This is a genomic window from Clostridium sp. UBA1056, from assembly GCA_002316385.1.
Taxonomy (GTDB): Bacteria; Bacillota; Clostridia; order Clostridiales; family Clostridiaceae; genus Clostridium_J.
The window spans coordinates 57,672-115,342 of the sequence record DCDL01000024.1 but is presented as its reverse complement, the minus strand read 5'-3'; the positions used below and the strand labels follow the sequence as shown (position 1 = coordinate 115,342).

Annotated in this window: 68 protein-coding genes, 1 tRNA gene and 1 riboswitch (2 of these 70 cut by a window edge); of the genes, 16 read left to right on the top strand and 53 right to left on the bottom strand. The window is 29.8% G+C overall.

What is annotated here, in order from left to right:
• The 9 genes from B3W71_RS07570 to B3W71_RS07530 form a co-directional block, all read right to left on the bottom strand.
• A protein-coding gene (locus B3W71_RS07570) for a minor capsid protein (RefSeq protein ID WP_346888330.1) crosses the window boundary here: on the bottom strand, positions 1–1,138 show its 5' portion. It extends 455 nt beyond the left edge of the window; only the first 1,138 of its 1,593 coding nucleotides appear in the window; it begins with the start codon at positions 1,136–1,138; its stop codon lies beyond the left edge, outside the window.
• Positions 1,125–2,546, bottom strand: a complete 1,422-nt coding sequence (locus tag B3W71_RS07565) for a phage portal protein (RefSeq protein ID WP_346888329.1) — start codon at positions 2,544–2,546, stop codon at positions 1,125–1,127. The genes B3W71_RS07570 and B3W71_RS07565 overlap by 14 nt, the downstream gene beginning before the upstream one ends.
• 11 nt (positions 2,547–2,557) lie before the next feature.
• Positions 2,558–3,820, bottom strand: a complete 1,263-nt coding sequence (locus B3W71_RS07560) for a PBSX family phage terminase large subunit (RefSeq protein WP_346888328.1) — start codon at positions 3,818–3,820, stop codon at positions 2,558–2,560.
• Complete coding sequence (locus tag B3W71_RS07555; protein ID WP_346888327.1) at positions 3,810–4,259, bottom strand: helix-turn-helix domain-containing protein; 450 nt, start codon at positions 4,257–4,259, stop codon at positions 3,810–3,812. Before B3W71_RS07555 ends, B3W71_RS07560 begins: the two co-directional genes overlap by 11 nt.
• Positions 4,260–4,362: 103 nt before the next feature.
• The gene (locus tag B3W71_RS07550; protein ID WP_346888326.1) at positions 4,363–5,313 is read right to left on the bottom strand and encodes a hypothetical protein; all 951 of its coding nucleotides are present in this window, start codon (positions 5,311–5,313) and stop codon (positions 4,363–4,365) included.
• Positions 5,314–5,418: 105 nt separating this feature from the next.
• Positions 5,419–5,510: transfer RNA gene (locus B3W71_RS07545), tRNA-Ser, on the bottom strand.
• A gap of 124 nt (positions 5,511–5,634) precedes the next feature.
• Positions 5,635–6,171, bottom strand: a complete 537-nt coding sequence (locus B3W71_RS07540) for a sigma-70 family RNA polymerase sigma factor (RefSeq protein WP_346888325.1) — start codon at positions 6,169–6,171, stop codon at positions 5,635–5,637.
• Positions 6,164–6,565, bottom strand: coding sequence for a RusA family crossover junction endodeoxyribonuclease (locus B3W71_RS07535; protein ID WP_346888324.1), 402 nt, complete (start codon positions 6,563–6,565; stop codon positions 6,164–6,166). Before B3W71_RS07535 ends, B3W71_RS07540 begins: the two co-directional genes overlap by 8 nt.
• Positions 6,566–6,752: 187 nt before the next feature.
• Entirely contained in the window at positions 6,753–7,037 is a 285-nt protein-coding gene (locus B3W71_RS07530) for a hypothetical protein (protein WP_346888323.1), read from the bottom strand.
• Between the two features lie 183 nt (positions 7,038–7,220).
• Here B3W71_RS07530 and B3W71_RS07525 point away from each other — a divergent pair, with 183 nt between their 5' ends.
• Positions 7,221–7,550, top strand: a complete 330-nt coding sequence (locus tag B3W71_RS07525; protein ID WP_346888322.1) for a hypothetical protein — start codon at positions 7,221–7,223, stop codon at positions 7,548–7,550.
• 50 nt (positions 7,551–7,600) lie between these two features.
• On the opposite strand, the gene B3W71_RS07520 is transcribed toward B3W71_RS07525, so the two are convergent.
• The 20 genes from B3W71_RS07520 to B3W71_RS07425 form a co-directional block, all read right to left on the bottom strand.
• Entirely contained in the window at positions 7,601–7,819 is a 219-nt protein-coding gene (locus B3W71_RS07520) for a hypothetical protein (protein WP_346888321.1), read from the bottom strand.
• 86 nt (positions 7,820–7,905) lie between these two features.
• Complete coding sequence (locus tag B3W71_RS07515; protein WP_346888320.1) at positions 7,906–8,733, bottom strand: DNA adenine methylase; 828 nt, start codon at positions 8,731–8,733, stop codon at positions 7,906–7,908.
• 25 nt (positions 8,734–8,758) lie between these two features.
• Positions 8,759–9,142 (bottom strand): single-stranded DNA-binding protein, encoded by a 384-nt coding sequence (locus B3W71_RS07510; RefSeq protein ID WP_346888319.1) that lies wholly within the window; start codon positions 9,140–9,142, stop codon positions 8,759–8,761.
• A gap of 47 nt (positions 9,143–9,189) precedes the next feature.
• The gene (locus B3W71_RS07505) at positions 9,190–9,456 is read right to left on the bottom strand and encodes a hypothetical protein (protein ID WP_346888318.1); all 267 of its coding nucleotides are present in this window, start codon (positions 9,454–9,456) and stop codon (positions 9,190–9,192) included.
• 88 nt (positions 9,457–9,544) lie between these two features.
• On the bottom strand, positions 9,545–9,967 hold the full coding sequence (locus B3W71_RS07500; protein WP_346888317.1) for a hypothetical protein: 423 nt from the start codon (positions 9,965–9,967) through the stop codon (positions 9,545–9,547).
• Positions 9,960–10,361, bottom strand: coding sequence for a RusA family crossover junction endodeoxyribonuclease (locus tag B3W71_RS07495; protein ID WP_346888316.1), 402 nt, complete (start codon positions 10,359–10,361; stop codon positions 9,960–9,962). Before B3W71_RS07495 ends, B3W71_RS07500 begins: the two co-directional genes overlap by 8 nt.
• Positions 10,362–10,387: 26 nt before the next feature.
• Complete coding sequence (locus B3W71_RS07490) at positions 10,388–10,858, bottom strand: hypothetical protein (RefSeq protein ID WP_346888315.1); 471 nt, start codon at positions 10,856–10,858, stop codon at positions 10,388–10,390.
• 21 nt (positions 10,859–10,879) lie between these two features.
• Positions 10,880–11,233 (bottom strand): dUTPase, encoded by a 354-nt coding sequence (locus tag B3W71_RS07485; protein WP_346888314.1) that lies wholly within the window; start codon positions 11,231–11,233, stop codon positions 10,880–10,882.
• Between the two features lie 199 nt (positions 11,234–11,432).
• The gene (locus tag B3W71_RS07480; RefSeq protein ID WP_346888313.1) at positions 11,433–11,939 is read right to left on the bottom strand and encodes a hypothetical protein; all 507 of its coding nucleotides are present in this window, start codon (positions 11,937–11,939) and stop codon (positions 11,433–11,435) included.
• Positions 11,940–11,954: 15 nt separating this feature from the next.
• Positions 11,955–12,917 carry a DnaA N-terminal domain-containing protein gene (locus B3W71_RS07475; protein WP_346888312.1) on the bottom strand — a complete coding sequence of 321 codons (963 nt, stop codon included), beginning with the start codon at positions 12,915–12,917 and terminating at the stop codon, positions 11,955–11,957.
• Positions 12,918–12,925: 8 nt separating this feature from the next.
• Positions 12,926–13,129: a hypothetical protein gene (locus tag B3W71_RS07470; RefSeq protein ID WP_346888311.1), complete on the bottom strand. Its 204-nt coding sequence runs from the start codon at positions 13,127–13,129 to the stop codon at positions 12,926–12,928.
• Entirely contained in the window at positions 13,122–13,991 is an 870-nt protein-coding gene (locus B3W71_RS07465) for a hypothetical protein (protein ID WP_346888310.1), read from the bottom strand. Before B3W71_RS07465 ends, B3W71_RS07470 begins: the two co-directional genes overlap by 8 nt.
• Before the next feature lie 15 nt (positions 13,992–14,006).
• Positions 14,007–14,537, bottom strand: a complete 531-nt coding sequence (locus B3W71_RS07460) for a host-nuclease inhibitor Gam family protein (protein ID WP_346888309.1) — start codon at positions 14,535–14,537, stop codon at positions 14,007–14,009.
• Positions 14,538–14,786: a hypothetical protein gene (locus tag B3W71_RS07455; RefSeq protein WP_346888308.1), complete on the bottom strand. Its 249-nt coding sequence runs from the start codon at positions 14,784–14,786 to the stop codon at positions 14,538–14,540.
• Positions 14,787–14,940: 154 nt separating this feature from the next.
• Positions 14,941–15,129, bottom strand: a complete 189-nt coding sequence (locus B3W71_RS07450) for a hypothetical protein (protein ID WP_346888307.1) — start codon at positions 15,127–15,129, stop codon at positions 14,941–14,943.
• A gap of 24 nt (positions 15,130–15,153) precedes the next feature.
• Positions 15,154–15,399 carry an AbrB/MazE/SpoVT family DNA-binding domain-containing protein gene (locus B3W71_RS07445; RefSeq protein WP_346888306.1) on the bottom strand — a complete coding sequence of 82 codons (246 nt, stop codon included), beginning with the start codon at positions 15,397–15,399 and terminating at the stop codon, positions 15,154–15,156.
• A gap of 2 nt (positions 15,400–15,401) precedes the next feature.
• Positions 15,402–16,136, bottom strand: coding sequence for a phage antirepressor (locus tag B3W71_RS07440; protein WP_346888305.1), 735 nt, complete (start codon positions 16,134–16,136; stop codon positions 15,402–15,404).
• Positions 16,137–16,147: 11 nt separating this feature from the next.
• A complete protein-coding gene (locus B3W71_RS07435; RefSeq protein ID WP_346888304.1) occupies positions 16,148–16,315 on the bottom strand; it encodes a hypothetical protein in 168 nt (55 codons plus the stop codon).
• An 86-nt stretch (positions 16,316–16,401) separates the two neighbouring features.
• Positions 16,402–16,533, bottom strand: coding sequence for a hypothetical protein (locus tag B3W71_RS07430; protein WP_346888303.1), 132 nt, complete (start codon positions 16,531–16,533; stop codon positions 16,402–16,404).
• Positions 16,534–16,728 (bottom strand): helix-turn-helix domain-containing protein, encoded by a 195-nt coding sequence (locus B3W71_RS07425; protein WP_414632000.1) that lies wholly within the window; start codon positions 16,726–16,728, stop codon positions 16,534–16,536.
• Positions 16,729–16,940: 212 nt separating this feature from the next.
• Here B3W71_RS07425 and B3W71_RS07420 point away from each other — a divergent pair, with 212 nt between their 5' ends.
• Both B3W71_RS07420 and B3W71_RS07415 read left to right on the top strand, forming a co-directional pair.
• On the top strand, positions 16,941–17,342 hold the full coding sequence (locus B3W71_RS07420; protein ID WP_346888302.1) for a helix-turn-helix transcriptional regulator: 402 nt from the start codon (positions 16,941–16,943) through the stop codon (positions 17,340–17,342).
• Positions 17,332–18,978, top strand: coding sequence for a recombinase family protein (locus B3W71_RS07415; RefSeq protein ID WP_346888301.1), 1,647 nt, complete (start codon positions 17,332–17,334; stop codon positions 18,976–18,978). The genes B3W71_RS07420 and B3W71_RS07415 overlap by 11 nt, the downstream gene beginning before the upstream one ends.
• 448 nt (positions 18,979–19,426) lie before the next feature.
• Here the strand turns inward: B3W71_RS07415 and B3W71_RS07410 are convergent, their stop codons facing one another.
• From B3W71_RS07410 to B3W71_RS07400, 3 genes are all read right to left on the bottom strand, one after another.
• Complete coding sequence (locus tag B3W71_RS07410; RefSeq protein WP_346888300.1) at positions 19,427–19,597, bottom strand: hypothetical protein; 171 nt, start codon at positions 19,595–19,597, stop codon at positions 19,427–19,429.
• Between the two features lie 710 nt (positions 19,598–20,307).
• A complete protein-coding gene (locus B3W71_RS07405) occupies positions 20,308–20,637 on the bottom strand; it encodes a HesB-like protein (RefSeq protein ID WP_346888299.1) in 330 nt (109 codons plus the stop codon).
• A gap of 192 nt (positions 20,638–20,829) precedes the next feature.
• Positions 20,830–21,396 carry an MEDS domain-containing protein gene (locus B3W71_RS07400; RefSeq protein WP_346888298.1) on the bottom strand — a complete coding sequence of 189 codons (567 nt, stop codon included), beginning with the start codon at positions 21,394–21,396 and terminating at the stop codon, positions 20,830–20,832.
• A gap of 317 nt (positions 21,397–21,713) precedes the next feature.
• Between B3W71_RS07400 and asnB the strand changes: the two genes are divergently transcribed.
• On the top strand, positions 21,714–23,579 hold the full coding sequence (gene asnB, locus B3W71_RS07395) for an asparagine synthase (glutamine-hydrolyzing) (protein WP_346888297.1): 1,866 nt from the start codon (positions 21,714–21,716) through the stop codon (positions 23,577–23,579).
• Between the two features lie 58 nt (positions 23,580–23,637).
• On the opposite strand, the gene B3W71_RS07390 is transcribed toward asnB, so the two are convergent.
• The 16 genes from B3W71_RS07390 to B3W71_RS07315 form a co-directional block, all read right to left on the bottom strand.
• Entirely contained in the window at positions 23,638–24,111 is a 474-nt protein-coding gene (locus B3W71_RS07390; RefSeq protein WP_346888296.1) for a hypothetical protein, read from the bottom strand.
• Between the two features lie 193 nt (positions 24,112–24,304).
• Positions 24,305–25,246, bottom strand: coding sequence for an SPFH domain-containing protein (locus tag B3W71_RS07385; RefSeq protein WP_346888295.1), 942 nt, complete (start codon positions 25,244–25,246; stop codon positions 24,305–24,307).
• A 5-nt stretch (positions 25,247–25,251) separates the two neighbouring features.
• Positions 25,252–25,677 carry an NfeD family protein gene (locus B3W71_RS07380; protein WP_346888294.1) on the bottom strand — a complete coding sequence of 142 codons (426 nt, stop codon included), beginning with the start codon at positions 25,675–25,677 and terminating at the stop codon, positions 25,252–25,254.
• Between the two features lie 396 nt (positions 25,678–26,073).
• Positions 26,074–27,852: an aminopeptidase P family protein gene (locus B3W71_RS07375; protein WP_346888293.1), complete on the bottom strand. Its 1,779-nt coding sequence runs from the start codon at positions 27,850–27,852 to the stop codon at positions 26,074–26,076.
• Positions 27,853–28,067: 215 nt separating this feature from the next.
• Positions 28,068–29,033: a porphobilinogen synthase gene (hemB, locus tag B3W71_RS07370; RefSeq protein WP_346888292.1), complete on the bottom strand. Its 966-nt coding sequence runs from the start codon at positions 29,031–29,033 to the stop codon at positions 28,068–28,070.
• A 66-nt stretch (positions 29,034–29,099) separates the two neighbouring features.
• A complete protein-coding gene (gene cobA, locus B3W71_RS07365) occupies positions 29,100–30,554 on the bottom strand; it encodes a uroporphyrinogen-III C-methyltransferase (protein ID WP_346888291.1) in 1,455 nt (484 codons plus the stop codon).
• A gap of 19 nt (positions 30,555–30,573) precedes the next feature.
• Positions 30,574–31,446 carry a hydroxymethylbilane synthase gene (gene hemC, locus B3W71_RS07360; protein WP_346888290.1) on the bottom strand — a complete coding sequence of 291 codons (873 nt, stop codon included), beginning with the start codon at positions 31,444–31,446 and terminating at the stop codon, positions 30,574–30,576.
• Positions 31,447–31,485: 39 nt separating this feature from the next.
• The gene (locus B3W71_RS07355) at positions 31,486–32,118 is read right to left on the bottom strand and encodes an NAD(P)-dependent oxidoreductase (protein ID WP_346888289.1); all 633 of its coding nucleotides are present in this window, start codon (positions 32,116–32,118) and stop codon (positions 31,486–31,488) included.
• A gap of 14 nt (positions 32,119–32,132) precedes the next feature.
• Positions 32,133–33,254, bottom strand: a complete 1,122-nt coding sequence (locus tag B3W71_RS07350; protein WP_346888288.1) for a histidinol-phosphate transaminase — start codon at positions 33,252–33,254, stop codon at positions 32,133–32,135.
• Between the two features lie 54 nt (positions 33,255–33,308).
• Positions 33,309–34,274 (bottom strand): adenosylcobinamide-phosphate synthase CbiB, encoded by a 966-nt coding sequence (gene cbiB / locus B3W71_RS07345; RefSeq protein ID WP_346888553.1) that lies wholly within the window; start codon positions 34,272–34,274, stop codon positions 33,309–33,311.
• A gap of 17 nt (positions 34,275–34,291) precedes the next feature.
• Positions 34,292–35,788, bottom strand: a complete 1,497-nt coding sequence (locus tag B3W71_RS07340; protein WP_346888287.1) for a cobyric acid synthase — start codon at positions 35,786–35,788, stop codon at positions 34,292–34,294.
• A 187-nt stretch (positions 35,789–35,975) separates the two neighbouring features.
• Positions 35,976–36,150: riboswitch (cobalamin riboswitch) on the bottom strand.
• A 58-nt stretch (positions 36,151–36,208) separates the two neighbouring features.
• The gene (locus B3W71_RS07335) at positions 36,209–37,600 is read right to left on the bottom strand and encodes an alpha/beta hydrolase (RefSeq protein ID WP_346888286.1); all 1,392 of its coding nucleotides are present in this window, start codon (positions 37,598–37,600) and stop codon (positions 36,209–36,211) included.
• A 445-nt stretch (positions 37,601–38,045) separates the two neighbouring features.
• Positions 38,046–39,278: a serine hydroxymethyltransferase gene (gene glyA, locus B3W71_RS07330; protein ID WP_346888285.1), complete on the bottom strand. Its 1,233-nt coding sequence runs from the start codon at positions 39,276–39,278 to the stop codon at positions 38,046–38,048.
• A gap of 26 nt (positions 39,279–39,304) precedes the next feature.
• The gene (locus B3W71_RS07325) at positions 39,305–39,445 is read right to left on the bottom strand and encodes a hypothetical protein (protein WP_346888284.1); all 141 of its coding nucleotides are present in this window, start codon (positions 39,443–39,445) and stop codon (positions 39,305–39,307) included.
• Entirely contained in the window at positions 39,432–40,178 is a 747-nt protein-coding gene (locus B3W71_RS07320) for an FAD-dependent oxidoreductase (protein ID WP_346888283.1), read from the bottom strand. The genes B3W71_RS07325 and B3W71_RS07320 overlap by 14 nt, the downstream gene beginning before the upstream one ends.
• Before the next feature lie 26 nt (positions 40,179–40,204).
• Complete coding sequence (locus B3W71_RS07315) at positions 40,205–40,636, bottom strand: FAD-dependent oxidoreductase (RefSeq protein ID WP_346888552.1); 432 nt, start codon at positions 40,634–40,636, stop codon at positions 40,205–40,207.
• A gap of 204 nt (positions 40,637–40,840) precedes the next feature.
• On the opposite strand from B3W71_RS07315, the gene B3W71_RS07310 reads away from it, so the two are divergent.
• Positions 40,841–41,023 carry a hypothetical protein gene (locus B3W71_RS07310; protein ID WP_346888282.1) on the top strand — a complete coding sequence of 61 codons (183 nt, stop codon included), beginning with the start codon at positions 40,841–40,843 and terminating at the stop codon, positions 41,021–41,023.
• A 52-nt stretch (positions 41,024–41,075) separates the two neighbouring features.
• Here the strand turns inward: B3W71_RS07310 and yfcE are convergent, their stop codons facing one another.
• Positions 41,076–41,621: a phosphodiesterase gene (gene yfcE / locus B3W71_RS07305; RefSeq protein ID WP_346888281.1), complete on the bottom strand. Its 546-nt coding sequence runs from the start codon at positions 41,619–41,621 to the stop codon at positions 41,076–41,078.
• A gap of 152 nt (positions 41,622–41,773) precedes the next feature.
• On the opposite strand from yfcE, the gene B3W71_RS07300 reads away from it, so the two are divergent.
• Genes B3W71_RS07300 through B3W71_RS07290 form a run of 3 tightly spaced genes read left to right on the top strand, consistent with a single transcriptional unit; the run spans position 41,774 to position 44,899 of the window.
• Entirely contained in the window at positions 41,774–42,025 is a 252-nt protein-coding gene (locus B3W71_RS07300) for an NAD(P)H-dependent oxidoreductase subunit E (protein ID WP_346888280.1), read from the top strand.
• A complete protein-coding gene (locus B3W71_RS07295; RefSeq protein WP_346888279.1) occupies positions 42,016–43,722 on the top strand; it encodes a [Fe-Fe] hydrogenase large subunit C-terminal domain-containing protein in 1,707 nt (568 codons plus the stop codon). The genes B3W71_RS07300 and B3W71_RS07295 overlap by 10 nt, the downstream gene beginning before the upstream one ends.
• A gap of 1 nt (position 43,723) precedes the next feature.
• On the top strand, positions 43,724–44,899 hold the full coding sequence (locus B3W71_RS07290) for a SpoIIE family protein phosphatase (RefSeq protein ID WP_346888278.1): 1,176 nt from the start codon (positions 43,724–43,726) through the stop codon (positions 44,897–44,899).
• 86 nt (positions 44,900–44,985) lie between these two features.
• Here B3W71_RS07290 and B3W71_RS07285 read toward each other — a convergent pair whose 3' ends face one another.
• On the bottom strand, positions 44,986–45,642 hold the full coding sequence (locus B3W71_RS07285) for a TIGR01906 family membrane protein (protein WP_346888277.1): 657 nt from the start codon (positions 45,640–45,642) through the stop codon (positions 44,986–44,988).
• Between the two features lie 201 nt (positions 45,643–45,843).
• Here B3W71_RS07285 and hemA point away from each other — a divergent pair, with 201 nt between their 5' ends.
• The 4 genes from hemA to B3W71_RS07265 all read left to right on the top strand — a co-directional run bounded on the left by hemA (position 45,844) and on the right by B3W71_RS07265 (position 50,666).
• Complete coding sequence (hemA, locus tag B3W71_RS07280) at positions 45,844–47,085, top strand: glutamyl-tRNA reductase (RefSeq protein ID WP_346888276.1); 1,242 nt, start codon at positions 45,844–45,846, stop codon at positions 47,083–47,085.
• Between the two features lie 13 nt (positions 47,086–47,098).
• Positions 47,099–48,373, top strand: coding sequence for a glutamate-1-semialdehyde 2,1-aminomutase (hemL, locus tag B3W71_RS07275; RefSeq protein WP_346888275.1), 1,275 nt, complete (start codon positions 47,099–47,101; stop codon positions 48,371–48,373).
• Between the two features lie 263 nt (positions 48,374–48,636).
• Entirely contained in the window at positions 48,637–50,073 is a 1,437-nt protein-coding gene (nhaC, locus tag B3W71_RS07270) for a Na+/H+ antiporter NhaC (RefSeq protein ID WP_346888274.1), read from the top strand.
• Positions 50,074–50,222: 149 nt separating this feature from the next.
• On the top strand, positions 50,223–50,666 hold the full coding sequence (locus B3W71_RS07265; protein WP_346888273.1) for a hypothetical protein: 444 nt from the start codon (positions 50,223–50,225) through the stop codon (positions 50,664–50,666).
• A 100-nt stretch (positions 50,667–50,766) separates the two neighbouring features.
• On the opposite strand, the gene B3W71_RS07260 is transcribed toward B3W71_RS07265, so the two are convergent.
• Positions 50,767–51,225, bottom strand: a complete 459-nt coding sequence (locus tag B3W71_RS07260) for a hypothetical protein (RefSeq protein WP_346888272.1) — start codon at positions 51,223–51,225, stop codon at positions 50,767–50,769.
• Between the two features lie 270 nt (positions 51,226–51,495).
• Here B3W71_RS07260 and B3W71_RS07255 point away from each other — a divergent pair, with 270 nt between their 5' ends.
• Together B3W71_RS07255 and B3W71_RS07250 are read left to right on the top strand one after the other, a co-directional pair.
• Positions 51,496–52,737 (top strand): patatin-like phospholipase family protein, encoded by a 1,242-nt coding sequence (locus tag B3W71_RS07255; protein ID WP_346888271.1) that lies wholly within the window; start codon positions 51,496–51,498, stop codon positions 52,735–52,737.
• Positions 52,738–52,858: 121 nt separating this feature from the next.
• Positions 52,859–53,314, top strand: a complete 456-nt coding sequence (locus B3W71_RS07250; RefSeq protein WP_346888270.1) for a CBS domain-containing protein — start codon at positions 52,859–52,861, stop codon at positions 53,312–53,314.
• Positions 53,315–53,632: 318 nt separating this feature from the next.
• Here B3W71_RS07250 and B3W71_RS07245 read toward each other — a convergent pair whose 3' ends face one another.
• Together B3W71_RS07245 and B3W71_RS07240 are read right to left on the bottom strand one after the other, a co-directional pair.
• A complete protein-coding gene (locus B3W71_RS07245; RefSeq protein ID WP_346888269.1) occupies positions 53,633–54,547 on the bottom strand; it encodes a pseudouridine-5'-phosphate glycosidase in 915 nt (304 codons plus the stop codon).
• Positions 54,541–55,635 (bottom strand): PfkB family carbohydrate kinase, encoded by a 1,095-nt coding sequence (locus tag B3W71_RS07240; protein ID WP_346888551.1) that lies wholly within the window; start codon positions 55,633–55,635, stop codon positions 54,541–54,543. Before B3W71_RS07240 ends, B3W71_RS07245 begins: the two co-directional genes overlap by 7 nt.
• 387 nt (positions 55,636–56,022) lie before the next feature.
• On the opposite strand from B3W71_RS07240, the gene rsxC reads away from it, so the two are divergent.
• Both rsxC and B3W71_RS07230 read left to right on the top strand, forming a co-directional pair.
• Positions 56,023–57,342 carry an electron transport complex subunit RsxC gene (gene rsxC, locus B3W71_RS07235; protein WP_346888268.1) on the top strand — a complete coding sequence of 440 codons (1,320 nt, stop codon included), beginning with the start codon at positions 56,023–56,025 and terminating at the stop codon, positions 57,340–57,342.
• Between the two features lie 11 nt (positions 57,343–57,353).
• Positions 57,354–57,671 carry the 5' end (the start) of an RnfABCDGE type electron transport complex subunit D gene (locus tag B3W71_RS07230; RefSeq protein WP_346888267.1) on the top strand. The gene runs 618 nt beyond the window's last position, so the window shows 318 of its 936 coding nt (coding positions 1–318); its start codon is at positions 57,354–57,356; its stop codon lies beyond the right edge, outside the window.

Sequence of the window (57,671 nt, the reverse complement as noted above, 5' to 3'; positions counted from 1 at the left end):
AATCTTTTCCTAGAACCTCTTTAAATTCATTGAATTGTTTTCTATCAGAAGATTTATTCTTTATCATCTTCTCAAATACTTCTGTTTTATCTTTACCATACTTATCAACTACAAACCTATCATACCATTCTTGATAATTCATATCTCCATGCACTGTATAAGTCTTTCCTGTCTCTGGATCTCTTGCTCTTCTTTGTAGTCTTTCCCTTTCCATATTCTTAAAGTATGCCCTTGTTGTACTTCTACAATATGGATGCAACGGAGGTAAATTTACTCCAGATATTCCTTTGAATACTTCAATAATTTTACCATCATACTCTCTACACATTGGCGAAGTTCTTAAATCCAAGGTAGCAAGAAATATATATTTATCAATACCTAGTTCTTTATAGCTTTCTAATTCAGCCATATTAGTAACATAAGTTGTCTCTGTTCTTACTAGTCTTTCCGCTGCAGACTTACCATAGTCAGTCATGTCTTGTAGCTCTTGTGCCATTCTTCTGGAGCTTTTACCACTCATTAAGCCACTAGTTATTACTTCTTCTAGCTTTTGTGCTAATACTTCACTATTGCCCCATACTCTTTCACTATAATGTTTGTTGTTCCAATTATTCTTAAGTATCTCTTGTATAGTTCCTAATGGCATTTGAGCAACATTAAAGCCTATCCCTAATCCTTTTTGAATGTCAAATAGGTTAGTGTAATAGGCTTTCTCTATATTATCTGTATATAGTTTAGTACTTTTATTTATCTCTACATCTGCTGCTAACTTAGTATTAATATAAATGCTCTCTTTTAATGCTTCTAATCTTGTCATTCTAGCTTTATAGGCATTAGCATTAATCTGCGCCATTAATGACCTCTTTAATTCCTTATCTTCAATACCATTAATTTTACTTCTAATGCTTTCTAATTCCTTTGTAGGTATTTTACTATTAAGTAGTTCTTTAGTCTCTGCTATACTTAATCCACTATCACTCTGGAACTTAAAGAATATTTTATTTATGTCCTCATTTATATCTTTCATAGCTTTATCATAAGCATTGCTAATTTTATTAATAGTTTCATCACTATCTTTATGATAAGATGCCATCCTTAAGTTAGCTCTATCACTCCAATAGGAATTATTCTTTTTCATCTACCTCACCATCTTTTACAGTAGATTTATCATCTTTGCTTATATTTTGTTGACTAGTTTTAAAGTCATAGCTACCAAAGGCTTCTTGCTGTTGCTCTATATTCTTTTTCTTCTCTTCTTCAAGCCTTTTTCTTTCTTCTTCAATATCTATTTCACCATCAAACCTTTTTACTCTAGTTTCCCATGAAATAAATCCATCTGTTTCTTGTGCTATTCTAGCCATTAATTCATCATCTACTGGAAGACTTCTTTTCATAGCTATATCTATATTGCTAGAATCAATGTTCTTAGCTCTTATATTCTCTATATTAGACATAAGTTTTAATCTTTGCCTTAATCCTTGTTTAAAGTATCTTTCTTTTGTTTTTCCTAACTGTTCAAAGCCCAATAGCTTGTACTTCATAGCAATACCTGAAGCATTGCCCACGAAGTTTTCATCAGTTAAGCATGGGGTTTTACTAAATTCGTGAATATCATCTTTCAATGCTCTTTTAAGTACTTCTATTTCAGTTTCATTAAGATTCTTAACTAACCACTTAGCATCTCCACCTTCATCAAGCTCTAGAATCTTTAATTCTTTAAGTAATCTTCCTGTTTTAATCTTCTCCTCTTCATCATCACCTAATGAAGCACCTATAACCGCAAGTAATGCATCAACAACCTGTTCTTTATCATTTATCCTATCAGATTGTAAAAGGTTATAAGCATCTATAAGGGTAATAACTCCTTCAAAGTCACCTCTAAGCTTTTTATTATTTTTATATTCAATAAGCGGTATTCCATTAAAGTAATGTTCTTCTTCATCCTTTAACTCAAATGCCTTACTGCTTATATCCTGTGTAAAATAGTGATATACTTTATCTTCAGTATAAACATTAACATCATAGCCTTTTATTTGGTCCTCAATATCTCGCTTTTCAAAGTAAGTTACTCCAAACAAAGGCTTTTGTTTTACTGTTGTATCACATACAAGAAAACTATTTAATGGACTACTTACTGCTAACTCAGGGAATGGAATTTCATCATCATTCATGAATAACAACTCATAACCTATTCCCATAATACTCATATCTAGCGCTAGTTCATTATTATGGCTATCCTCATCTATTGTTATGAATATGTCATTAAGTTCATCAGCGCCATCACCTGAGTACGTTATAGGTGTACCAAATACATACCCTGTTGTCATATCTGTAATATACTCAGCATGATTAGCTACTATTTTATTATTAGGCAATAAATCACTTGATAGTGTTCTCCCTAATATCTTATGTTCTCCATCATAATATTTATTTAAGAGATTATACCTGTCCAGCATTGCGCTATGATTAGATATGCACTTTGCTAGTAATTCATCTGGAATACTTCCATCTTCATTTAATAAATCTCTGTCTTTTAAAATTGCCATTACTATTTCACCTACCTTAATCCTATCTTTGCTTTACTTCTAACTTTGACTTTTGTATTAGTCATATCATCTTCTAAACTATACCTAAGTGCATCAATTAAGTGATTATCCTTATCTACTGGTATAGGAAGTACATTACCATTCTTATCTTCTTTATATTTGTACTTGCTAACTTCATTCTTAAAGCTTTGGCATCTTGGATGTATTACTATTTCTAAGCTTTGTAGAAACTTAATACCAAATTCAATACTCCCTGGTCCTTTCTTTGCTGCTTTAGCATTAACTCTTAAGCTTTTAAATTGACTGACTGACTTAGGCTCTGCACTATCACATATAACTCTACTATGTCCTGCTTTTTCTCTAACCATAGGAGCTGACTCTTCATTCAATAAGCCAACTGCTTCAATTTCATCACATATATAAAGCTTGGATTTCCTTTTATCATAATGAGATTTTATATATGCAAAAGGATCCTCAGCAAATCCCCAGTCTACTCCATGTCTATAATTATCAAAGGTGCTTTCTATATCATCAAAACTCTGTACTTTCCAATTCTTAAATATAACTGCTCCAAGTACTCCCCAGTTACCTAATGTGTAAACTTCATAATAATATGGGTCTGATTCATTCTCTAATGCTTCAATATCATCTTTAGTTAAGAACTTATTATCTTTGTATGTAGTTTTAAGTATTGATACATTATCCTTTTCTACATACTGTTTATCATCTTCCCATATATCAAAGTATCCACTATATAGCCAATGGTCCTTTAAAATAGGGTTAAAGCTTAATGTTAACCTCTTTGTAACCTTACTTCTTCCTCTCAGTCTTTTATCTAGCTGCTTTACTGCTTTATATTCTGTTTCAGTTGCTTCCTCAACCCATATATCAGTTATAACACCATCTATAGGAGTTATAGATTTTATCTTTTCAACATCATCAAGACCACAAAATAATATTTGCTTTTTATTGAGCTTACAAGTGATTATCATATCAGTTTTGTTTACTTCAAAGTATTCACTCATTTTAAGATTACTTATAGCCTTGGTTATTTCATTAAGACATGATCTCTTAATAGTACTTTGTACATTTCTTACTATGAGATAATTCCTTTCGCCTTGTATTACATCTAATACAGTTCTTTGGGCCAAAGAAAAAGATTTACCTGAAGAAGAACCTCCAAAGTAAATCTGATATCTGTTATTATTCTTTAATTGATATTTAAGATATATAGGATTAAACACTTTCGAATTTATATTTAAATTAATCCCCATAATCATCACCATCTATCGTTATATTAACCTCATTAGCTATATTACCACTATGCTCAACATCTCTCTTATCTCTCCACTCTAGTGGCTTTCTATTCTTTAACCAGAATATTTGAGCTGTAGTATCTGGAACAACTTCCTTTGTTACTATCTTAGATACTTGCAACTTTCCTGTTGTTTCATTAATCTCTTTAGTTACTTCATCATACTTATAACCTAAAGCTCGTCTTAATAAAGCATTTTCTACTTCTATATCTACTACTTCCTTGCCCCTTTTTAGGGAGTCAGAAAAGTCAGTATGTTCTTTTTTATATTTATAGAATGTATCTTTGCTTATACCTAAATTCTTTGCTATTTGTTCATCAGTGAGTCCATTTCTAGCCCACGCTTCTACTAATAGCAACTTATCTTTAACATTAGTTTCATATTTTGACTTTGCCATGAACTCACCTCACTTTCTATATGTAGTATCACTTGTCCACATTATACACAATATATTGTAGATAAAATAAAAAGAACCCTATTTCTAGAGTTCCTTTTAAGCTCTATTCATGACTTGTTATTGACATTCCTCTAAATTCAATCCTTTCATCAGCACTATTTATAGTTTCTCTAATTATTCGTCCTATATCATTAATAAACTTTGAATTATTCACTATCCTCTCTAATATTCTGGCTCTTATTATAATAAGTCTATAATCATCATCTATTGATATTGAAGCACTTATACCAAAATTAAGGTCTATTTTTCTTATTAGCCTTCTCTTGACATTTAATCTGATTTTATTGTAATCTTCTCTAGAAAGTTCACCTAAATATTCTACATCTACATTAAAACTAACATTACAATAGCTTTCTGTTACTGCAACTTCTGAATTGCTATTAATAATGGATTTCTCTAAGCTATCAATTTTAAGCAAAATACTTTTTAGCACACTCACATCTTCTGAACTCTCACTCTCTATCTTCTTTATTAACTTCTCATCTTGCATATAATTTTCTAATGCATCATAAATAGGATTTGATAAGTTGCAATTATCCTTTATTGCCTCCTCAGCTTGAATCAACTGATCTTTTAAATCTAATACCCCTTGAAAGTCATTTTTATAAAATATAGTTCTTTCAGTAGCTACATCAAAAGGTAATTTATTGCTCTCCTTTTCCATGATCATTATTACAGGTTTTTTTAATGCATGTCTAATAGCTAGTTCATACATTACATTAGGATTTAGCTCTGTTAGATTTGCGACTACTAAATCAGCATTATAAATTTCAATTATAACTTGTTTATTGATAGATCCTGGTGACGTAAATTTATGCGCTACTTTTATTTTATAATCATCTCCCAAAGCAGGTATGATTGCTGCATTTATTACCCCATCAATATGTCTTCTTATAGATGAATTTTCATCACCTATAGGAGTAATTACAAAACATGTTTTTAATTCTATTTCTTTATTCGAACTTTCCATTATTTCTACAGTATTTTCTTCCATAATATCCCCTCCTATAAATATTCTACAACACCTTCTAAATTATAACAATAAAAGACACCTATATTTCTATAAGTGCCTTTATATTATGTTAGGGTTTATGGATAATGGCGGAGATAATAGGACTTGAACCTATACACCGATTACTCGATTACTGGCAACTTAGCAAGTTGCTCCCTTACCATTAGGGTTATATCTCCACATTGCCCCACAGACTTTTAAATCTGCAGGGTAATTATTTACTATGGGGAATCATGAGAAAAATTAACTTTCCTTAATAATAGTTTACTAAACTTTTTTCTTTCATGTGGCCTTACTTTGTCCCTATTTTGTCTCGAAATTTTTATTAAATCTTGCTATATCATTTACTAATTTCTCTCTAAGTTCATAAGCTCTATTCTTACCCATATTTAATTCTAGAGCTATATCCCTCATTCCCATCTTTTCATATACCACAGTGTTATACTTTAGTTCTAGAAACTTCTTATATTCTTCTTTTAACATACATATGTTTCTTTCCATATTCTCAACCTTGTAGCTTAGATTTCTCTCTCTACATTCTAGCTTAAATAGCTTTCTTATCTTATGTGCCTGTTCTCTTTCCATATCTCCTATAGCTTTAGTTATCTCTTTTTCAACATAGCTTGTATAGTTTGTAGAAGTTTGAACTCTTTCTGTAAGCTGCATACATCCACTTTGTTCTGGATCTATACTAACATTACATTCTCTAATTCGTTTGTCTAAGTTTTCTATAGCAATATTAAGAGATACTATTTCTGCTCTTACTCTCTTTAAATCCTCTATGTCATGGAAATAACCATATAATTCGCCTTCTGTCTTTCTAAATAGTTCTTTATTCAAGCTTTATCTCCTCCAGTTCAAACTCAACTCTCTCCAGTTCTTCTGTATATCTCTTAAGTATAGTAAGCTCTACAATTTGACTATCATCTTTAAATGCTATTCCATTTAAGCTATCTAAAATTATCTTTGCAATATTATCTCCATCTGGCTTTTTAGTTGGATACTCTAATCCTTCTTTTATAGCCTTTACTCTTTTTTTAGGGTAACTACTCATTATTGGATAATAAGCTATTATTCTAGCTTTAATTGGTCCATCTAAATATTTTCCATCTTGCTCCTTATAATTAATCCTTACCCAATTCTCATAATTAACTGTATCCTTAGGAGTCATAGCATGTCCGTTATAGACTCTCGGTCTAGCTTTACCTTTTATCTTCCCTTTTACTACTATCATCTTCTTCCTCCTCTTCTTCACTATTCACAAATACATATCTCTCTAAAAAATCTATTAATTTCATATCTCTTTACCTCTAATTTTATTCAATTTTATCGTATCCAATCTATATCGAGAGGATGTAGGATTGTCCTATACCCTCAGTTGTTGTTATTTATACAACTACTTAAAATCTTTGAATTATAAATTAATCCTTTATAACAATTTGATATCTGTCCATTAATCCACTTATCAAAATTGGTTCATTATCCCATTCTATGAAATCATATTTTCCTAATTCTATATCTTTTCTTCGCTTCATTTCTTCATATGTCATGGGATATTTATTTTCAACCCATGTTGCATATCCATGTCCAAAATTTCTATGTGGTTTATTCACAAATGCTTCAACAGAGCCTATTTGGTTTCTAACAATATAGTTAAAACCATTTAATTTTAACCACATTAACTCAATTATTTCTGTATTATCCATATCTACAAATCTCCTTTCTATTTCACCATATCTACAATATGTGTACTTACACTCTCATGCTTGCTTATTTCTGCTTATATTTGAATTGCTAATTATTCACCATATATGACCTGTTTTCCTAAACCACAAATCTGTATATTATTATTGCTATTACACAAAATAAGTCTGAAAGGTGGTTATACTATGAAAAAATTTGCTACTATATTATTAATTTTAATGACATTAGTATTTAGTACATTTATTGCAACACCTGCATTTGCTGCTAACGTATTTAAAGAGGGTGTTTATAAAGCAGCTGATTTTAATTTTTCAGCAAATGAAACTTATATCGTTCAAAATATCTCACCAACTTATAGTGTTTATCTTACTCTTTATGATGAAAATCAACTTATAATACAATCTATTCGTCTAGAACCTAAGTCAGCTAAATATAATTTGATTCCTCTTAAACCTGACTATAGAATTGTAATAGTTGGTAACGGTGAAGTATTTATTGACAAAGGGGCACAATAGCGTGTCCTTTTTTATTTATTAAAGTCTTTATAATTTAGTTGAATTACTCACTACATTCTCTTAAGCATCATTTGTCTAATTACATCCTTCTCAAAATTTTCTTTGATTCCTAATTCTTCTTTTACATACTCAGTTCCCAATTTATCAATTAGATTTTCTAAATCTTCTAGGGACTTTTCAAAGTACTTTTCTCTTTTGTTAATTTTCTTATCTAAGCCTAAAGGGTTGAACTCAAATTCTCCGCCACCCATGTTGCTAAGTTTCTTCATGCCATATCTCCTAACCAATTCTTATATGATTGTCATATAAGAATACCACCTTGCAGCAGTACTCCCATATGACCTTAGTCCTGAACTTAAAATATCTTTAACTGTTCTTCAATCATTGGTTCATAATTCATTAAAATTAATTCATTTCTAACTGGCATCTTATCACCTGCAGCTCTATTTTTTATTTGACTGGCCGTACTATATTTAATTACATACCAATCCTTGTATAGTTCATCAATTAGTGGACTACTATAATAACAAACCATGGCTTTTCCTTTTATTTTGTCTAGTCTTTCTTTTAACCTAATATGATCCTTCTCTTCAAATCCTCCAAAGTACATATTTTCATGGTCATGATATGGTGGATCTAGAAAGAATAGTGTATCTTCTGTATCATAGAACTTTATTACTTCTTCAAAATCTCGACTTAATATATTCCATGTTTTAATTAATTCAGCCATTCCAGGTATAAGCTCTGTTGCACTTATTAATTGCTTAGCCTTATTTTGCGTTTTAGATAATCCAATCCCATTTCGGTACTTATGTCCTCCACCTCCAAAGCAAACCCTCATTAAGTAATAAAACCTAACTGCTGATTCCAAATTATCCTCCGGCCATGGCTCCCATTTCCACTTTTCATATAAACTTTCACTATAGGGTAATGCTGAACATTCTTTGTATAGTTGTTCCGGATTATCTTTAAGCACCATCATATAATTTACAAGTCTATCGTTTATGTCATTTACGATGGTTAACTTTGATGGATTTACTGTCTCTTTATAAAATGGAACCGCTCCGGATCCAAAGAAACAATCACAAAATATATTATGCTTAGGCATTAAATCTATATAAAGCTCTTCTTTGCCATGTTTTCCACCTATCCACTTTATATTGCTTAATCTTTTGAGTTTCAATTTATCACCTAATTTCTTTTAATATTTAGAATGGCATATCTTCTCCATCATCTACTGGCATATAATCATTACTTGCCTGCGATTCATTCTTATTACCATATTCTAAGAAGCTCACTTCATCAGCTACAACCTCAGTAACATATCTTCTTCCACCATCCTTGGCTTCATAGGACCTAGTTTCAATTCTACCTGCTACACTTAAAAGTTTACCCTTACTCATATAGTTTGCAGTACTTTCAGCCTGTTTACCCCATACTACTACTGGTATAAAATCGGCTTCTGGTTGGCCCTCTTTCTTAAATCTTCTATTTACCGCTATAGTAAATGTTGCTACTGCAGTTCCTGTTCCTGAAGTAAACTTTAACTCTGGATCCTTAGTCATGCGGCCTATTAAAACTACCTTATTCATTATTTTCATTCTCCTTCTCTGATCTATTTTTTATTTATTACAAATTACTAAGAAACTCCAATTAACACAGCAAAATGATTTGTTTTTATATCTACTGTTTCAGCCCCTTCGCTTGTATCATATCTAATTTTCTTAATTGCTCCTATTTTCGCTTCTCTTACACTATCTAGAATTTGTTCTTCATTTACTTCTATATGCGCCCAATATTCATTTTGGGTAGTTCTACAAACAGATATGCTACCTCCTGGAAATTCTATTATACTTTCTGGTTTTTCTAGATTTTCTTTATTTCCAGTCATGACTATCTTTTTCATCAGTTATCAACCTCACTTTATTCTTATTTGATTCCTATATGAGAACACAGGTGTAATACTGTGCCCTCGCTAATGGGTATTTCTCTAATTATTCATTTGAAATTTGTATTAAATCATCAATATGCATTTGGCTCCTCTTGATTGGCACTGCTATAAACTTGCCATCTTTAAATTGAATATCTCTCTTTTCATTAAAGATTCCCTCATTTTTGTACTGCTTTTTAAGAGTTGTAGTTACCTTATGCTCAAATACAGGCTTTCTGTACTTGTACGTTTCGTTAATCATTTCTCCAAATTCGTCAGTCTTAGGAATAGTTTCATATCCATTTGGAATTTCAATACTAAGCTTTAATGTTATCTCTCCACCTTCAAACTTTTCATCATAAACTTGTTTAATAACTCTTTCTATCTCCATATTTAGATCATGTAACATACAATTAAACACTGGACTCTCAATATCTATATCTAATACCTTTCTTGATAAATCTAACTTTTCACTTATTTTATTCATTACTAATTCCCTCCAATTTAAATTCAATTCTTTCTATATCTTCAGTCCATCTTTTTATGACTGTTAATTCTACTACCTGGCTATCATCATCATATGCTATTTTATTTAAGCTATCTAAAACTATCTTTGCTATATTATCAGCATCAGGTTTTTTCTGTGGATACTCAAAACCTTCTCTAATTTCTTTTAACCTTCTCTTAGTACAACTCTTAGGTACCTTATGAAAAACAATTATATTTGCCTTTATAGGTCCTTCAAGATGTATTCCTCCTTGTTGTTGATAGCAAAGCCTTACCCAATTTTCATAATTAACACTATCTTGTGGTGTCATAGCATGTCCGTTATAAACTCTTGGTCTAGCTTTTCCTTTAATCTTACCTTCAACTATAATCATAGTAACTCTCTCCTATCCCATCATTTTTATATAAAAACCTTCTTATTTTTAATTAGCCTATAAACTCTAGTGCCATACTTAGCAGCTATGTGAATTAGATCATCACCCGTTCTATTACCTGTGTTGTATTTCAACATTAAATCTAGAAATTCTTTATAGTTCATTTGTGCTGGTAGTGTTTCAAACATTTGGGGCTTAAAAGGTTTTAACCCCTTACAGTAAATGCCATATGTGTTATATTTCTTAGGTCGTTTCTTTACGAGTTTTGCACCATTTTTCTTATTCCAGGCTACTTTATCCTTATAAAGTTCATATAGGTATGGTTTTTCATCTCTCACATACTCTAAATTAGCTTTAATAGCTGACTCTATACATGGCTTACTTACGTTATACTTTAACTCTAGCTCTCTGTAACATCCTAATGATATATACTCAATTATTAAGAATTCTGTAAGCTCAACTCCTTTATATTTTCTTTTCAAGTCCGACCAACTCATTTTTATACAATCCCCTTTCTGCTAATATCCTTCGGCTTGCCTACGATAGTTTTCAGAGTGCTTTCGGATATAAGCATGTTCTATATCCTCCGATGTGAATTGAAGGCTATTTGCAACGGATAAGAGAAAATGAAGCACATCTGCAAATTCATCTAGTATTTTCTCTGTTCCTTCATCATCTTTAACACTCCAGTACTTAAAGCACCTGGTAGCATTAGCCAGTTCTCCAACCTCTACACTTAGAGCTAATAACTTTTTATCTAGTACAGATCTATTCCATTCATCTAGCCTTTCATTATTAGCTTGTCCTATTTGTTTAGCAGCTAAATACCTATCGAAAGCCTTTTGCATCTTCAGTAATTCTTTAATTTCCATGTGGCCTCCTAATCTTCATGAGTATAATACAGCTCATATTCATAATCATCTGAACACTCACCTTGATCCAGTACAATTTTTGCTCCTGAAGAGTATATCTTAAATAAAAGTTTATCTAATCCATATAAACCACCCATTATTTTCTTAGTATTGATTTCATCACCTTTGAGCTTTATGCTATATGGCTTTCCTTCTTTGTCTAAACTAATTTGATAATCACATTCATATTTACTATTTTTTCTTCTTCATCCATATAAATGTGCTTGTATCCATAGTTTGAATCCTCAATTATTAATTCAATTTTTTCATCATAATCAAATTCATATTCTTCTTTGCAAGATTCTGCTTTTAGAGCTGTTATTATTTCAGTAAGTGTATATTCTTCCTTTACATCACTAAGCATCTCATTCATACTTTCTTTTATCTTTTCTATACCTTGAATAGTTATTGCTTTATCTAGTTGCTCCTGTACTGCCGCTAATACTAACCCGTTATATCCTTCTATTCCCAAGTTTCTAAAATTAACGTTTAGATTTTCTTCTATGTGAGTTTTAAGATTTTTTCCAAAATCACTATAACTTCTAAATACATCCTCAACTATACTAGCTATAGTTTTTTCTAATGTAGACTTAACAACCTTCTCAACATAGCTTTCCTTTTCCATTTCAACCAAAGTATCATTTACTATTTTATTTAAATCAATCATCTTTCTACCTCTTCTCTATATTTCTTTCAAGCTAACTACTACTTTTTTGCCTAGTAATATATCTAGCTGCTTTTTAAACTTCTCATTGATAACACTTTCTACAAACTCTGATTTTACTGATATAACTATTTCATTTTCCTTATCCTCTATATCACTATTCATAAACCAAGTTCTGTAGTTATTTTCTGTCCACTGATTATATATGACCTCATGATATGGAGTAGGAAAGGATAGAGGTGGAGTTGAAGGGGGATTTTCTTCCCCTTCTTTTCCTTCTTCCTCATTCTTATAATTCTTATATAATTCTTTATCATTCTTGTTTGTGTCTACCTTATGGTTCTTTTGTGGTTCTTCTATGGTTCTTTTATGGTCTAGACTATGGTTCTTTTGTGGTTTTTTTATGGTTTTTTCGTTCTTAAAAATCACATCTAAACCATTGGTATTACTATCTTCATTGGTGGTACTATTTTTGCAATAATTTTGTTGATGTGGTGGTTTGTTTTTTTGAGTAATTTTATCATCTGTTAAATTTTTAGTGGTTTTCGGTGGTTTCAATATGGTTTTTTCATTGTTAAAAACCATGTCTGAACCATTAGTATTACTATCTTCATTGGTGGTTTTTTCGCTTTTTGGAACCACATCTTCTTCATTAGTGTATCCTTGATAATCCTCATAATTACTTACTTTTAAGGTAGTACCTTTTTTTGATTTTATTGTTGTTATCATTCGGTCACTTTCTAGTAGCTCTAAAAATTTCCTTACAGTCGTTTTTGACACCCCCCATTTTTTAGCAAGTTTCAGCTCAGAAGTATGAAAACTCCCTCTTTCTACCACTACTAATTCATTACCTAATAACACTTTTCTCTCCTGGTGGTTAGCCTGAAGAATGATATCTAACCACCATTTTAATTTTTGAGCATCTTCCCATATCCAGTTTTTACGTATTGCTCTATGGAGCTTTATCCATCCTTCCGCCATTACTTCACCTACTTGTCACTAATATTTTCAAAGGTTTTTAAACCCCACTGCCTATCTATAGAATTAGTTAAGTCATTCCATTGGCTATAGCTAAATTTAATGAGTTTCTCCACATCTCCATCTTCAATAGATATTTCTATATGTCCACCACCATCTTTGATGGATATTACCTTACCATCATCAGATCTAAGGTCTACCTCTTCTTTATACATTAGCTTCCCCTCCCAATGGTGTATCAGTGAAATCAATTTGTTCTACTGCATCATTGTTATTATCTTTTGATGACTCTAATTTATTACTTAGGATGATATATGCAGCTGATTTAATTACTTGGTCCTTTGATTTATCATGTAACCATTCAATATACTTCTTATCTTTACTCTCTACCTCTCCTAGTGTATTTCCTTTATACTTTCCAAAAGGTACCTTTACATTTCTTGCTTCATCTACTGTCATATTTGAAACTGCTACACTTTGTTCAGCCTGTACAAAGTCTTTAATATCTTCTAAATCTTGTGTAAACACATCACTTAAACTTGCTACTTGCAATACTGCATCTATGAAAGCTCTCTTTTTAGCCATTTTAAGTATTGTATTAACTAAATCAGCTATATGTGGATTAGGTATTTTGTACTTAATTCGACCGTATTTATCAGTGAATTGCTCTACTGATACAGGATCTATTCCATCTGGAATAGTATCAGAATTAATATATCTATATTTCTTTTCCATACTGTTGCAGTTACCTACTCCTTGGCTTACTGGTTGCCCATTTCTATAAAGAGTACATTTTATGTTATAGGCAAAGAACCCATCTTTATAGTTTTCTGTTTTCTCTAAAAACTCATATTCCGGATTAAGTCCAAACATCATACATATTTTTTCTCCACCTGGCTTAAGTAATGTTGGTTTACTTCCTACTCCTGCTACCACACCAAAATCATGGCCATCTTTTAAGTTTTTTTGTATAACTGCTTGAAATGTAGCTATTTTATTCATAGTCCCTTGTATTGTACTTATATCAACTGTATCAATTAAACTAAGCGATTGATTTTGTATCATTATTTCTTCCATAACATACTCATCCTCCTATTCAACTTTCACTGTAATATCTTCAGTTTCTATTACTTCTATACCTGGAATAAGTTCTCCAGTTTCTTGATTTACACCATCTTTATATTTAGACTTAATATAAGTCTTATTAAGTTCCTCTTTTATTCTTATGGCCTCACTATCATTGTTATCTTGCATGTATTGTTTAATGGTTTCCTCATCTTGGTAGCACCACTTTTTATTCTTTCTAGATGTAACTTTGCCATAAGGTGTAGTCAATTTAAATTTAGAATTTTCTGATTTAGCATCTGTATAATACTCCAGTATCTTAGTTTTAAAGTATTCTTCATCACTATCAACGCTCTTTATTGTTGACTCTAACCAGCTATTAATCCTCTGAATTTCTTCTGCTGCTACTGCATTAAGTTCAGCTTTTCTTTCTTCTAAAGCCTTAAGCTTTCTAAAACACCAATTAGCACCTTGTAGGTCTTTAACTTTAAACCCTTGATCCTCTGTTTCATATCCATTAACAACTTCCTCTAAATCTATTGCTCTTAATTCATTCATCTATATTTCCCCCTTATAATTTAAATCCCTAATAGTTTCTCCTGTATGTTTGTCATAAATCTCATTGTTGTCTAATTCTGCGCCAGGTGGTATAATTTCAGAAAGAATATTTTCTTTAGGTTGCGTCTTACTTTGGTCGGTGGAGCAACCTTTTACTATTTCTATGGCTTCACTTATACTTTTGCCTTCTTCCTTACAAAGTCTTTCAACTTCATGGCACTGTTCATTTATCGTTAGCAATGTTGCCATTCTCTCACTCCTTACCATTTATAATTATTAGTCCTCTTACGTATTCTTTGTGAATTTTCCATAGCATGTACATCTGCATCATTAATAAGAAATTCTCTTTTTCTCTTTCGTTGAAGTTCTGATATCTTCTTAACTGCTTGCTCTTTTGTTTGCTTTACAAGTTTGTTCCTTTCTGTATAAATGTTAGACTCTCCATACATACTTCAATAACCTTCCTTTCACTAGTTCTTTTATCAAATTTAACTTGATTAAACATAAGGTCTTGAGTTGCTATCTTTAGAACTTCTTTAAATTCTTTTTCTGTAGTTTGAGCTTTTAGTTCTTTAAAAAAGTTAAACAACATATTTACTCATCCTCTCGTATTCAGCTATCTAATTTCACTTATTTCATCAATACAGCTTTGACATATATTCTTTCCATTAAAGTTTTTAATTCCAGCACCTTCACCACAAAATAGACATGTAGGCTCATATTTCTTTAATATAACCTGGTCACCATCTACGTAAATTTCTAGTGGATCCTTAATTTCTATTCCTAGATTCCTTCTTAATTCTGCTGGGATACTTATCCTCCCTAGTTCATCTACCTTTCTTACTATTCCCGTTGCTTTCATGATTAACATTCCTCCTTAATTAATTTTCTTATATATTCAACACCTTTTTGAAATACCAAAGTTTTAATATTAATCTTTGTTTCTCCTTTAGATGTTATATACTTTTGTTCTAAAACTCTAAAATACTCTCTATCTACATATTGTTGATATGGTATGTTATTAGACTGTAGTATTTTCTCTTCTCTTAGAAATTCAAATAAGTTATTTCTGCCCATTCCTTTTATAGCTAATACTTTTGCTACCTCTGACATTTCAATGGCATCCTTAGAGCCAGCAACATCATCATAGAATTCTGCTTTAGGTTTTAGTATTGCAACTTTCTTTTCAGCTTCAATTCTTGCTGCTCTTTCTTCTTTAAGTTTTGTTGCAACCTCTATTAATAAGTCTAGGTTATCTAACAATTCATCCGTTGCATACATACCATGTTTTCGTACACTAGGTAGTACATCATTTGTTACCCACCTTTTAAACTTCTTCGCACTTGGTAACTTCGAACCTAATATTAAACTGTAAAGTCCACTTTCATTAATGACTGTCATTTCTCTTGATTGACCTGAGTCGGTGAAACGCCTTGTCAGCTTATCTTCATTATCTACATGCCTTTTAATAGAATCCGATGTATCTTTATAACCTAATGCTGTCGCTACATCTTTCCCTACAAACCAAGGCTCGTTATCTTTAGTTATTGCTCTTACTTGTCCAAATTCTTCGTTTTTAAAAATCTGAATGTTATTCATTGCCATTCCTCCTATTTCATTAGTTCATAATATGCAGTTCTTGATATTGGATAATGGTTATATCCTCGTTCTGTAGCAAGTGCTAGAAAGTATTTACCTTTACTCTCGTCAAAGATCACTGCTATCGCACCGCCTGCACACTCTGTTAGTTGGGTTATGCGCACTTTATCTTCTAACATTCTTACTCCTCCTTATTTTTTACCCTCACGTTGGAGCTGCTTGAATAATTTACCTTCCGTAGAGCCGCTTGAATATTTTTGAAATTTTACTTTGTAAACATTCCAATATTTAAAGGGTTTTCTTCAATATACTTTTCTACATCCTCAATAGTTGATAAATTTTTTTCATTTAAAAACTTATTCATATTTTCCATGAATATTTTTTCTAATTCCCCCACCTAGCACACCTCCAAAGCTTTTATTATTTCTTCCTTTGTAACTCTGTATAGAAAACTTAGTTTCTCAATTTTAAGCTTGTCCATTTTGCAAACTTTATTTTCTAAATTGTAAAGTTGTGTTCTGCTTATACCTAATTCTTCACACACTTTAGATGTTTTCAATCCGCTAAGTTTTCTTAATTGTTTCATGTCCACGTTGTCACCTCCTTGCCATGAACTTAGTATATATTCCCATTATAATTTTGTAAAAGTTAATTATATGCCAAATTCTTAAAATATCTTCATAATACTCTATTTTTCTCGCAATTTCTTTATGTTCATTAACTTTTCATTTTGAAAAGTTTTTAAAAGTGTGTGTACAATAACTTTTCAATATGCTAATATAAACAAGAAAGGATGTGTTAAATTTGTTTACAGAAAGATTAATTGAATATAGAGAAGAAAAAGGGCTACTAAAAAAAGAGATGGCTAGAAAATTAAAAGTAAGTGAATCTTACTATAACTTAATAGAAAATGGTAAAAGAGATGTATCTAAAAGATTTATGATATCACTTGTAGCGGAAAGTGGAATGCCTACGGAATACTGGTTGTATGGAACGACTGATAAAGAATATGTAAAAACTCGTGAAGATTTTAAAAGTTTAAAATTAGCAATAGAACAACTTATAGATTTAGGGATGATGACTTCTGCTAAAGATATTTTTAAAGAGTTTAAAGGAACGGCAACGGAAGAGTTACTTATAGCTGCACTAAAATCCGATATTGAAGGTATAATTCTTAAAAAGGAGGATTTGGAAGGTGAAGAATAAAGTTGCTATATATGTAAGAGTTTCGACAAACTACCAAATAGACAAAGATTCACTACCGTTACAACGTAGTGAATTATCTAATTACAGCAAGTATGCATTGAATGTAAATGATTATGTTATTTTTGAAGATGCTGGTTATAGTGGCAAGAATACAGATAGACCCAAGTATCAGGAAATGATGAGCAGAATAAGGCAAGGTGAATTTACACATCTTTTGGTGTGGAAGATTGATAGAATATCTAGAAATTTAATTGATTTTTGCGATATGTATGAAGAGATTAAAAGATATAATTGTGTATTTGTAAGCAAGAATGAACAATTTGATACTAGTTCAGCTATGGGTGAGGCAATGTTAAAAATAATATTGGTATTTGCAGAGCTAGAGAGGAAGTTAACAGCAGAAAGAGTAAAAGCAGTAATGCTGGATAGAGCTAGCAAAGGGATGTGGAATGGTGCCCCAGTACCACTTGGCTACAAATGGGATGAAAACATTAAGTTCCCTATTCCAGATCAACATGAATCCGAAATAGTTAATTTCATATTTGAACAATACAAGGATACTGAATCAACTTCAAGGGTTAGAAATATTTTAAATGCTAATGGAATTAAAACTAAAAGAGATGGTAATTGGACCACTAAAACAATAGCAGATATAATACGGAATCCATTTTATATAGGTATTTATAGATATAACTTTAGGGAGCAAGCACGAGGCAAGAAAAAAGATGAATCGGAATGGATAGTAATAGAGGATAACCATAAGGGGATAGTTTCTAAAGAAATATGGCAACACTGCAATGATATTATGGACAGAAATGCCAAAAGAAGTAATGCACAATTTAGAGATAATACTAAAACGCATGTATTTGCTGGACTCCTAGAATGCGGAGAGTGCCACAAGGGTTTGTATTCTAAGCAGGATAAACCTCACCTAGATGGGTATATACCATCTTTTTATTGCTGCACTAGTAGATATAATCACTTAGGATGTGAACAAAAAACAGTATCAGAGAAGATAATCGGTGAATTTACTTTCAATTTCATATCTGATGTTATTAGAAATAGCAAAAATAGAGCCATATCGAGCGAATACGAGCTAGAAAACATATTATTGAGTAATAAGGCATTAGATGGTGTTCTTGCTATAGAGGGCATATCTGAATTATATGATAGTATTTTTAATGAGAATGATAATTTTAAAGTTTCGAAACAGGAAAATGTAATTAATTTGGAAAATGAAGGATTAAAAAAGGAAAGGGAAAAATACAAAAGAGCATTAACTAGACTTGATGATCTATATTTGTTTGATGATGAATCTATCAGTGAGAAGGATTATTTAATTAAAAAAAATAAACTGAATGATAAATTAAATGAAATAGAAAACAAGTTAAAACATGAAAAAAGATCCAGTGATAATGATGTTAATTTTATTAAACTAGCTACAAATGCTATGCTTAATGACATATTCATGAAAACTGAAAATATAGACATGAAGGTGTTTATAAATGCAGTTGGTAGAGATACTATAAAAGAATTTTCAAATTCTATTATTAATAAAATAACAGTCAAAAACAAACAAGTGACTGGTATGAATTTCAAAAGTGGACTTGATTTAAAGTTTATATATAAAACATAATTGCTGATATAGCTGCGTTATTAACTCCTCTTTACTTACACAAACGGACAACCCCAAGTCTCTATATAGTATTTTAAATTTTTATCCATTAAAAAATCTCCTTCATTAAGTGCTATGTTTTCTAATTATCAATTTAGTATTATATCATACTACTTAGAATAAATAAATAAAGTTGTATGTAATACTTTAGGTTAATAATTTATCAAATATTTCTTCTTATATTATTAGCACCTATATTATAGCCTTAATCAAATCTTATTAAGGAAATCATTATTAAAACCACTCTACAAAAGTAGTAAATATTTTTACTACTAATAAAAACGAAAAGCGGTATCATGTATTAATACACAACACCGCTTTACAAGTTTTAAGGCAATTACTTATAGTAATTCCTTATACTTAAATAAAATTAGACATTAGTCTATTTTACTTCTATGCAAATATTATTTTACCATTTTCCATCATAACTAATCGGTTTAGCTTTCTTATCTGAGGTTTTAGCTTTACCTTGAATTTCTGGTACTGGATGAGCTTCATTTTTAGGAAAGTGATTATGCTTGTTGCTTTCTGTACCGTGTGAGTCTTTTGGATCTGGTCTTCTCATTCCTGCTTTTGCCATAATATTTTCCTCCTACTTATTTATCACTATTAGTTTAAGCATTATATAAAGTTTTATACTCAACTATGTTTTCTATAGATGGTAATAAGTATATTTAAAAAAATAAAGTGCAATGTTAATTGAGCTTAACATTGCACTTTAAATTATTAAATTATATTTTGTTTATTAGCCGCAGCTGCTACAACTTGAACATCCGCCGCCTTCTGCTTGCTTCTCAGGTTCTATAGAAAATCCACCTCTACCATTCTCTTCACCTGAAAGAATAGTAAGCGCTCCAAATTGGTCATTTACAGACTTATCTACTAAGAATGTAAGCCCTTCTACAACCTCTATGTTATCAGTTTCTTTTTTTTCATCTAAAACTAGATTAAATACTGGGCCGCCTCATCCCATACCTGCAAAGTGAATTCTTACTGTATCTGATGTAACTTCATTATCTTTTAAAAATTGTAAGAACTCAACGGTAGCTTTATCACTTATCTTAACTGTTGACATATTTTTACCTCTTTTCTTTTTAAGTTTTATAGATACAGTAATATTATGCGACTATATCTACATATTTATTACACTAATAAATATCACTCTGAATGTCAATTAATTTTGTCATTTAATTTACTAATAGACCTTATTTGAAATAAATATAAACAAAAGATGTAGTATTAAAAAGGTTTAACACTACATCTTTCTCTATATAACTATGTTTTTAAAATTTAGCCGCAACTTGTGCAACCAGAACAACCGCCACCTTCTGGTTTTATTTCTGGCTCTATAGAAAATCCACTTCCACCATTCTCTTCACCTGAAAGAATTGTAAGAGCTCCAAATTGATCAGTAACTGATTTATCAACTAAGAATGTAAGTCCTTCTATAACTTCTGTATTATCACTGTCTTTTTTCTCATCTAGGACTAAATTAAACACAGGACCACCACAGCCCATACCTGCTAAATGAATTCTTACTGTATCTGCTGTAACCTCATTATCTTTTAAAAATTGTAAGAATTCAACAGTAGCTTTATCACTTATTTTTACTATTGACATAACTTTTACCTCATTTCTTATATAATAATTTATTTTAATGTAATTAAATTCATATGGCATCAAATAAAAATAATTATCAATGTCATTTATAATTATATGATATCATAGCATTTATTAGTGTCAATAGATTGTTATATAGATATTTTCAATAGAACTTTAATAACTATAAAGGATTGTAATAGCCAAATTTTGCTACACTATATTGCCCTCTATTCGAAAGGATTCTATTGGTAGAATCTCATTTCCAAACATTCTATAGTCGTGGTATTTATAAGAAAATTTCATAATATCTTCAGTAATTATTTTCCCTTTATTTACATAGTCTAAAAAATCATAACATGTTAGTATATCTATGTGTTCTTTTTCACATAGACTAGATAAGGTTTTAATAAACTCTTGAAATATTGTATTACATGTATTATTTAGTATTTTAACACTATCTAATATAAAATTCGCTCCCCAAAATCCCAAATCGGAAGCCTTAGCTTTAAACTCTCTAAGAAATTTTGATATCCTCTTGGAATTTAGAGCTTCATCGTAGGAAGACATTAATACATTACTAATATCAAGATTTTCTATCATTGTTCTTTCATTTATATCTAAATTATTAATAAGTAATTTATAAATCTCTTCATCTACATAAAGATAAACGTAGTTATTATTTTCTATTTGTTGTTTTATGTATCTATATAGATTAATTACTAAATGATCCTCTCCATAATAATAAAAACAGATATTTTTACCATAATAATTATTCATAAAATCTCTCCCCTTAATTAGTACACATATTCACTCTATTAGTATTATTCTATATCAACATTCTTTTACCTTTATTTTCCAAAAACTGTTCATCTAATAATTTTTACATTTTTTTACATAGTATATGAAGTCCTTACCATCTTTGAAAAGTTATCCAGCTTATATAACTTTTCATGTAGAAATATGGTATACTATGTGATATAAATAAAAGAAGTCTATTACTAACCATGTAATCGTGAATATCGTGAATATATTGATTAAGATAGATATATGTTGTAAAATATGTTTATGTGTATAAACACTAAGGAGGATTATCAATGTGCGGATTTGTAACGTTTTTTAGCAACTCTACAATACTAGAAGAAAAGAAAGAAACTCTTCGTGATATGAGACAAATTATTAAACATAGAGGACCAACTCAAGATGGAGAGTATATGGACGAAAATGTTTATTTAGGTTTTAAAAGATTAAGTATTCTAGATTTGGCTAATGGAATTCAACCTTATTCTTTTAAGGATGAATTAGAAATAGTTTTTAATGGAGAAATATATAACTATATATCTTTAAGAGATGAATTAATAAGAGAAGGATATAATTTTACTACTAACTCAGAGGTAGAAGTAATAGCTACATTATATACACACTTAGGAGATAAGTTTGTTGAAAAACTTAGAGGAATGTTCTCCTTTATTATTTGGGATAGAAAGAAAAAAGTATTCTTAGGTGGAAGAGATCCCTTTGGAATAAAGCCATTTTATTACACAGAAAATGAAACTGGACTTTATGTAGCTTCAGAGCTTAAGAGTTTCCATGTTAATCCTGATAGTGCTTGTGTTGATATTGATAACGGAGCACTTCATGACTATCTTACATTCCAATTTGTGCCTGAACCTAAAACTTTATTAAAGGATATAAAAGTTTTGAAACCAGGTCATATTATAAAGAAGGAATTAGGTAAAACTAATGAAATAAGTTGCTATTATTCAATTAAGTTTAACCCTACTCCAGGATCCAAGGACGAAAAGATGGAAGAAATTCGTAAGGTCATAGAAGATTCTGTTGAGCTACATATGCAATCAGAGGTACCTGTTGCATCCTTCTTGTCAGGTGGAATTGATTCCACTGTTGTAACTGCTTTAGCTAAAAAACACATGCCAGATTTAAAGACCTTTACTATAGGATTTGATAGAAATGGATATAGTGAAATTGATTTAGCTAGAGAATCAGCAGATAAACTAGGATTAGAAAATATAAGCAAGATAGTTTCTTATGAAGAATTCGCTAATGAATTACCTAAGATAATTTGGCATATGGATGAACCAGTAGCTGATCCTGCAGCTATACCGCTTTATTTCATAGCTAAAGAAGCCGCTAAGCATGTTACAGTTATTTTATCTGGTGAAGGTGCTGACGAAGTATTTGGTGGATATACTATATATCATGAACCTAATTCATTAAAAATGTTCGATTATATACCTGGCTTCTTAAAAAATGCCTTAAAAGCAGGTGCTTCTCATATGCCAGAAGGGAAAAAAGGAAAAAGTTTTCTCGAAAGAGGCTGTACTCCAATGAGAGAACGTTATGTAGGTAATGCGAAAATCTTTTTAGACGCTGAAAAAGAAGGAATACTTAATAAGTATGATTCAAAATATACTATTAAGAGCGCTATGAATGACATTTATGATAGAGCTGCTCAATATGACCCTATTACTCAAATGCAGTTTGTAGATTTTAATACTTGGTTAACAGGAGATATCCTTGTTAAAGCTGATAGAATGACCATGGCTCATTCTTTAGAACTTAGGGTACCATTTTTAGATAAAGAAGTGTTTAAAGTTGCTTCAAAGCTTACCGCTGATGAAAAGATCAATGGTCATGTAACAAAATACTTATTAAGAGAATCTTTTAAATCAGAGCTACCATTCCTAACTGCTCTAGATAGAAAAAAACTTGGATATCCAGTTCCAATAAGATTATGGCTTAAGGATGAACTTTATCAATGGGCTATAGACATAATAAAGAACAGTAATGCTGATGAGTTTATAAATAAAGAAGCTGCTATTAAGTTAGTAGAAGATCATAGAAAAGGTCCATTTGACCTAAGTAGAAAGATCTGGACTATACTTATTTTCTTAATTTGGCATAAGATTTATATAGAAAAAGAAACTCCATTTTTAGATTAAAATTAAAGACATAGAATTCATAATAAAATTCTATGTCTCTTTTATTTATACTCCAAAACTATTTAGCCACATTTATATTTTTTTCTTTTAACCAATCTATTAGATAATTAATTAAAAATTCATCTCTAAATGTATAAAATTCATCTAACTTATCTTTATTTATTAAAACTCTATTAAAAGTTAATAGAGGATTAGACCAATCGACTTTATTTGAAATTTCACTTTTATCATTAGGATTTAAAATGTTTAAGTAATTTTTCATAGCACTAACTAATATAACTTCATCTATTAGTGGAATGTAGAGATAATTATCACTATAGTTCATAGTAATATCTTCAGCCTCTATAGCTAACTCTTTTTCCCAACCTTCAAGTTTATCAAATTTAGACTCATCTTTTAATGCTTCTATAATACTTTGAGGAATATAAGAAAATTCACCATCATTTAAATTTAAATAACATTCTCCTTCACCTCTAGTTTCCGATAAACTAAGCTCTAGCATTAAGTTTAAATCAATTTCTAAGTTATTCATAAAATTTTCACCTGCTCTTTAAATTATATTTATACTTATACGGATTCTCTCAACATATAGTATTAAGAGTATATGATAATATAGGACTTTTTACAATATTTATTTAAGAATTACAACATTATAATATAAATGTTGTAATTATATTATATGTAAAACAAAGCATTAGGATATATCCTAATGCTCTGATATTTTATTATTTATTATTTTTAAGCATTTCACCTATAGCTGCTATGCTTCCAAGAGAAGATAGTGTTTCATTTGGTAGTATAAGCTTATTAGCTGGATTATTAGCCATTTCTTTAAGTGCTTCAACTTGTTTTAAAGCTATAACAGTTTCATTGGTTCCAGATTGAATAATAGCTTCATTTACTTTTTTTATAGCTTCCGCTTCTGCTTCTGCAATTCTTGTGATTGCGTTAGCTTTACCTTCTGCTTCAAGTAATTGAGATTCTTTTAATCCTTCTGCTCTTCTAATATTAGCTTCTTTTTCTGCTTCAGCACCAAGTATTAGTCCTCTCTTTTCTCCTTCTGCTTTTTCAATTTGTGATTGTCTTAAGCCTTCAGCTTGAAGAATCATCGCTCTTTTATCTCTTTCAGCTCTCATTTGTTTTTCCATTGCCTGTTGAATTTCAGTAGGTGGAACAATATTTTTAATCTCTACAGATAATATCTTTATTCCATAAGCATCAGTAATATTATCAACAATTTGTAATAGCTTTGAGTTTATTAAGTCTCTTCCCGCTAGCACTTCATCTAGAGTCATATCACCTAGTATATTTCTCATGTTAGTTATAGTTGAATACATTATACCTTGAACATAGCTTTCTATGTTGTAAACAGCATCCTTTGCATTTAAAACTTGATAGAATATAACATTGTCTACAGAGATATTAACGTTATCTTTAGTTATTACATTTTGTGGTGCAATATCAAGTATTTGTTGTTTAACGGAAACCTTCTTTCTGATAAAATCCACAAAAGGAATTGTTAAATGCCAGCCAGGTTCTAGAATTTTATAAAACTGACCAAACCTTTCCATGACATAGTTGTAACCGGTATTGACTACTTTAACTGATGAAATTATGATTACTAGAGCTACAAATAGTATAACTAAAATACCAACCACTAATCCCATTCAAATCACTCCTTTTTAATTAATAATTTATTATTTTCAATTTTTAACACCTTAAAAGTATCACCAATATTTATATCTTCACCTGTGTTTTTAGCTGTCCAGTAAACTTCATTAACTTTTATTCTGCATTCTTTATTACTCTCTAATCTAACATCAGATGTAAATTCTCTATCTTCATACTTACTAACTAATGGTTTCTCATTTGGTATATTTCCATGAATATATTTTTTAGATACTTTTAATCCAAATATAATTGCTATTGTGCCTATTATTAAAGCAATCCATATTTGAGTAGTAAAATCCACAAAGTATCCAGCTATAAAAGCAGGAATAAATCCTATCCCCAGCCATGAGAAGGTAAAATTACTTGTAGTTATATCTATAACTATTACAAAGATAAGTAATCCAAACCAAATCCAGTTTAATCCCATTAAATATCACCTCTCAATTCGAATAATATTAATAAACATCTATAAAATATTATATGCATGTGTACTAAGTATAATTATATCACATTGCAGTAAAATATTATATTTTTTTCTTATATTTAATTAGGCATTTTTTTGTTACCTAAAGCATATATATTATAAGTGTACATATAGGCAATATTAAGTTTGGAGGTATGGCCATGAATCGTAATTCTAATATGCCCAGTTATTTGTTTATAGGTATGTTATTAATTATAATATCAGGACTATTTAAAATGTTATAATACTAAACTAAAAATCATCCCTAATATCAGGGATGATTTTTAGTTTAATGTATTTAATATTTTATAATACAAATTTGTGGCTATAAGAAATGTAACTTCTTAAAGTTTATTTTATCTATATTTCTCTAGTTTCTTTCTTTAAGAATTCTTTTTCTTCAACATTTAGATAAGGTGATAGAATATTATATACTTCCTTATGATAATTATTTAAGAATAATCTTTCCTTTTCAGTAAGCATATCCACCATTATACCATTCAAATCTATAGGGCAATAAGTAGCTACATCGAACTTCATAAATTGTCCTCCATATTCTGTTTCACTATCCTTAGAAACAAATAACAAATTCTCTATTCTAATGCCATGTTTTCCTTCTTTATATACCCCTGGCTCATTAGTTATATTCATACCTTCTTCTAGAACTACAGTATTAGGAACTTGAGCGAATCCTTGAGGCCCTTCATGAACATTAAGGAAAAATCCAACTCCATGTCCTGTTCCACATTTATAATCTATTCCGGCTTCCCAAAGTGGTGTTCTCGCAATAATATCTAAGTTAGATCCTGTAGCACCATATAAAAATTTCGCCATAGTTAAAGCTAAATTGCTCTTAACTACAAGGGTAAAATCTTTTCTTTCTTCTTCAGTTAAGTCACCAAGAACTATAGTTCTTGTTATATCTGTAGTTCCATCGTAATACTGTCCACCTGAATCTATTAGGAATAACCCTTGTGGTTTTAAAACATAATTACTTTCTGGTGTTGCAAAATAATGCATCATAGCAGCATGTTCTTTATAGGCAGCTATAGTGGAAAAGCTTGGTTCAACAAAGTACTCTTGTTCACTCCTTAATTTAGTCAATGTGCCTGTAGCTGACATCTCAGATATCTCTTTTTTTCCTATATTTTCTTTTAAGTACTTTATAAACTTAACCATAGCAACTCCATCTTTTATAGTACAATTTCTAAAGTTGCTTCTTTCTACTTCATTTTTTATGGCTTTTAAATCTGTAGTTATATTTCTCTTTTCAATCTTAGAAATAGAATCTTTTAATGAAGTAAGTATTTTTACATTTGTTTTATTTGGATCGAATAATATAGACGTATCTTGGAGCTCACTTAATCTTTTATATATTTCATTATATTCTGATAAGTCTACAGAAGAAGATTTTAAATTATCTATAACTTCATCATTTAATTTATTATTGTCAATAAAAAGCTTTGCAGAATTCATACTAATCAATAAATAAGCTATTGTTACAGGACTGCTTTCTACATCATTTCCTCTAATATTTAATGTCCATGCGATATCATCTAAAGAACTTAGTATATAATACTCAGCACCTATTGCCTTCATTTTTTCTCTAACAGCTCCAAGTTTCTCTGTTGCCGATTTTCCTGCAAATTTAACATCATGAAGAAATACCTTTGTATTTGGCATGTTTGGTCTATCAACCCAAATTGGAGATATTAAATCTTTATTAGGATTTATATCTATATTTTTGCTTTTAAATGTCTCTTTCATAGTTTTAAATATACTAATAGGCATTACAGTTCCATCAAATCCAACTACATCTCCTGGATTAAGTTCTTCCTTAAGAAACTCTGTATAAGTAGGTATTTTAGGCTGTCCCATTTTGAAAAGTTCTATACCACTACCAGTTAATTGTTTTTCGGCTTGAATATAATAACGACCATCTGCCCATAATATAGCTCTGTTAAGAGTCACAACTACAGTTCCTGCTGAACCTGTAAAACCAGAAATCCATGCTCTAGCTTTGAAGTATTCAGCTACATATTCACTTTGATGAGAATCAAAGCTAGGAATAATATAAGCTGATAATTTATTTTCTTTCATAGCCGCTCTAAGACTTTCAATTTTTTCTTTAACATTCATCAATATTCACCCCTATTTTTACTAATAAATATCTAACCATATTATACTGCTAAAAGTCTATATATTCAATGTTATAATTTATAAATGTGAACTTTGTTTTCAAATTATTCATTATACCAAATGTTATATAATGTAATTCCTTCGTAAACTTCTTGGATATTTTAAAAACCCACTGTTTTATTACAATGGGTTTTTAATTAAGCTTATTAAATTTACTATTCTTTAATCCATTTACTTGCTTCTAATGCATAGTAAGTAATAATTAATTTAGCACCGGCTCTTTTTATTGAAGTTAGCATTTCAAGGGCAGCTCTTTTTTCATCAATTAATCCATTTGCACCAGCAGTTTTAATCATAGCATATTCTCCACTAACATTGTAAGCTGCTATAGGCATATTAAATGTCATACTAGCCTCTTTTATTATGTCTAAGTATAGTATAGCTGGTTTAACCATTACTATATCTGCACCTTCTTCAATATCTGCAGCAATTTCTCTCATAGATTCTCTTCCATTGGCAGGATCCATTTGATAGCTATTTCTATCCCCAAATTGAGGAGTTGAATTTGCAGCTTCTCTAAATGGACCATACATAGCAGAACTATATTTAGCGCTATAACTCATTATAGCTATATGCTCAAATCCATTTTCATCTAATATATCTCTTATAATCTTAACTCTACCATCCATCGCATCAGAAGGCGCAACCATGTCAGCTCCAGCTTTAGCATGGGAAAGAGCAATTTTAGCTAAATACTTTAAAGTTTCATCATTATCTATTCTTTCATTCTTAATTATTCCACAATGTCCATGACAAGTGTATTGGCACATACATACATCTGTAATAACAAATAAATCCTTAGATATTTCTTTAACTTTTCTTATTGCTCTTTGAACAATACCATCTTCACGGAAAGCTGAAGATGCAATTTCATCTTTTTCATCTGGAATCCCAAATAAAATTATACCTTTTACTCCTGTTTTGATAACTTCATCTATAACTTCAGGTAATCTATCCAATGACCAATGATAATTACCTACTAAAGAAGGAATTTCTTTTTTAATATTTTCACCTTCTACTACAAAGATTGGGTATATGAAATCATTGCTATTTAAAACAGTCTCACGTACCATATCTCTTATTGCACTAGTTTCTCTTAATCTTCTATATCTTTTGAACATAATAAACACAGCCCTTCAATGATAATAAGGCCATGATACACCTACCTTTCAATACTTTAAAATAATTTATTTAAGTAAGGTATCTATAATACCTTGATTACCAATTCTATCACATTCCATATATGGTAATTGATGGCGATCTAAAGCCTTTGAAGTAATAGGCCCTATTGATATAATTGATTTTTCTCTAATTTTATCTATACCAACTAAAGTAATCATATTTTCTACAGTAGTTGGACTAGTAAATACTACTGTATCACAATTGTCAAAGGAAATTAAATTATGATTTTCACCAACAACTGTATCATAAACTGGTATATCATCTACCTCAGCTCCAAGATTGCGAAGCTCCTTCACAATATAATCTCTTCCCTTCTTAGAACGTGGAATTAATATTTTATCTCCTGAAGAAATCCTTGGCTCTATAGCTTTAAATAATCCTTCACCAGTAAATTCCTTTGCTGTTAAGCTAGGAATTATTCCTTTAGCTTTTAAGGCTTTGGTAGTAGCATCCCCTATAGAAATAAAGTCTCCTTTAATTCTTCTTATGTCTATATCATTATGAGCTAATGCATTAAATAACATTTCAACTCCGTTTATACTAGTTAATAGTATGTATTTATAATCCTCTAGTTTATTTTCTATCCCTTTAATACTTTCAAGATTAGCTTCTATTGCTATAGAATTTATCTCTGTAACAGACGCTCCTAATTTAGAAAGCTCATCACAAATTTCCTTACTTTGAGCTCTACTTCTAGTTATACAAATATTTCTTCCGAATAGAGGCAATTTCTCAAACCAGTTTAACTTATCATTAAAATTAACTACTTGTCCCACCACAATGATGGATGGATTTGAAATGCCCCTTTCTTTTGCTATTCTAGTTATGTCTTTTAAAGTTCCTACGGCTTTCTTTTGTTTAGATGTAGTCCCACTCATTACAAGAGCTGCCGGAGTATCCTCACTCAATCCAGCAGTAATAAGACCATTGCAAATACTTTCTAATTGTTCGTACCCCATCATAAAAATCAAGGTGCCTTTTAATTTAGCTATAGTGTCAAAATCTAAATTTAAACTAGCAGCACTTTTAGCCGTAAATACATGGAAACTTTGAGCAATCTTTCTATGTGTTACAGGTATACCACCATAATTAAGTGCTGCAATAGGTGAAGTTATTCCAGGTACCACTTCAAAATCAATGTTCTCATCTATAAGAGCTAAAGCTTCTTCTCCACCACGACCAAAGATATATGGATCTCCACCTTTAATTCTTCCAACAATATGGCCTTCCTTAGCCAATTTAACTAACGTCTCATTAATTTCTTCTTGTGTTTTATAGTGGCATCCTGGTTCTTTTCCACAATAATAAAGCTTTGCATCTTCATTTACATATTTTAATATCTCAGAACCAGATAATCTATCGTAAAGTATAGCTGTACATTCTTTCAAAGCCTTTACAGCCCTTAATGTTATTAAGTCTGGTGATCCTGGACCACCGCCAATTAAATAAACCTTTCCCATACACCCTCCTATTTTATATCTATTTATTTAAGATATTTTGTGATAATTTTTTTCCTAAGTTTAAGTAGTCTTCCTTCTTTCCAACTACAGTGTCTTTTACTAATTTACCATTAACCTCATATATACCCATAATGGTCATTACATCATCTTCTATAGTTGCATATGCTCCAATGGTAGAATGACAATCACCCTTTAATTCTCTCATAAAGCTTCTTTCAGCTTCTACACAAACTCTAACTTGCTCATTATCTAAAGCTTTTAATACCTCTGCATATTCACAGTTTTCATAAACTTCTATTCCTAGAGCTCCTTGTGCAATGGCAGGAACAATTTCATTTACCTCAAAATAATTAGTAATGATTTCTTCTAGTCCTAATCTTTTCAGACCAGCAGCAGCTAGCACTATACCATCTAAATTCTCATTTTTAATTTTATCAATCCTTGTTTGCACATTACCTCTTACCGGAACGATTTCAATATCTGGTCTTAAAAGTAGAATTTGTTCACTTCGTCTTTTACTACTAGTACCAACTCTAGCACCTTTAGGCAAATCAAAAAATGAAACTCCATTCATTGATACAAAAGCATCCCTTACATCTTCTCTTATTGGCATAGCAGCAATGGAGAATCCTTCTGGTAACTCATAAGGTACATCCTTCATACTGTGGACTCCACCATGTGCTGTTCCATCGATTATTAACTTCTCTAATTCCTTTATAAATACTCCCTTTCCACCAATTTTATCTAATGTTACATCAAGTCTTCTATCTCCTAAGGTATCTGTAAGAACCTTTTCACATTTTACATGGTGTAGTTTCTCAACTAAATTCATCACATAATCCGTTTGAACTTGAGCAAGTTTGCTTTTTCTTGTGGCTAATTTTAAATTCAATTATACTCCTCCATTCATAATATAAACTTAAGTCTATACTTAATTATCTATTAGTTCCGGATAAAACAACTCTAAAATATGAATATGACAACCTTTATTAAAGAAGAAAAGAAAATCTTCAGAACATACAAAATTTAGAATTTCATTTTTATTATTAAAATTTGTTACATTATTTCTAATATGAGTTATAAATTCTATATAATTATCAAATTCTTTAAGATATTCTTTTCCCTTATTACATAAGAATACTGATGCCTTAGGATTTTTTCCATTTATTCGAATTCCTAAAGCTATATTTTTGCTTCTTCTTGTAGCACAAAGAATTGCTTTAGAATTTTCAGGTATTGTAGTATCAATAAAAATTTTATTTTTACTATCACATATACTCCTAATACTATCATTGAATTTCTCATCACTTGTACAAATCACAATTAAATGATAATCATCCAATAACTCATTAGTAAAAGGATTATAAAGAAGTTTTAAGTTCGGATAAGTGTAATCTAATTCTTTAAATTTTGCAGTAAACTCTTTTGATATACAATGAACTATAAATCCATTATCTAATAAGGTTTTTGTTTTTATTAAAGCACCATTTCCGCCACCTAATATTAAAACTTTAGTATTCATCCCATTTAATGAAATAAACACAGAATTATTAAAACTATCCATGAAAACCCTATCCTTTATTTAAATATTTTCAGTGAACTATTAATTTCGACTAAAGCACTTATAATAGTTTCATTCATATCTCTAGTTTTTATAGCTATTCTAACAAAGCTATCATCAAGACCAATATAATTATTACAATTTCTAATCAAAATTTTCTTTTTCATAAGTTCTTTTAAAAGTTCTGAACTAGTAATTCCTTTAATTTTACAAAGAAAATAATTACCATTACTTTCATAAACTTTTTCAATAAAATCTATTGTGTTCAGTTGACTTCTCATAAAGTCTCTTTCACATATTAACCAGCTTTTACTTTTATTTATAAATTCTTCATCAAATAAAGCATACTTAACAGCAACTTCTGCAAAACAATTTACTGTCCAAGGATTTTGATTTTGCTGAATAAATTCTAATAATCTATTATTTCTACTTATAGCATAACCAAAACGAATACCTGCCATAGAGAAGAATTTTGTTATAGCTCTAACTACTACAATGCAACTATAACTATTTATACAATTAATTATACTCTTATTATTGTCCAATATAAACTCTATAAAAGCTTCATCTACAATTACTAATTTATTATTAGCTTCACAATAATTCAATATTTTTTTGAACTTCTCATGATTAATAATACAGCCATTAGGATTATTGGGATTGGCTATTATTAAGCCTTCCGTATCTTGTAACTTAGCAAATATATCTTCATAATCATATTCCATAGACTCATTTAAGAAAGAATAATTAATACTCAATTTATGTTTTTTACTAAAGTCATCATATTCTACAAATGATGGAACTACTATAGTTATAGATTTTAGGTAGCTTATTACCAAATCTAAAATTTCAGCCGCTCCATTTCCTACTATGATGTTGTTAATGCCTATACTTTTAAAATAATCTTCTTTATACCCATTTCCATTAAAATACTCATCACTTTTAAATAAATAGTTCAACAGATTATTTTTTAATTCTCTATATTTTATGTCTGGATACAGTGGTACTTTTCCCAAAGCTTCTCCTATATTATTTTTAAATTTTTCTGATATAGGTATAGGATTTACATTGGAACTAAAGTCTAGAAGCGTTCTTCCTATTAAAGTACCTTCAGTATATATATCTCCTCCATGTTTCAAAATAGATATATGCCACCTTTCATTCTAATATGTGTAAGTTATAAGTAATCATCGTTAATAAAATATAACTAAAGATGCTAAACTTAAAATTACTAATAAAATTTCACTACTATACATTAATATTATAGATTTCTTTATATGAATATAACTTAAAGGTATTACGGAATCCCCAATGGTTGGTTTCTCTACCACTTCTCCAAAATAAGTATTAGTACCACCTAATTGAATATTTAGGGCTCCAGCGGTAGCCCCTTCAGGATAAGCACAGTTTGGACTTTTATGATTCTTTCTGTCTCTCACCATAATCTTAAAGGATTTAATTATACTTCCATTAACTATCCATGCTGTAAGGCACATTAGTATTCCTGTTAACCTAGCAGGAATAAAATTAAATATATCATCTATATTTGCTGGGAAAAAACCTATATTCTTGTACTTTTCATTTAAGTATCCTACCATAGAATCCATAGTATTAATTCCCTTATACATCATAGCAAACGGAGCTCCACCTATGATAGCATACATTATAGGTGCAATTATACCATCAGAAGTATTTTCAGCTATAGTTTCTACATCTCCTCGAATTATTTCATCTTCACTTAGAGATGTGGTATCTCGTCCCACAATATATGAAAGTTTAACTCTTCCCTCTTCTATATCATCTTTAGCAAGGGCATTATAAACTTCAATTCCTGCTAAGTGAAGACTTTTAGCTGCAAGCGTTGTCCATATTATTAAGGTATTAACAATAATAAAAACAATATTATTTATTATTGCAAATCTAAGTAATACATAGGGAATAACGTATGTTGTTATATACACTATAAATACCATAAATAAAGAAGCCCACTTTAATTTCTCATTATTTGGAAAGTGTTTTCTTAACCATTTTTCTAAGGAACCAATAAGTTTTCCTATATATATAATAGGATGTGGTAACCAATTAGGATCGCCTAAAATAAAATCTAAAATAACTGCTAAAAATACACAAAATATATTTAAAGATATGTGAAAATTAATCATAATAATATCTCCCGTTATCTATTTAAGCCCATTATTTTATAAACTTTATCCATATCTATAGCCTCTCTTACTAAGTCAGCTAATTTATCCAATTCCTTTTCTCTTAGATGTTCATAAGGTTTAGAAACTTTTTCTCCAATACCTTTATTTCTTCTTAACTCATTAATAATATGTTGTCTAAATTCAACACCATCAAAAATACCATGAATGTAAGTTCCAATTACATTTCCTTTATTATTTACTACTCCATCTAAATGATGAGTCTCTTGGTTGTTGCTTTTATTTATAATAATAAGATTTTTACCCTCATCTATAAGTGTAGTTTTTCCCATGTGTATTTCATATCCATATATATTTAAAGTTTTATCATTATTTATTAAATCTTTTTCTATGATACCATTAACTCTAGTAGTAACCTTTCTCTCCTCAAATACTGTCCTTATAGGTAAAAGATTTAATCCCTCCATAGATTCTAATGAAGTTTCAACCCCATAAGGATCCTCTAATATTTTACCTAACATTTGATAACCACCACATATACCTATAATTTTGCCATTGCTTTCATATTCTTTGATTTTGTTATATAATCCTGAACTTTTTAAATACTCCAAATCACCTAAGGTATTTTTAGTTCCAGGTATTATAACTAAGTCAGGATTTTTAAATTCATTTACAGTTTCCACATACCTTACAGATACATCTGGCTCCATAGCTAAAGCATCAAAGTCAGTAAAGTTTGATATATGAGGCAATTTTATAATAGCTACATCTATTTTATCTGTAATATTCTTGTTAAGCTCAACTGCTCCATCTTCATCCTCTAAATCTAATTTAAAATATGGAACAACCCCAAAACAATCCTTATGAGTTAACTCCTCTAAGCTATCAACCCCTGATTTAAGTAGTGAGATATCTCCTCTAAATTTATTTATAATAGTGCCTTTAACTCTATTTTTCTCTTCATCGCTAAGTAACATAATAGTACCTAATAAAGAAGCAAATACTCCGCCCTTATCAATATCCCCTACAAGTAAAACAGGAGCATCTACTAATTCTGCCATTCCCATGTTAACAATATCATTATCTCTTAAATTTATTTCTGCTGGGCTTCCTGCACCTTCCATAACAATAATATCAAATTGATTTTCTAGCTCTTCAAATGCAGATTTCAAATCATCCTTGAATTTAACTTTTAAATTATGATACTCCTTCGCATTAGAATAACCATAGACTTCTCCATTAAAAATTATTTGACAGTTTTTATCTGTAGTAGGTTTTAATAGAATAGGATTCATATACACCTGTGGTTCTAATCCTGCAGCATAAGCTTGTAGTACCTGAGCACGTCCCATTTCTTTTCCATCTAGTGTTATATATGAGTTAAGGGACATGTTTTGTGATTTATATGGACATACCAAATATCCATCTTGCTTAAATATTCTACATAGGGCAGTAACTAGTATACTTTTTCCTACAGATGAGGCTGTACCTTGAATCATTATTTTAGCCATTTATTATACCTTCTTTCTATTTGAATAAAATAAAAAGCAAGGAAGAAAAGCTCCCTTGCCCAATTAAATAAAAAATTCCACTTTAGTAAAATAAGAATATAAGCTTAAATATAAGTAAAATAAAACTTATAAAGATTTTTCATTTTGCTTATATATTAACTTAGTCACTAAAATAGCTCATTTCCCTCCGAAAGCTCACATTTAGGCAGGTCTCCTGGCTTATGAATCATTCTAACCTCACCTTCCCCTATCAAGAGTGGTGTTTTGAGGGTCGTCATCATTTACAGTAGCGGGGGCTGCTATGGACTCTAACCATATTCCCTTTTCACTTTTTAAAAAGCACCTAAAATACTATTTAATTTTCATCCTAATTATAAGAGGTTTAAACAAATAAGTCAATATCATCTAAATATTACTCATCTATTCTCCCTTAATCCAACTAGAAATATCTTTTATTACAACATCATCCACCTTCTTTTGAATAGTATAATCTCCAGGAGATGGCTTTGAGTCAGCCTTCATAAATATGTGAGATAACTTCTTATAACTTTCAAATACAAAATTATTTTTATCAGCTAGTTTATTTTTATAAGTTTCAAAGTTTTCCATTGGTAATTGATAATCGCGTTCTCCTTGAAGTACTAACGTAGGTTTTGATATTTTATCCCACTGATCCAATCCATTATAATTATTTAGAAAGTTCCAATACGTTTGACCCATGCCTAAAATAAGTTTATCATCAACAGCTTTTCCACTCTTAAGATCCTTTACTAAGTTATAAGATTCATTAAATTCTTCTAAGGCAGTCTCCTCTTCATCTACAACTTTTCCATCATAGTTTGCTAGATAATCATATTGCTCCTTCATTAAATCCTCAAATGGCACTGCTATGGTTCCAGCTAAAGATATACCACCTTTAACTGATGGTGCTTTATCATATATTAAAGGTAAAAAATATCCAGACAAACTATGCCCTAACACAAATATATTCTCTTGGTCTATTTCATCCCTTGATTTCAAATAATCAACAGCTGCAGCTACATCGTCTAGAATTTCAAATTCTGGAGTTATGTCTTCAATTTCTTTCTGGCTTAGATCAGTGCCATAGGTGTAGGTTCTTTTATCATATCTAAGAACAGCTATACCATTCTCGGCTAAACCTTCAGCTATATCTTTAAAAGGTTTATTTATGCCATTGATAGTCTCATCCCTGTCATTAGGACCTGATCCGTGAACCAACACCACTGCTGGGGCTTTTGTTTCTGCATTTTTAGGTACTAATAGAGTCCCATTAGATTTATATTTTTCATCTCCAAAGGTAACAGCTTCTCCCTTATATTCCTTGGCATCAGCCTTTTCACCTTCTATTACAGATTCTTGAAGTGAATACCCTTCTATAGATTTATTATCTTCAGTAAATGAAATTTTCAAATCATAAGTTCCTTTTTCAAACTCAGAATATACTAATACACTTTTATAACCAGAGTCTAAAACCACTCTAAAGTTATCATAGCTTTGAAGCTTCCCTAATTGTTTATTTAAAGATTTATTTTGTTTTTTCATTTTCTCCTTGTCAACTACTGCTTTAAAATCTTCTGAGGTCATAGCATACATTCCATCGCTATTATAATTTTTAAAATAGTTTATAAAGGTTTTAGCATTTTCAACTAAATCCTCACTAACTTGCACAGAAATTTCTGCATTATCACTTTCAATATTAGAATCTGTTGATGTAGAACTATTACACCCAACAAAGCTAAGAGTCATTATAGTTACTAATGCCACACTCACAATCTTTCGTATATTTTTCATTAATATACCTCCAAACAATCTGTTCTTTATATTAATAGTTAATTACTTAACTATTAAAGAAATAATATACTATTTATAAATATATTACAATTAAAACTAATTTATAATATAACTTTTATTAATCTTACTTGACGCTTTTAATTGATAGTATTACATATACCCTCAATGCCTTATATTTCACTAGGTATTGAAGCTCTAAACTCCTCACTCTCATTAATTAATTAGCATTTTAAAATTTTAAAAAGTTAAAATTTTAAATATTAAAAAAGTTATATATTTCTATAGATAAAATCTTACATATACCGCATTATCTTTGAAAATATTTTATAAAAACTCCATATTAAGCTAGTACAATAGGCAAGCTTTTATGCCTTTCTTCTTATCTTTAAAAAAATATAGACACCTAGCATTTTATGTCTGCTAGGCATCTATATTGAGGAATAATTTATTTATATAGTGGAATTTTATTGCAAAGAGCCTTAACTCTTTCCTTAGCAGCCGATAAATCACTGTCTCTATTATCAATTGCCCAATTAATTATATCAGCAATTTCAATCATTTCCTCTTTTCCAAAGCCTCTAGTAGTAGTCGCTGGAGTACCTATTCTAATACCACTAGTTACAAATGGACTTTGAGTTTCAAAAGGTATTGTATTTTTGTTTACAGTAATTCCAACTTCATCTAATAGATGTTCTGCTGCTTTTCCTGTTATATCTTTATTTCTTAAATCCACAAGGATTAAATGATTATCAGTACCGTCAGAAACTAAGTTAAATCCTCTTTCTTTTAATGCATTTGCAAGGATTTTAGCATTTTCTAAAACTCTTTGTTGATACTCTTTAAAAGATGGTTCTAAAGCTTCTTTAAAGCAAACAGCTTTAGCTGCAATAGTGTGCATTAATGGGCCACCTTGTATTCCTGGAAATATAGTTTTATCTACCAATTTTGCATACTTTTCTTTACAAAGGATTGCTCCACCTCTTGGTCCCCTTAAAGTTTTGTGGGTTGTTGTTGTAACAAAATCTGCATATGGTACTGGGCTTTGATGAAGCCCAGCGGCAATCAGTCCAGCTATATGAGCCATATCTACCATCATATATGCACCTATTTCATCACAAATTGCTCTTATTCTATCAAATTTTATTGTTCTTGGATAAGCACTAGCTCCTGCAACTATCATTTTAGGTTTTTCTTCTAAAGCAGCAGTTCTCAACGCATCATAATCGATAAATCCATCCTTACCTACTCCATAGGATATGAATTTATATAATTTTCCTGAAAAATTAACTGAACTTCCGTGAGTTAAGTGTCCACCATCAGATAAATTCATTCCCAATACTTTATCTCCTGGTTCTAATACACTCATATAAACAGCCATATTAGCTTGAGATCCTGAATGAGGTTGAACATTAGCATGATCTGCACCAAATAGCTTACACATTCTATCTCTAGCAATATTTTCAGCAATATCTACACATTCACATCCACCATAATATCTTTTTCCTGGATATCCTTCTGCATATTTATTCGTAAGAGTAGACCCCATGGCTTCTCTTACAGCCTCACTTGTAAAGTTTTCTGAAGCTATAAGTTCAATTTTACTTTCTTGTCTTGCAGTTTCAAGACAAATTGCTTCATAAATTTCTGAATCAGTGTTTTTTATGTTCTCTAAGTTCATACATACTCCTCCTCCTATAGTTAAAATTAATTGTTTTTTGGTGGAACCATATGAATGGCTTCTCCAACTAGTCCATTAACAGCTTCAATAAATGTTTCTGACAATGTTGGATGCGCATGAATTACATTTTTAATATCTCCTATTTTAAGCTTCTTAGAAATAAGCAAGAGTACACTCATGGATTAAATCTGAAGCATGAGGACCCATAATATGAGCTCCAATTAATGCATTATCATTTTTATCTTCTGTTAAATTATTAGTTGGTATCAATTTTATGAAACCTTCACCTTCACCTAAAGTTACAGCTTTGCCGTTGGCCCCAAATATAAATTTAGAAATTTTATAATTAAGACCCGTAGCCTTTGCTTCATCTTCTGTAACTCCAACACATGCAACTTCAGGAAAAATAAAGATACAGCTCGGAATAATGTTATCTACATTGGCAGAATTATCACCAATTATATGATGTGTAACATGCTCACCTTGATGTAAAGCAGCATGTGCAATCATGGATATACCATTTACATCACTAATAGCGTAAATTCCTTTGATAGAAGTTTCATAGTTTAAATCCACTTTAATTCCTTTTTTAGTTGTACCTATGCCTATCTCTTCTAAGTTTAAATTATCAACTAAAGCACTTCTTCCTGTAGATATAAGAATTCTTTCACTTTCATAAAAAACTTCTCCTTTTTTACCTTCCCCAAAGATTACAAATCCCTCTGTTGTTTTCTCTATTTTAGTTATTTTTGTTGATGTGTTAATAGTTATACCTTTCTTTTTTAGTGAAGGAATAAGACGTTTTGTAATATCACTATCCACTAGTCCTAATATATTAGGCAGATATTCCACTACGGTAACTTTTGTACCCATTTCATTAAAAATACATGCAAGTTCCATACCTATAACGCCACCACTAACTACTGTTAAAGATTTGGTATAGCTTCAAAGCTTAGAATATCTTCACTTGTGTATATACCATCAAGATTAGCACCTTCAATAGGTGGAATTGTAGGTGTAGATTCTGTGGCAATTACTATATTTTTACCTATTACTTCACATTCACTGTTATCTGCGGTAATAACTAATATAGTATTCTTATCTTTAAATTTAGCTTCCCCATATACAATTTGTACATTATTAGCTTTTAAAAGTTTAGAAATACCATCTACTAACTCATCTATAATCTTTTGTTTTCTTTTATGAATCTGTTCAATGTTAATGATATAATCATTAACATTTATACCAAATTCATCGATTCTTTTTAGTGTGCTTAATATTTCAGCATTCTTATACGAAGCTTTAGCAGGAATACATCCTCTATTTAAACATGTTCCACCTAGTTTTTTCTTTTCTATTAAGCAAACTTTAGCACCTAGCCTTGTAGCACGAATAGCTCAACATAACCACCAGGTCCTTCACCTATCATTATAACATCATTTCTCATGTTGCACCTACTTCATTTTTATTTATTTGTAGAACTCTTTTTAAGTTATATCATTGAATAAATAATCCATCTTGTTATATAATCTATTTAGTAAACAATTATGCGGAGGAACCATATGGAAGTACATGTATTTCTTAAAAAGAAAAAAGAAGCTGAAATTTTTAAAGGAGACAGAATTGATGTCCTTGATTTTGAAATGTGCGGAGTTAAATATAAACAAGTGAGATATTTTAAAAATGGATTTAGTAAGAGTGAATTAATTGAATCTAATATAATTGATAAAATTATTAAAAAGTAGAGGAAACTTTAAGAGTGCTCCTCTACTTTTTATATATAAAATAAACAGCTATTTAGTTTAACCCTATCTTATTAATTATATCTCCTTCCAAAGTTTTTATATAGAAAAAATCTCCTTCTATAACTCCATAGCTATGAGGATTATTTTCTTTTGGATAAGATATAGATCCTGGATTAATTATAGAAATTCCATCTTTTCTGTTAAGCCCTAATATATGCGTATGACCATGTATCATTATATCTTCTGCAGATATATTAGGCATATTACTCTCATTGTATATATGTCCATGAGTTAGAAATAATTTTTTATTGTTATATAAAACTATAGAATAATCCCCCATACATGGAAAACTCAATAACATTTGATCTACTTCCGAATCACAGTTTCCACGTACTGCAATTATTTTATTACTATATTGATTTAATACCTCTGCTACTTCTTTAGGATTATATTCTTCAGGCAATGGATTTCTTGGACCATGATATAATATATCTCCAAGAATTAATAAATAAGCCCCTTCCTCACTATTAAATATTTCAATAGCCTTTTTTGTATATTTTAAAGAACCGTGAATATCAGAAATAACTACTAATTTCATTTTATTTCCTCCCAATAATATTTTTATATTTATTATTTACCTCACTTCTATAACATTGTCAAATATATATAACCATATGTCGTTGACGGTATTTTCTTAAAGTTCTATAATTTATTATATAGGATAAATGCAGGTTAAGGAGTGATTTTATTTTGATTGTTAAGGTATGTGTTGGAAGCGCTTGTTATGTTAGAGGTTCTCACAATGTAATAAACCAAATTAAAAACTTAATAGAAACAAATAATTTAACAGATAAAGTAGAATTAAAAGCTTCATTTTGCCTTGGTCATTGCACTGATTCAGTATGCGTTATGATAGATGATAAAATTTATAATGTAAATGAAGGTGAAGTGGATAAGTTTTTTGAAGAATATATAATTAAGAAGGTGAATTTATGCAAGTAATGAATTTTTCATCAGCTAATTGTAAAAATTGTTATAAATGTGTACGTACTTGTACAGTTAAAGCTATAGAAGTATTAAACGATCAAGCTAAAATTCAAGAAGATAGATGTATCTCCTGCGGTCACTGTTTAGTAGTGTGCCCTCAAAATGCTCGCCATGTACTTTCAGATATTGATGAGGTAAAAGCAGCATTAAGTAGCAATAAAACAGTGGTAGCTCAATTAGCACCTGCTTTTAGAGGAATATTCTCTTCTCCTTCCAAATTAATAACTGCTCTAAGAAAATTAGGCTTTTCTTATATTGAAGAAGTTTCTATAGGTGCAGAACTAGTAACTCAAGAATATGAAGACATAATTCATTGTAGTACAAACAATGAATTTATCACAAGTTGTTGCCCTTCAGTAGTAATGTTAATTGAAAAGTATTATCCAGAATTAATACCCTTAGTTTTGCCTGTATCCTCTCCTATGGTAGCCCATGGCAAAAGCATAAAGCAAAGATATGAGGAATCATATACTGTTTTTATAGGTCCTTGTATATCTAAAAAGTATGAAGCTTTATCTGAATCAAATTTAGGATTTGTCGATTCTGTATTAACCTTTGATGAAATTAATGATTTTATAAAGGAAGAAGGTATTGAATATTCTAAACTCGAAGATGGAGAAGTAGATTTTAGTGGTACAACTAGAGGCGATCGCTATCCAGTAGTGGGTGGAATATTAAATTCTATAAGGTCAACTATTGATAAAAAAGATTTAAATTTAATTAGAGTTCATGGTCTTGAAAACTGTAAAGTTATTTTAGAAGAGCTTAAAAATAATACTTTAAAGAATGTCTGTATAGAGTTAAGCGCCTGTAATGAAAGCTGTCTTGGAGGCCCTGGTATAATCTCTAAAGATGAATCTGTATATACTAGACTTCAAAGGATACAGGATTATTTGAAAGGTAAAGATAAGAATTCAAATATTGTTAATATAAATAGAAAAACCCTTAATCTTACAAGGAATTTTACAAGTAAAAAAATACATATGCTAAACCCAAATGAAGATGAAATTAAGACCCTTCTTAAGGAAATGGGAAAATACACTAAAGAAGATGAATTAAACTGTGGCGCTTGTGGGTATAACACCTGTGTTGAAAAGGCTATCGCCGTCTATAATGGAATGTCTCAAATTGAAATGTGTGTACCTTATATGAGATCTTTAGCTGAAAATATGAACAGTGAGATATTTAAAAATTCACCTAATGCTATAATTATAATTGATGATAATTTATTGATTAAAGATATTAACCCTTCTGGAAGAAGGATGTTCTTAAGTTGTGAAAATAAAAATGCAATAGGACTTCCTATAACTGATATAATACATGATTTAGATTTTAAAAAAGTAGCAGATACAAAAGAAAATATTTTAGGTAAAAAAGTGTTTTATAGTCAATTAGATTTTCACGGATATAAGAGTATAATCTATATTAAAAATCATTCATCTTTATTGATAACATTTACAGATATAACAGAAGAAGAAAATAGAAAGTTAGAATTAACCGAACTAAAGCATAAAGCTATCGATGTCACTCAATCAATTATAAATAAACAGATGATGGTAGCACAAGAAATTGCTAGCTTACTTGGTGAAACTACTGCAGAAACTAAAGTTGCTATCTTAGAATTAAAAAAAGTATTAGAAAAGGAAGACTAATATGAGAAAATATTACTTAGATGTAGCCAATATGAGTATTAATAAATATGGTGAAGAACTTTGTGGTGATAATGTTGAAATTGCTAATACAGAAGATGGAGTTATAGTAGTAATGTCTGATGGTCTTGGTAGTGGGGTTAAAGCTAATATATTAGGAACTTTAACATCTAAAATTGCAGTTACTATGTTAAAAGAAGGAGCTACTATAGATGAAACTATAGATACTATAATTAATACATTGCCTGAGTGTCAAGTTAGAAAATTAGCCTACTCCACTTTTACAATCGTGAAAATTAAAAATAGCGGCGAAGTATACATGGTAGAGTATGATAATCCTCCAGTCTTTCTTTTTAGAAACAATAGAAGTTGCGATATTAAAAAGAATAGACGTATCGTAAATGGTAAAGTTATTTTTGAAAGTAGATTTTATATGAATGAGTCAGATGCCCTAATTATAATAAGTGATGGAGTTCTTCATGCTGGTGTAGGTGGCCTCTTAAATCTAGGTTGGGAATGGCCTCATATAAACAGATATCTCACTAATGTGCTCCATAAAGAAGTAATAGCTCAAAACATATGCAGACAATTATTAGAGGTATGTAAAGACTTATATGACAACAAACCTGGTGATGATACCACTGTAGTAACTATTAAAATAAAAAAAGAGCAACATATATCTCTCTTCACAGGGCCACCTAAAGATAAAAATGATGATGGTATTCTTATAGGCCTAGTAAAGAGTGCTCCAGGTAAGAAAATTGTATGTGGTGGTACTACTGCTAATATAATATCTAATGCATTACATACCCCTATAGAGATAGACTTAAAGCATTATACTTCTGAAGTCCCACCTATGGGTTATATGGATGGCATAGATTTAGTTACTGAAGGAATATTAACTTTAAATAAAGTTAAGGATTTATTAAAAAGTTATCTAAATGCTACTAAAAATAATGTTATACAATCACCTATAGATGGATCTGATGGTGCATCTAAAATTACTTCTATGTTAATTAATGAAGGTACATCCATAGATATATATGTAGGTCAAGCAGTTAATCCAGCTCATCAAAACCCCTCTTTTCCAGAGGAGTTTAATTTAAAAATTAAGCTTGTTAAAGATATAGCTAAGTTATTAGATGCTTTAGGTAAAAAGGTATCAGTAAATTATCTTTAAGGGGATTTAACAAAGTAAGCTAATCTAAATAAATATTGAATAAGCACTTATATTATTAAAGTGCTTATTCAATATTTTATATAAGATTAGTAATATATTTTGCGAAAGCCCTTTCTTTTATTATAATGATTATATGCTGTATATAATATTACTCCAATGAATACACAAATAATTACAATAGTACCAGCACATAATGCAAATAATTCTTTAGGAAGTATATTTATAATAGGATCTACATTAGGATTAAAAAGCCATTTATCGTTATTAAAAAATATCTTATGGAACACTGTGAAGAAAAAATTAAAATTTATACTTACAACTATTGAAGTTATAGTTGGGACTATAATTGATGTAATGGAAATATATTTTATATACTTATAATTTTTATAAAACCTAGTGTACACTACGCATAATATGATTAATATAATTGCTAAAATTAATATAGTAACTTTAGCCAATTTAAATAATTCTTTTACTTCTTGAAAGTGAAAGGCTCCATCCTCTGAGTACTCTAAAGATGGTAGCTCAAATTTATCATTGTTACTATATAACAAATAATCTATTACGTAGGAGTAATTTTCTTTCATTTCATCAACAGATAAATTTGTACTTTCCTCAATATTAAATTTATTAATGCTAAAAGTATAAATAGACTTGATACTTGTTGTTATTACAGTGGATATAAGTAAAATCAAAATAAAACCTACAATGGTAATTGAAGCATTTAAAATAAACTTTTTCATAGTAACACCTCTTCTTTTAATTATTACAAATCAGTAATATATATACAATAAGATTTTATTATCTCATTTTATCATTGTCAAAAAAAAAATGATATAGTATAATTTTCTTGTTACAATATATGAGTTATAATAAACCCACATGTAGTGGGTTTTAAATTTGATTAAATAAAATTTAGTAATTTCATAGATTGGGAGGTAGAAATGATTCATTTAATTGGAATAAAGAAAGAACTTGATTTAATTTTAAGAGCTCAACTAGCAATATCCCAAGATGATATAGATGGAATATTACTAAAAATGAAAAAAACTATATGTGAAGAAGTTGTTATAATTAATACCTGTAATAGAACAGAAATATATTTAAACTCTTCCCTATCGCAGAATGACATAATGCAAAAAGTATTTAAAATACTTAATTGGAATAAAGACTTTATTGAGTATATATTTTATTCTAATGATAGTAAAGCTATAACTCACTTACTAGAAGTTAGTTGTGGTTTCCATTCAAAGATTTTAGGTGAAGATCAAATATTAGGGCAGGTAAAGGATGCCTATTTAAAAAGCAAAGAATTAAGGGTAATAAAAGCATCCTTTGATAAGTTATTCTCAATGGCCATTAGTTGTGGTAAAGAGTTTAAAACAGAAAGCAAACTGTATAAAATGCCTGTATCCTATTCATCTATAGCTGCTAAAAAAGCTCTAGATCAAGGCTGTAAAAACATATTAATATTGGGTTTTGGTAAAATGGCTCAATTAACTTTGAATTATCTTATAGGAAAACAAGATACTTTGGATAAAATATATATAGTAGTAAGAAATACAGATAAGGTCATTAGCCATGGTACTATAATAAGAAATGTAGAACTACTTAAAAATAAAAAGATTGAAGTTATATCTATTGATAATCTAGTGGATACTTATAAATACATAGATGCTTTAATATGTTGTACTGCAGCCCCTACTCCTCTTGTGTTAAAGAAAGATATGCCTTGCCAACCACTGTTAATTTTTGATCTTTCCTTACCAATAAATGTAGAGGATTGTTGTAGTGAATTAGAAAATATATATTTATTTAATTTAGATAATCTTCAAAATGTAGATAAAGAAAATAAAACTAAACGTAAAAATATTATGAATTCAAATAAACATATAATAGAGAAATACTATGATGAGTATGATAATTTTTTAAAACTAAAGTCTTTAAGTGGTATAATTAAAGAGGTTAAAGATGAAAGTCAATTACTTATAGAAAATAATCTTAAAACTTTTCAACATAAAAAATACACTAAAGATAATGACAAGCTTGTAGCTACTCTTTTAAAAAGTGGTGCTAACACATATATAAATCGTGCCATTGAAGTTTTAAAAGAAGCAACTTTAAGTGGAGATAATAAAGAAGCCTATAAGTTAATTGAACGTATTTTTTTAAATAAAATTAATTAGGAGGAAGAGTCTTATGAATAATAAAACTATATTTGAAGAAAGTAAGAAGTATATTCCTGGAGGAGTTAATAGTCCAGTAAGAGCACTTAAAGATATGGGGATAACGCCTCCTATTATAAAATCTGGCATTGGCTCTAAAATATATGACGAAGAAGATAAAGAGTACATAGATTTTGTTGGTGCTTGGGGACCTATGATTTTAGGCCATTGTAACTCTAAAGTTGTTAATGCTATAAAAACTACCACAGAGACAGCTATAGCTTTTGGTGCTCCTACCAAATTAGAGCTAGATCTCGCAAAACTTATATGTGAAACTGCCTCAATCGACATGATAAGAATGGTTAACTCCGGTACTGAAGCCACTATGAGTGCAATTAAGTTAGCAAGGGGCTATACTAAGAGAAATAAAATTGTTAAATTTGCTGGTTGTTATCATGGACACTATGATGGATTTTTAGTTAGTGCTGGTTCTGGAGTTATGACTTGTGGTATTCCTGGTAGTGCCGGTATACCTAAAGAACATATAGAACATACAATTGTTGCAAATTATAATGATATAGAAAATATAAAGGAAATATTTACTGCATATAAAGATGAAATTGCTTGTGTTATTATTGAACCAATTGCAGGAAATATGGGCGTTGTTAAACCTTCTGTAGAATTTATGGAAACCCTAGATAAACTTTGTAAAGAAAATGGTGCTTTATTAATATTTGATGAGGTAATGTGTGGCTTTAGAATTGCATATAAAGGTGTTAGAAAAATGTTTCCAAATGTGACACCAGATCTTATAACCTACGGTAAGATAATCGGAGGTGGTCTGCCTTGTGGTGCTTATGGTGGAAGACGTGAGATTATGGAATTACTTGCTCCACTAGGTCCTGTATATCAAGCAGGAACTATGTCAGGTAATCCTCTTGTAATGGCTGCTGGAGTAGCAACAGTAAAAGAATTATACGAAAATCAAGATATATATACTCATATAGAAAATATAGGAACAATGCTAGAAAATGGTGTTAAAGCTATTGCAAAAGAAAAGAATATTAATGTAGTAATTAATAGAGTTGGTGGAATGATGACCATCTTCTTTACAGATTTAAAAGAAATCAATAATTATGACGATGCTAAATGTTGTAATACAGATTTATTTAAAAAATACTTTATGCATATGTTAGATAAAGGAATTAATTTACCACCATCACAATTTGAAGCAATGTTTCTATCAATTTGTCATAGTGAAGAAGATATAAATAAATTTCTTATAGCCTTCAAATCATTTAATGCATAAACTTTATACTTATTAAAAATTTTGAGTACAAAAATTATTTTGTACTCTTTTTTTATTATAACAAATTGAAACTTATTATATTATAAGTTTCATAGACTGCTCGAAAAAGATATTTATTCTAATAAATTTCTAATATAATGCATATTATAGTTTATCACTTTGTTATTTTTTTAATTTTCACAATAATATTGCAATTTCAAATACACTGATATATAATTTATTTAATTACTTAAATTGGAATTTTAGATAGGAGTGTGTTATTAATGAAAGAAAAAAAAGAAAAATCTAGTAGTGTAACTGTCCACCCTATAAAGCCAAAAGTTTGGCAAGCTCTAATACCTATTTTAGTTCTCATTATTTCTTTATCTATTGCAATTATATTCTTTAATGCAAGCCCACATATTCCATTAATAATTGCTGCAGCAGCAGCAACTATTACAGCTTTATGTATTGGATTTAAATGGGAAGATCTTGAAAAAGGCTTTATCGATACTATTCAAATGTCAATGCAAGCAATTATAATACTTATGATCATTGGGGTCCTAATTGGTGCTTGGATATTAAGTGGTACAGTACCAACAATGATTTACTATGGACTTAAAATTTTATCTCCTGGCATATTCCTAGTAGCTACATGTATAATATGTTCCATAGTTTCCCTAGCTACTGGAAGTTCATGGACAACTGCTGGTACTGTAGGTATAGCGCTTATAGGTGTAGGTGTAGGTTTAGGAATACCTACTCCTATGATAGCTGGTGCTATCATATCTGGTGCATATTTCGGAGATAAGATGTCACCTCTTTCTGATACAACTAACCTAGCCCCTGCTATGGCTGGTTCTACTTTATTTGACCATATTAAACACATGTTCTATACAACAACACCAAGTTTAATAATTTCTCTTATACTATTTGGCATTCTTGGGATGAAATATTCAGGTCAAGAATTAGATGTTTCTAAATTAAATATAATATTTGATGGATTGAAAGCCTCAGGAGTAATTAATCCTATACTATTACTACCACCAGTAATAGTAATAGTACTTGTTGTTAAAAAGGTGCCTGCAATTCCTGGATTAATAATAGGAGTTGCCTCCGGAGTAATTTTAGCAGTTCTAGTTCAAGGTGCTAACTACGGTGATATAGTTAACGTTTTAAATGATGGATATGTCAGTGAAACAGGAGTTGAAATAGTTGATGATCTATTAACCCGTGGTGGACTTCAGGGTATGATGTACACAGTTTCTTTAATTATATGCGCTATGTCCTTTGGAGGTATAATGGAGAAAGCTGGATTCTTAAATGCACTTGCTGAAAAGTTACTTAAACTTGCTGTTAATACAGGATCACTTGTACTAATTACTATAATTTCATGTATAGTTGTTAATATACTAGCTGGAGATCAATATCTATCTATAGTTATCCCAGGCAGAATGTATAAGGATGAATACGCTAAACGTGGATTAGCACCTAAGAACTTATCAAGGGCTCTAGAGGATTCTGGAACTCTAACCTCACCATTCATTCCATGGAACACATGTGGAGCATTCATGTCCTCCACTCTCGGAGTATCCTGTTTCTTATATGCTCCATTCTGTTTCTTAAACTATATAAATCCTATAATATCAATAGTATATGGATATACAGGGTTCTCAATGGAAAAGTTAGAAGAATCAGAGAAACCAGTTGTTGAAGCTTAGTATCTTAGAAAAAGGCATTGCATGCAATAGCCTTTTTCTTTTTTATCTTATTATTCACTCTAAAAAATTTTTATAATTTTATAAAAGGAATAATGTCAATACTACTTAGGTAATAATATAATGAATATTATTGCAAGGAGTTGATTTTCTTGGATAAAAAATATACAATAAACAACTTAAATGAATTATTGCGTAGAATATATATTGATATAAATACTTTTGAAAATTATATAAAGAATTCTAAAAACGAAAAAATTATCTCTGAAGTATATAAAGTTCAAAGTGATTATCAAAAACACGCATCCAGAATATGTAAAGTTATATCCGGTTTAGGGGGCAATCCCATACAGATTGATAGTTGTAATAATGTAACTATTAATGATAACCAGCATATTACGATTATTGATGAAGATATCTTACAAAAAACTTGTGAGGCAACAAATAATGTATTAAATTTAGGGTGTAAATTAATATCAGACCCTAATTTTATTAACCGTGAAAGCTATACCACTATAAATTTAATGAATAAAGACTATCAAAAACATATTAACCATATCGAGAGACATGAGTTGTATAATAATAGTTTCCTATAAAATCTATAAAATAATTTTAATATAATATCATTAGAAAAACATAAAATAAACCTATTAGTACAATGTTTCGAAATACTAATAGGTTTATTTTAATATATAATTATCTTTTTTTATTAACTTTTTTCCCAATGATATAGCCTATTAAAAGACCACTTCCTAAAGCAAGCGCAGATTTTACTTTTTCAAATTTAATTTCAGAATCAGAGACAGGTTTAACATTATTAATTATAACAGTATCTTGATCTGAATTATCTACATTTGGATATATGAAAGCTCCTACTAAACATAAATGATTGAATCTTTCTTCTGAGAAGTTTTTTGATAAATCTTGAAGCGTTTTTAGAAAATATTCTTTAGTCCATTTATTATCTTCTTCCAATTTTGTGCCATCATGAACTTCAAATAATCCCTGAATATTTTCTTTAGCGTAGTTTAACGCATTTATAATCTTTTCTGAGTTTTCTGGCTCAACTCTTATGTATTCAATTAATGCTTTTCTAACTTCTTCAACGCTATTTAACTTAATTGCTTCTTCTATTAAATTTAAACTTATTTCCATAGCTATTCTCCTTTTACTACTAGTTATCATTAAAATTTTATTACATTCTAAATTTATTTCATGTAAATAGTTTACTATAATATAATTCTATCGTTAGTATATAATAATTATATAGTTTTTTATATAAAAGTTCAACGTATAAATAGTAATAATTAGTATGTATACTATAATTATTGTAATAATTATCAAAATTAATTCATTTAGGATAATATAATAATAGATAAACTTATATTTAAATTTATATTTCTACTTAAAGGAGTGTTCCAAGGATTGAATAGTTATGGATTAGTATTAGGTGGTGGTGGTTCTAAAGGAGCTTATGAAGTTGGTGTGTGGAAAGCATTGATAGAGTTAAAAATAGAAATATCTGCAGTGGTAGGTACTTCTATCGGCGCTATCAATGGTGCTTTTATATGTATCAATACTTATAAAGATTTAGAAGAGTTATGGCGAGCAATAGATTTTGCCAGTTGTTTCTGTGTAGATGATATTTCTTCTACAGATGGAAATTTAATTTCTAAGGACATTCCTAAGTTAATTAAAAATGTTATATCTAACAGAGGGCTAGACTCTACTCCTTTAAAAAGGCTATTACAGGGTTATTTAAATGAAGATAAAATAAGAAATTCACCTATAGATTTTGGTATAGTTACTCTTAGTATGTCTCCACTTAAACCCATAGAGATCTTTAAATCTGATATTCCTTATGGAAAAATTATTGACTATATAATGGCAAGCTGTTCTTTACCTGGTCTAAAGCATAGTGTTATTGATGGAATTACATTTTTTGACGGTGGTATGTATAATAATCTTCCAACTAGTATGCTTTTAAATAGTTCCTGTTCTACTATAATTCAAGTGGATATTGACGGCCCTGGATTTAAACGAAAATTTAATAATAAAAATAATATACCCATAATAGAAATTAAATGTAGTGAAAGCCTTGGTCCAATTATTAATTTTGATAGTTCAAAGATTGAAAGAAATATAAATCTAGGGTATTTAGATACATTAAAAGCTTTTAATCATTTAATAGGACAAAATTATTACTTTTTTAAAGATGAAGTTTCAAAGGGATTGCTAAAAGATATTGATAATACCGAATTAAACATTATAATGAATTCTGTAAACTTTAATAATTCCATCTATGACCACTTAAAATTGTTAAGAGCTATAAAAAGAATTAAAAATTTCTCAGGTATAATATCTAGAAATCATATTAATATTATTATGGCTATGGAAATTACTGCTGAAGTTATAGAAATAGAAAGATGTACTATATATAGTTATAATGAATTACTGAAGAAAATATTAGAAAAAGTAAATTTGTTGAAACAAGATATAAATAATAAAGAAATATCATTAAAGGATCATTTTATACTAAACAATTGTGATATTTTAAATAAATCTAAATCTACAGTGGCTTTTAGAAATACTTTAGCAATTACATTTCCTAAAGAGTTTATTGCTCATATGTTTTTATGTTTGATAAATTATAGAATTAACTCCTAGTTTTACTTGTTTTTAAATTATTAAAAACTTTATTCTCTTTTAATTTGAAAATTATGTTATAATTGTAGTATAGCTTTTTAGTATACTTATTGAATATTGATTTAATGGAGGATGATAAAATATGAACATTGCCTTTTTTCTAACTCCTAAAAGCGAAGTAATTTTTGAAAAGGTTAGTTCCACTATGCGAAGAGCAATGGAGAGAATGGAGTATCATAGATATACTTCTATCCCTTTAGTAGATGATAAAGGAAAATATGTCGGGACTTTAACTGAAGGAGATCTTCTTTGGAAGTTAAAGAATTCTTCTGAGCTAAGCTTAAAAGATACAGAGAATGTTTTAATAAAAGACATACCAAGACATTTTAAAAATAAGCCTGTATCTATTAATTCTGATATTGAGAGTTTAATCCTTGTTGCTAAATCGCAAAACTTCGTTCCAGTAGTTGATGACTCGAATATATTCATTGGAATTATAAAAAGAGGCGATATAATCTCATATTGCTATAAGAGATTATTTGAAGACAATGATAGTGATGATTTTAGCGAATTTAAAAGTATATCAAAAATAAGTTAATAAGTATAAATTAAGTTTAGTAACCCTTTAATGTTTAGCAGCATCAAAGGGTTTTAATATATAAGTTCTAATAAGAGCCTATAAAAAAAGTCTATAAATTATAGTAGCTTTCTATGATAAATAAAAATATTATATGAGGCTATTTTATTATGAGTAATAATAAAATAACCTTCTAGATTAATAAAAGACATGAACCATTTATAACTTCGCTGGCCTCATGTCTTTTATCTAAGTAATATTATAAGTTGAATGCTAGTTAAAATTTACATTAAAATAACTCTTAACTACTATATATTTATTTTAAAGATGTAAACATTATTATAATTTAGAAAGTTCTACAGCAAGTCTTGCACCAACCTTAGCATTATTAAATACTAATTGAATATTAGATTCTAAGCTTGATCCACCTGTGATTTCTTTAACCTTAGCAAGCAAAAATGGTGTGCTTTCTTTTCCTAATATACCCTTCTCTTCAGCTTCTTTAACAGCTACATTTATAGCGTTATTAATTGTATCATAATCCATTTCAAACTCTTCTGGTATTGGATTAGCAACAACCATTCCACCTTCTAAGCCTAAATCCCATTTAGCTTTTAACGCTTTTGCAAGTATTTCTTCATTGTCTACTTTATAATCTACTTTAAATCCAGATTTTCTTGTATAGAATGCTGGTAATTCTTCTGTTTGGAATCCTACTACAGGCACTCCTTTAGTTTCTAAATATTCACGAGTTAATCCTATATCTAAGATAGATTTACATCCAGCGCATACTACAGCCACGTCAGTCATAGATAATTCTTCAAGGTCAGCTGATATATCCATAGTCTGCTCAGCGCCTCTATGAACTCCTCCAATTCCACCTGTAGCAAATACTTTAATTCCAGCAAGTGCTGCAATAATCATTGTAGATGCAACAGTAGTAGCTCCATTTAATTTATTAGCAACTATAAAAGGTATATCTCTTCTACTAGTTTTTATTACTCCTGAAGTTTTTCCTAAAAATTCAACTTCTTCAGTAGTTAATCCAACCTTTAATCTTCCTTCAAGAATAGCTATTGTAGCTGGGATTGCTCCATTTTCTCTAATTATGCTTTCAACCTTTAATGCAGTCTCTACATTTTTAGGATAAGGCATCCCATGAGATATTATAGTTGATTCTAAAGCAACTACTGGTTTTCCTTCCTTTAATGCTGCTCTAACCTCTGGATTTATATCTAAATATTTTTCTAACATGATTTATTCTCCTCCATTTTTTTATTTATATTTTCCAAAGACATGTTTGGATTTATAGTATCTTTATGGGTAATTGCTAGCGAAGAGCAAGTTGAAGCGAATTTCAAAGTATGTATAAGGTTAAAATTATTCATACTTGAATATACTAATCCAGCCACAAAGGCATCCCCTGCTCCATTGGCATTAATAACTTTAACTTTAGGTGGTATAAATAATCCTTTGCTTATTCCATCATTATAATATACACCTTCTTCACCTAAGCTTATAAATACATTTTTAACTCCTAGGCTCAAGAAGTAATCACTAACTTTTACTACATCTTCCATAGTATTGATTTTCATTCCAGATAAAATCTCAGCTTCAATTTTGTTAGGCTTAATAGTATGAAACTTATGGATGATATCTTTTACCTTAATAGCCTTAGATGATGATACAGTATCTAAAAAAAATTTTGTATTTTTAAAATTATTAACTGCATATTCTATTACTTCCTTAGGTATATTAGTATCAATGATACATATTTTAGAATTTTCAATTACCGATTTTTTAGTTTTAATAAACTCTATAGTCATCTTATTATAGATATCCATAGATGAAATAGCTACCTTCATATCTCCAGAATTATCAAGAACAGACATGTATATAGATGTAGATTCCCCGTCTAATTTAAGACTATGTTCTAAATCTAACCCAATTTCTCTTCCCTCATCCATGACTTTACGTCCATATATATCGTTTCCTATAACAGAAATTAGTTTGGTAGCAACTTCCAATCTAGCTAAATTCTCACCTATATTCCTACCAACTCCACCTAAAGAAAATTTTATATTTCCAGGATTGGAATCATTAAGTCTTAGCTCATCATTAGAAAATCCTACTATATCTATATTAGTTCCTCCAATTATAGATACAAAATTTTCTTTATTCATTACATATCCTCTGCCTGAAATATATCCTTTTTTTATAAGATTTCCTATATGAACTCCTACAGATGATCTGGTAATCTTAAGCATATCTGCTATTTCATTTTGAGATATTAAGGGATTATCCTTTATAAGATTTAATATTTCTTCTTCTCTATTTGTCATCATTTCTCCCTCTTAATATTTCTTTATTTAGTAAACATTTGTTTATCTAATACTATCATATTGAGAATAAACGTGCAACATTATTTTACCCATATATTTTTATCATAATAAAACTTTTATATTTTACCATTTGAATAGTTAATTTCTTCACATATCTATATTAGATTATTTTAATCATAAATAAAAAATATCCACATATTAGACAAAATACGTATAACTTACAATCCCTTTCTAAGGGTTATTAATTGTAATTTTAATTATTTTTAAATTATATAAACAATTGAATATATTGCGCCATAAAGATTTTCGAGTTATAATAAAGTTTGTACTATAGGAGTCATTAATACAATGTCTTTATTATTTATACTATAGGAATGGAGGAATATTATGGGACTTTTAACTTTTAAACGAGGCATTCATCCGCCTCATGGAAAACATTTTTCAGAAAAAAAAGAAATCGAAACCTATCTTCCAAAGGGTGATTTAGTGTTCCCTATGAGCCAACATATAGGTGCTCCATGCGAACCGATTGTAAAAAAGGGAGATAAAGTACTAGTTGGGCAGAAAATAGGTGCTAGCACCTCTTTTGTTTCATCTAACATTTATTCTAGTGTATCTGGAATCGTTAAAAATGTAACACCTATGCTCACATCAAGTGGTTCAAAAGTTATGAGTGTTGTTATCGAAAATGATAATAATTATGAAGAAGTAGCTTATACGCCACATGAAAATTACAAAAACTTATCTAAGACTGAATTATTAGAAATAATTCAAGAAGCGGGTATCGTAGGCCTTGGAGGAGCTTGCTTTCCAACTCATGTAAAGCTAAATCCACCAAAAGAATGTACTATTGATACTATTATTATCAATGCAGCTGAATGTGAACCGTACTTAACTTGTGACCATCAATTAATGCTACAATATTCAAAGGAAATAGCTGAAGGTTTAGAAATTGTTGCTCAAATGTTCCCAGATGTTAAAATCTTCTTAGGCATTGAGAATAACAAAAATGATGCTATAACTATAATGAAAGCGATTGTAGAATCTATTAAAAATGTCGAGGTGGCAGAACTTAAAACTAAGTATCCACAAGGTGCTGAAAAACAGTTAATTTATTCAGTTACTAAGAGGGAAGTTCCAGCTGGGAAATTACCTGCTGATGCTGGTTGCATAGTTCAAAACGTAGCTACTATATTCGCTATAAGAGAAGCAGTTATTCTTGGTAAGCCACTTACTGAAAGAATAGTTACTGTTACTGGTGGAGCTGTAAAAACACCAAAAAATCTTAGAGTTAAATTCGGTACAAATTTAAAAGAACTTATTGATTACTGTGACGGATTTAACGAGGAACCTATTAAGGTTATTAGTGGTGGTCCTATGATGGGAACTGCACTATTTACTTTAGATATTCCTGCAATAAAAGGAACTTCTGGTATACTTTGCCTTACAAAGGCTGAAGCTATACCAACTGTTGAGTCAAACTGTATTAGATGTGGAAAATGTGTCAATGCATGTCCAATGTTCTTATTGCCAAATAGACTTAATGCTCTAGTTGTAAGAGGCGATTATGAAAACTTTGAAAAAATTGGCGGACTTAACTGCATTGAATGTGGTGCTTGTAGCTATTCTTGCCCTGCTAAGAGAAATTTAACTCAAACTTGCAAAGAGGGTAAAAAAAGAGTTATGACTAATAGAAAGAAAAAGTAGAGGTGAACATAATGTCTGGAAATTTATATAACGTATCAGTATCGCCCCATATTAAATCTAAGGAAACCGTTTCAAATGTAATGAGAGATGTACTAATTGCATTATTACCAGCTACTATAGCAGGTATTTACTTCTTTGGGAAAGATGCAGCCTTAGTTGTAATAACAGCTGTTGCTTCTGCAATGCTTAGCGAATACTTATTTAATAAAATTACTAAAAGACCAAATTCATTAAAGGATTTAAGTGCAGTAATCACTGGAATATTACTTGCTTTTAACTTACCACCTACACTTCCTCTTTGGATGGTTGCTGTTGGTAGTGCATTTGCT

What these genes read in the sequence shown, in the direction of transcription:
- B3W71_RS07340 (WP_346888287.1), bottom strand. Translation starts at nt 35,788, where the DNA reads ATGGCTAAAATAATGATTCAAGGTACAGCCTCATCTGTAGGAAAAAGT.
- glyA (WP_346888285.1), bottom strand. Translation starts at nt 39,278, where the DNA reads ATGAACTTAGAGAACATAAAAAACACTGATTCAGAAATTTATGAAGCA.
- B3W71_RS07440 (WP_346888305.1), bottom strand. Translation starts at nt 16,136, where the DNA reads ATGAATAACATTCAGATTTTTAAAAACGAAGAATTTGGACAAGTAAGA.
- B3W71_RS07550 (WP_346888326.1), bottom strand. Translation starts at nt 5,313, where the DNA reads ATGGAAGAAAATACTGTAGAAATAATGGAAAGTTCGAATAAAGAAATA.
- yfcE (WP_346888281.1), bottom strand. Translation starts at nt 41,621, where the DNA reads ATGAAATTAGTAGTTATTTCTGATATTCACGGTTCTTTAAAATATACA.
- asnB (WP_346888297.1), top strand. Translation starts at nt 21,714, where the DNA reads ATGTGCGGATTTGTAACGTTTTTTAGCAACTCTACAATACTAGAAGAA.
- B3W71_RS07450 (WP_346888307.1), bottom strand. Translation starts at nt 15,129, where the DNA reads ATGTTGTTTAACTTTTTTAAAGAACTAAAAGCTCAAACTACAGAAAAA.
- B3W71_RS07470 (WP_346888311.1), bottom strand. Translation starts at nt 13,129, where the DNA reads ATGTATAAAGAAGAGGTAGACCTTAGATCTGATGATGGTAAGGTAATA.
- B3W71_RS07410 (WP_346888300.1), bottom strand. Translation starts at nt 19,597, where the DNA reads ATGGCAAAAGCAGGAATGAGAAGACCAGATCCAAAAGACTCACACGGT.
- B3W71_RS07475 (WP_346888312.1), bottom strand. Translation starts at nt 12,917, where the DNA reads ATGGCGGAAGGATGGATAAAGCTCCATAGAGCAATACGTAAAAACTGG.
- B3W71_RS07560 (WP_346888328.1), bottom strand. Translation starts at nt 3,820, where the DNA reads ATGGGGATTAATTTAAATATAAATTCGAAAGTGTTTAATCCTATATAT.
- B3W71_RS07240 (WP_346888551.1), bottom strand. Translation starts at nt 55,635, where the DNA reads ATGACAAATAGAGAAGAAGAAATATTAAATCTTATAAAGGATAATCCC.
- B3W71_RS07510 (WP_346888319.1), bottom strand. Translation starts at nt 9,142, where the DNA reads ATGAATAAGGTAGTTTTAATAGGCCGCATGACTAAGGATCCAGAGTTA.
- B3W71_RS07455 (WP_346888308.1), bottom strand. Translation starts at nt 14,786, where the DNA reads ATGGCAACATTGCTAACGATAAATGAACAGTGCCATGAAGTTGAAAGA.
- B3W71_RS07385 (WP_346888295.1), bottom strand. Translation starts at nt 25,246, where the DNA reads ATGGGATTAGTGGTTGGTATTTTAGTTATACTATTTGTAGCTCTAGTA.
- B3W71_RS07380 (WP_346888294.1), bottom strand. Translation starts at nt 25,677, where the DNA reads ATGGGATTAAACTGGATTTGGTTTGGATTACTTATCTTTGTAATAGTT.
- B3W71_RS07460 (WP_346888309.1), bottom strand. Translation starts at nt 14,537, where the DNA reads ATGAATGAATTAAGAGCAATAGATTTAGAGGAAGTTGTTAATGGATAT.
- B3W71_RS07445 (WP_346888306.1), bottom strand. Translation starts at nt 15,399, where the DNA reads ATGAAAGCAACGGGAATAGTAAGAAAGGTAGATGAACTAGGGAGGATA.
- B3W71_RS07480 (WP_346888313.1), bottom strand. Translation starts at nt 11,939, where the DNA reads ATGATTGATTTAAATAAAATAGTAAATGATACTTTGGTTGAAATGGAA.
- B3W71_RS07260 (WP_346888272.1), bottom strand. Translation starts at nt 51,225, where the DNA reads ATGGAAATAAGTTTAAATTTAATAGAAGAAGCAATTAAGTTAAATAGC.
- B3W71_RS07435 (WP_346888304.1), bottom strand. Translation starts at nt 16,315, where the DNA reads ATGTTAGAAGATAAAGTGCGCATAACCCAACTAACAGAGTGTGCAGGC.
- B3W71_RS07250 (WP_346888270.1), top strand. Translation starts at nt 52,859, where the DNA reads ATGAACATTGCCTTTTTTCTAACTCCTAAAAGCGAAGTAATTTTTGAA.
- B3W71_RS07565 (WP_346888329.1), bottom strand. Translation starts at nt 2,546, where the DNA reads ATGGCAATTTTAAAAGACAGAGATTTATTAAATGAAGATGGAAGTATT.
- B3W71_RS07405 (WP_346888299.1), bottom strand. Translation starts at nt 20,637, where the DNA reads ATGTCAATAGTAAAAATAAGTGATAAAGCTACTGTTGAATTCTTACAA.
- B3W71_RS07335 (WP_346888286.1), bottom strand. Translation starts at nt 37,600, where the DNA reads ATGAAAAATATACGAAAGATTGTGAGTGTGGCATTAGTAACTATAATG.
- hemA (WP_346888276.1), top strand. Translation starts at nt 45,844, where the DNA reads ATGATTCATTTAATTGGAATAAAGAAAGAACTTGATTTAATTTTAAGA.
- B3W71_RS07375 (WP_346888293.1), bottom strand. Translation starts at nt 27,852, where the DNA reads ATGAATGTTAAAGAAAAAATTGAAAGTCTTAGAGCGGCTATGAAAGAA.
- rsxC (WP_346888268.1), top strand. Translation starts at nt 56,023, where the DNA reads ATGGGACTTTTAACTTTTAAACGAGGCATTCATCCGCCTCATGGAAAA.
- B3W71_RS07465 (WP_346888310.1), bottom strand. Translation starts at nt 13,991, where the DNA reads ATGGAAGAAATAATGATACAAAATCAATCGCTTAGTTTAATTGATACA.
- B3W71_RS07290 (WP_346888278.1), top strand. Translation starts at nt 43,724, where the DNA reads ATGAGAAAATATTACTTAGATGTAGCCAATATGAGTATTAATAAATAT.
- B3W71_RS07245 (WP_346888269.1), bottom strand. Translation starts at nt 54,547, where the DNA reads ATGTTAGAAAAATATTTAGATATAAATCCAGAGGTTAGAGCAGCATTA.
- hemB (WP_346888292.1), bottom strand. Translation starts at nt 29,033, where the DNA reads ATGTTCAAAAGATATAGAAGATTAAGAGAAACTAGTGCAATAAGAGAT.
- hemL (WP_346888275.1), top strand. Translation starts at nt 47,099, where the DNA reads ATGAATAATAAAACTATATTTGAAGAAAGTAAGAAGTATATTCCTGGA.
- B3W71_RS07485 (WP_346888314.1), bottom strand. Translation starts at nt 11,233, where the DNA reads ATGGAAATTAAAGAATTACTGAAGATGCAAAAGGCTTTCGATAGGTAT.
- B3W71_RS07490 (WP_346888315.1), bottom strand. Translation starts at nt 10,858, where the DNA reads ATGAGTTGGTCGGACTTGAAAAGAAAATATAAAGGAGTTGAGCTTACA.
- B3W71_RS07525 (WP_346888322.1), top strand. Translation starts at nt 7,221, where the DNA reads ATGAAAAAATTTGCTACTATATTATTAATTTTAATGACATTAGTATTT.
- B3W71_RS07555 (WP_346888327.1), bottom strand. Translation starts at nt 4,259, where the DNA reads ATGGCAAAGTCAAAATATGAAACTAATGTTAAAGATAAGTTGCTATTA.
- cobA (WP_346888291.1), bottom strand. Translation starts at nt 30,554, where the DNA reads ATGGGAAAGGTTTATTTAATTGGCGGTGGTCCAGGATCACCAGACTTA.
- B3W71_RS07500 (WP_346888317.1), bottom strand. Translation starts at nt 9,967, where the DNA reads ATGAATAAAATAAGTGAAAAGTTAGATTTATCAAGAAAGGTATTAGAT.
- B3W71_RS07530 (WP_346888323.1), bottom strand. Translation starts at nt 7,037, where the DNA reads ATGGATAATACAGAAATAATTGAGTTAATGTGGTTAAAATTAAATGGT.
- B3W71_RS07520 (WP_346888321.1), bottom strand. Translation starts at nt 7,819, where the DNA reads ATGAAGAAACTTAGCAACATGGGTGGCGGAGAATTTGAGTTCAACCCT.
- B3W71_RS07400 (WP_346888298.1), bottom strand. Translation starts at nt 21,396, where the DNA reads ATGAATAATTATTATGGTAAAAATATCTGTTTTTATTATTATGGAGAG.
- B3W71_RS07390 (WP_346888296.1), bottom strand. Translation starts at nt 24,111, where the DNA reads ATGAATAACTTAGAAATTGATTTAAACTTAATGCTAGAGCTTAGTTTA.
- B3W71_RS07320 (WP_346888283.1), bottom strand. Translation starts at nt 40,178, where the DNA reads ATGGAACTTGCATGTATTTTTAATGAAATGGGTACAAAAGTTACCGTA.
- B3W71_RS07505 (WP_346888318.1), bottom strand. Translation starts at nt 9,456, where the DNA reads ATGAAAAAGATAGTCATGACTGGAAATAAAGAAAATCTAGAAAAACCA.
- B3W71_RS07535 (WP_346888324.1), bottom strand. Translation starts at nt 6,565, where the DNA reads ATGATAGTAGTAAAAGGGAAGATAAAAGGTAAAGCTAGACCGAGAGTC.
- B3W71_RS07355 (WP_346888289.1), bottom strand. Translation starts at nt 32,118, where the DNA reads ATGGATAGTTTTAATAATTCTGTGTTTATTTCATTAAATGGGATGAAT.
- B3W71_RS07295 (WP_346888279.1), top strand. Translation starts at nt 42,016, where the DNA reads ATGCAAGTAATGAATTTTTCATCAGCTAATTGTAAAAATTGTTATAAA.
- B3W71_RS07495 (WP_346888316.1), bottom strand. Translation starts at nt 10,361, where the DNA reads ATGATTATAGTTGAAGGTAAGATTAAAGGAAAAGCTAGACCAAGAGTT.
- B3W71_RS07285 (WP_346888277.1), bottom strand. Translation starts at nt 45,642, where the DNA reads ATGAAAAAGTTTATTTTAAATGCTTCAATTACCATTGTAGGTTTTATT.
- B3W71_RS07310 (WP_346888282.1), top strand. Translation starts at nt 40,841, where the DNA reads ATGGAAGTACATGTATTTCTTAAAAAGAAAAAAGAAGCTGAAATTTTT.
- nhaC (WP_346888274.1), top strand. Translation starts at nt 48,637, where the DNA reads ATGAAAGAAAAAAAAGAAAAATCTAGTAGTGTAACTGTCCACCCTATA.